Origin of the sequence: Paraburkholderia translucens (assembly GCF_020881035.1) — a bacterium.
GTDB classification, from domain to species: Bacteria; Pseudomonadota; Gammaproteobacteria; order Burkholderiales; family Burkholderiaceae; genus Paraburkholderia; species Paraburkholderia translucens.
Genome location: NZ_JAJITC010000006.1, coordinates 288357 through 345181, shown reverse-complemented (window position 1 = coordinate 345181; position 56825 = coordinate 288357). Strand labels below are relative to the sequence as shown.

The 56825-nt window shown below is 64.3% G+C and carries 57 protein-coding genes and 1 pseudogene (2 of these 58 cut by a window edge); 37 read left to right on the top strand and 21 right to left on the bottom strand.

The window, feature by feature from the left end:
- From tssH to LJ655_RS13745, 16 genes are all read left to right on the top strand, one after another.
- A protein-coding gene (tssH, locus tag LJ655_RS13820) for a type VI secretion system ATPase TssH (protein WP_230561797.1) crosses the window boundary here: on the top strand, positions 1-389 show its 3' portion. Its footprint begins 2218 nt before the window's first position; only the last 389 of its 2607 coding nucleotides appear in the window; the start codon falls outside the window, past its left edge; the stop codon is at positions 387-389.
- Positions 390-413: 24 nt separating this feature from the next.
- Positions 414-803, top strand: coding sequence for a DUF4280 domain-containing protein (locus LJ655_RS13815; protein WP_230561796.1), 390 nt, complete (start codon positions 414-416; stop codon positions 801-803).
- Between the two features lie 14 nt (positions 804-817).
- A complete protein-coding gene (locus tag LJ655_RS13810) occupies positions 818-2824 on the top strand; it encodes a type VI secretion system Vgr family protein (RefSeq protein ID WP_230561795.1) in 2007 nt (668 codons plus the stop codon).
- A gap of 20 nt (positions 2825-2844) precedes the next feature.
- Positions 2845-4266: a type VI secretion system-associated FHA domain protein TagH gene (gene tagH / locus LJ655_RS13805; RefSeq protein ID WP_230561794.1), complete on the top strand. Its 1422-nt coding sequence runs from the start codon at positions 2845-2847 to the stop codon at positions 4264-4266.
- Positions 4267-4276: 10 nt separating this feature from the next.
- Positions 4277-5629, top strand: coding sequence for a type VI secretion system baseplate subunit TssK (tssK, locus tag LJ655_RS13800; RefSeq protein WP_230561793.1), 1353 nt, complete (start codon positions 4277-4279; stop codon positions 5627-5629).
- 35 nt (positions 5630-5664) lie between these two features.
- The gene (gene tssL, locus LJ655_RS13795) at positions 5665-7035 is read left to right on the top strand and encodes a type VI secretion system protein TssL, long form (RefSeq protein WP_230561792.1); all 1371 of its coding nucleotides are present in this window, start codon (positions 5665-5667) and stop codon (positions 7033-7035) included.
- Between the two features lie 63 nt (positions 7036-7098).
- Positions 7099-10521: a type VI secretion system membrane subunit TssM gene (gene tssM, locus LJ655_RS13790; protein WP_230561791.1), complete on the top strand. Its 3423-nt coding sequence runs from the start codon at positions 7099-7101 to the stop codon at positions 10519-10521.
- A complete protein-coding gene (gene tagF, locus LJ655_RS13785) occupies positions 10521-11105 on the top strand; it encodes a type VI secretion system-associated protein TagF (RefSeq protein ID WP_230561790.1) in 585 nt (194 codons plus the stop codon). The genes tssM and tagF overlap by 1 nt, the downstream gene beginning before the upstream one ends.
- Before the next feature lie 251 nt (positions 11106-11356).
- Positions 11357-11824, top strand: coding sequence for an OmpA family protein (locus LJ655_RS13780; protein WP_230561789.1), 468 nt, complete (start codon positions 11357-11359; stop codon positions 11822-11824).
- Between the two features lie 381 nt (positions 11825-12205).
- Positions 12206-12577, top strand: coding sequence for a hypothetical protein (locus LJ655_RS13775; protein ID WP_230561788.1), 372 nt, complete (start codon positions 12206-12208; stop codon positions 12575-12577).
- Positions 12577-13110 (top strand): DUF4123 domain-containing protein, encoded by a 534-nt coding sequence (locus LJ655_RS13770; protein ID WP_230561787.1) that lies wholly within the window; start codon positions 12577-12579, stop codon positions 13108-13110. Before LJ655_RS13775 ends, LJ655_RS13770 begins: the two co-directional genes overlap by 1 nt.
- Positions 13067-13411, top strand: coding sequence for a hypothetical protein (locus tag LJ655_RS13765; RefSeq protein ID WP_230561786.1), 345 nt, complete (start codon positions 13067-13069; stop codon positions 13409-13411). Before LJ655_RS13770 ends, LJ655_RS13765 begins: the two co-directional genes overlap by 44 nt.
- Complete coding sequence (locus LJ655_RS13760; RefSeq protein WP_230561785.1) at positions 13411-14031, top strand: restriction endonuclease fold toxin 5 domain-containing protein; 621 nt, start codon at positions 13411-13413, stop codon at positions 14029-14031. The genes LJ655_RS13765 and LJ655_RS13760 overlap by 1 nt, the downstream gene beginning before the upstream one ends.
- A 7-nt stretch (positions 14032-14038) precedes the next feature.
- Complete coding sequence (locus LJ655_RS13755) at positions 14039-14773, top strand: immunity 52 family protein (protein ID WP_230561784.1); 735 nt, start codon at positions 14039-14041, stop codon at positions 14771-14773.
- A gap of 91 nt (positions 14774-14864) precedes the next feature.
- Positions 14865-15485 (top strand): restriction endonuclease fold toxin 5 domain-containing protein, encoded by a 621-nt coding sequence (locus tag LJ655_RS13750; RefSeq protein WP_230561783.1) that lies wholly within the window; start codon positions 14865-14867, stop codon positions 15483-15485.
- Positions 15486-15492: 7 nt separating this feature from the next.
- The gene (locus tag LJ655_RS13745; RefSeq protein ID WP_230561782.1) at positions 15493-16227 is read left to right on the top strand and encodes an immunity 52 family protein; all 735 of its coding nucleotides are present in this window, start codon (positions 15493-15495) and stop codon (positions 16225-16227) included.
- Positions 16228-16343: 116 nt separating this feature from the next.
- Here LJ655_RS13745 and LJ655_RS13740 read toward each other — a convergent pair whose 3' ends face one another.
- The 9 genes from LJ655_RS13740 to LJ655_RS13705 all read right to left on the bottom strand — a co-directional run bounded on the left by LJ655_RS13740 (position 16344) and on the right by LJ655_RS13705 (position 24788).
- The gene (locus LJ655_RS13740; protein ID WP_230561781.1) at positions 16344-17186 is read right to left on the bottom strand and encodes a PP2C family protein-serine/threonine phosphatase; all 843 of its coding nucleotides are present in this window, start codon (positions 17184-17186) and stop codon (positions 16344-16346) included.
- Between the two features lie 24 nt (positions 17187-17210).
- Entirely contained in the window at positions 17211-18650 is a 1440-nt protein-coding gene (locus LJ655_RS13735) for a serine/threonine-protein kinase (RefSeq protein WP_230561780.1), read from the bottom strand.
- A gap of 1 nt (position 18651) precedes the next feature.
- The gene (locus LJ655_RS13730; protein WP_230561779.1) at positions 18652-19530 is read right to left on the bottom strand and encodes a Tll0287-like domain-containing protein; all 879 of its coding nucleotides are present in this window, start codon (positions 19528-19530) and stop codon (positions 18652-18654) included.
- Positions 19527-20414 (bottom strand): FecR domain-containing protein, encoded by an 888-nt coding sequence (locus LJ655_RS13725; RefSeq protein ID WP_230561778.1) that lies wholly within the window; start codon positions 20412-20414, stop codon positions 19527-19529. The genes LJ655_RS13730 and LJ655_RS13725 overlap by 4 nt, the downstream gene beginning before the upstream one ends.
- A gap of 154 nt (positions 20415-20568) precedes the next feature.
- Positions 20569-22104 (bottom strand): hypothetical protein, encoded by a 1536-nt coding sequence (locus LJ655_RS13720; protein WP_230561777.1) that lies wholly within the window; start codon positions 22102-22104, stop codon positions 20569-20571.
- 51 nt (positions 22105-22155) lie between these two features.
- Entirely contained in the window at positions 22156-22290 is a 135-nt protein-coding gene (locus tag LJ655_RS30095) for a hypothetical protein (RefSeq protein WP_268991462.1), read from the bottom strand.
- A 282-nt stretch (positions 22291-22572) separates the two neighbouring features.
- Positions 22573-23259 (bottom strand): DUF4410 domain-containing protein, encoded by a 687-nt coding sequence (locus tag LJ655_RS13715; protein WP_230561776.1) that lies wholly within the window; start codon positions 23257-23259, stop codon positions 22573-22575.
- A gap of 89 nt (positions 23260-23348) precedes the next feature.
- On the bottom strand, positions 23349-24251 hold the full coding sequence (locus LJ655_RS13710) for an ATP adenylyltransferase family protein (RefSeq protein WP_230561775.1): 903 nt from the start codon (positions 24249-24251) through the stop codon (positions 23349-23351).
- Positions 24252-24302: 51 nt separating this feature from the next.
- Positions 24303-24788, bottom strand: a complete 486-nt coding sequence (locus LJ655_RS13705) for an adenosine-specific kinase (protein ID WP_230561774.1) — start codon at positions 24786-24788, stop codon at positions 24303-24305.
- A 246-nt stretch (positions 24789-25034) separates the two neighbouring features.
- Here LJ655_RS13705 and LJ655_RS13700 point away from each other — a divergent pair, with 246 nt between their 5' ends.
- Positions 25035-25436, top strand: a complete 402-nt coding sequence (locus tag LJ655_RS13700) for a hypothetical protein (protein WP_230561917.1) — start codon at positions 25035-25037, stop codon at positions 25434-25436.
- Positions 25437-25450: 14 nt separating this feature from the next.
- Here LJ655_RS13700 and LJ655_RS13695 read toward each other — a convergent pair whose 3' ends face one another.
- From LJ655_RS13695 to LJ655_RS13685, 3 genes are all read right to left on the bottom strand, one after another.
- Positions 25451-25687, bottom strand: a complete 237-nt coding sequence (locus LJ655_RS13695; RefSeq protein ID WP_230561923.1) for a hypothetical protein — start codon at positions 25685-25687, stop codon at positions 25451-25453.
- Positions 25656-26060: a DUF3224 domain-containing protein gene (locus LJ655_RS13690; protein ID WP_230561773.1), complete on the bottom strand. Its 405-nt coding sequence runs from the start codon at positions 26058-26060 to the stop codon at positions 25656-25658. Before LJ655_RS13690 ends, LJ655_RS13695 begins: the two co-directional genes overlap by 32 nt.
- 78 nt (positions 26061-26138) lie before the next feature.
- Positions 26139-27089: a LysR family transcriptional regulator gene (locus LJ655_RS13685; protein ID WP_230561772.1), complete on the bottom strand. Its 951-nt coding sequence runs from the start codon at positions 27087-27089 to the stop codon at positions 26139-26141.
- An 81-nt stretch (positions 27090-27170) separates the two neighbouring features.
- On the opposite strand from LJ655_RS13685, the gene LJ655_RS13680 reads away from it, so the two are divergent.
- Positions 27171-27890 carry an SDR family oxidoreductase gene (locus tag LJ655_RS13680; RefSeq protein ID WP_230561771.1) on the top strand — a complete coding sequence of 240 codons (720 nt, stop codon included), beginning with the start codon at positions 27171-27173 and terminating at the stop codon, positions 27888-27890.
- Between the two features lie 18 nt (positions 27891-27908).
- On the opposite strand, the gene LJ655_RS13675 is transcribed toward LJ655_RS13680, so the two are convergent.
- The gene (locus tag LJ655_RS13675; RefSeq protein WP_230561770.1) at positions 27909-29153 is read right to left on the bottom strand and encodes a multidrug effflux MFS transporter; all 1245 of its coding nucleotides are present in this window, start codon (positions 29151-29153) and stop codon (positions 27909-27911) included.
- A 159-nt stretch (positions 29154-29312) separates the two neighbouring features.
- Between LJ655_RS13675 and LJ655_RS13670 the strand changes: the two are divergent.
- From LJ655_RS13670 to LJ655_RS13660, 4 genes and pseudogenes are all read left to right on the top strand, one after another.
- Positions 29313-29495, top strand: a pseudogene (locus LJ655_RS13670) (LysR family transcriptional regulator); the annotation flags it as partial.
- Between the two features lie 383 nt (positions 29496-29878).
- Positions 29879-31129, top strand: coding sequence for an aromatic ring-hydroxylating oxygenase subunit alpha (locus LJ655_RS13665; RefSeq protein WP_230561769.1), 1251 nt, complete (start codon positions 29879-29881; stop codon positions 31127-31129).
- 224 nt (positions 31130-31353) lie between these two features.
- Positions 31354-31479 carry a hypothetical protein gene (locus LJ655_RS30090; protein ID WP_268991461.1) on the top strand — a complete coding sequence of 42 codons (126 nt, stop codon included), beginning with the start codon at positions 31354-31356 and terminating at the stop codon, positions 31477-31479.
- A 5-nt stretch (positions 31480-31484) separates the two neighbouring features.
- Positions 31485-31910 (top strand): rubredoxin, encoded by a 426-nt coding sequence (locus LJ655_RS13660; RefSeq protein ID WP_230561768.1) that lies wholly within the window; start codon positions 31485-31487, stop codon positions 31908-31910.
- Positions 31911-31933: 23 nt separating this feature from the next.
- Here LJ655_RS13660 and LJ655_RS13655 read toward each other — a convergent pair whose 3' ends face one another.
- Positions 31934-32872: a LysR family transcriptional regulator gene (locus LJ655_RS13655; RefSeq protein WP_230561767.1), complete on the bottom strand. Its 939-nt coding sequence runs from the start codon at positions 32870-32872 to the stop codon at positions 31934-31936.
- Between the two features lie 113 nt (positions 32873-32985).
- Here LJ655_RS13655 and lysA point away from each other — a divergent pair, with 113 nt between their 5' ends.
- The 7 genes from lysA (at position 32986) to LJ655_RS13620 (ending at position 43474) form a co-directional block, all read left to right on the top strand.
- Positions 32986-34242 (top strand): diaminopimelate decarboxylase, encoded by a 1257-nt coding sequence (gene lysA, locus LJ655_RS13650; RefSeq protein WP_230561766.1) that lies wholly within the window; start codon positions 32986-32988, stop codon positions 34240-34242.
- A complete protein-coding gene (locus tag LJ655_RS13645; protein ID WP_230561765.1) occupies positions 34239-34460 on the top strand; it encodes a hypothetical protein in 222 nt (73 codons plus the stop codon). The genes lysA and LJ655_RS13645 overlap by 4 nt, the downstream gene beginning before the upstream one ends.
- A gap of 519 nt (positions 34461-34979) precedes the next feature.
- Complete coding sequence (locus LJ655_RS13640) at positions 34980-35906, top strand: dihydrodipicolinate synthase family protein (RefSeq protein WP_230561764.1); 927 nt, start codon at positions 34980-34982, stop codon at positions 35904-35906.
- A gap of 118 nt (positions 35907-36024) precedes the next feature.
- Positions 36025-37995, top strand: a complete 1971-nt coding sequence (locus LJ655_RS13635; protein ID WP_230561763.1) for an amylo-alpha-1,6-glucosidase — start codon at positions 36025-36027, stop codon at positions 37993-37995.
- A 51-nt stretch (positions 37996-38046) separates the two neighbouring features.
- Complete coding sequence (locus LJ655_RS13630) at positions 38047-40854, top strand: MGH1-like glycoside hydrolase domain-containing protein (protein ID WP_230561762.1); 2808 nt, start codon at positions 38047-38049, stop codon at positions 40852-40854.
- A 109-nt stretch (positions 40855-40963) separates the two neighbouring features.
- On the top strand, positions 40964-42583 hold the full coding sequence (zwf, locus tag LJ655_RS13625; RefSeq protein ID WP_230561761.1) for a glucose-6-phosphate dehydrogenase: 1620 nt from the start codon (positions 40964-40966) through the stop codon (positions 42581-42583).
- 63 nt (positions 42584-42646) lie between these two features.
- On the top strand, positions 42647-43474 hold the full coding sequence (locus LJ655_RS13620; protein ID WP_230561760.1) for an ROK family protein: 828 nt from the start codon (positions 42647-42649) through the stop codon (positions 43472-43474).
- A gap of 42 nt (positions 43475-43516) precedes the next feature.
- On the opposite strand, the gene LJ655_RS13615 is transcribed toward LJ655_RS13620, so the two are convergent.
- From LJ655_RS13615 to LJ655_RS13605, 3 genes are all read right to left on the bottom strand, one after another.
- Positions 43517-44062, bottom strand: coding sequence for a hypothetical protein (locus LJ655_RS13615; RefSeq protein ID WP_230561759.1), 546 nt, complete (start codon positions 44060-44062; stop codon positions 43517-43519).
- Positions 44001-44387, bottom strand: coding sequence for an aggregation-promoting factor C-terminal-like domain-containing protein (locus tag LJ655_RS13610; protein ID WP_230561758.1), 387 nt, complete (start codon positions 44385-44387; stop codon positions 44001-44003). The genes LJ655_RS13615 and LJ655_RS13610 overlap by 62 nt, the downstream gene beginning before the upstream one ends.
- 280 nt (positions 44388-44667) lie before the next feature.
- On the bottom strand, positions 44668-45663 hold the full coding sequence (locus tag LJ655_RS13605) for an aldo/keto reductase (protein ID WP_230561757.1): 996 nt from the start codon (positions 45661-45663) through the stop codon (positions 44668-44670).
- Positions 45664-45941: 278 nt separating this feature from the next.
- On the opposite strand from LJ655_RS13605, the gene LJ655_RS13600 reads away from it, so the two are divergent.
- From LJ655_RS13600 to LJ655_RS13585, 4 genes are all read left to right on the top strand, one after another.
- Positions 45942-48149, top strand: coding sequence for a TonB-dependent receptor (locus LJ655_RS13600; protein WP_230561756.1), 2208 nt, complete (start codon positions 45942-45944; stop codon positions 48147-48149).
- A gap of 19 nt (positions 48150-48168) precedes the next feature.
- The gene (locus tag LJ655_RS13595) at positions 48169-48852 is read left to right on the top strand and encodes a Fe2+-dependent dioxygenase (protein ID WP_230561755.1); all 684 of its coding nucleotides are present in this window, start codon (positions 48169-48171) and stop codon (positions 48850-48852) included.
- A complete protein-coding gene (locus LJ655_RS13590) occupies positions 48849-49571 on the top strand; it encodes a PepSY-associated TM helix domain-containing protein (protein ID WP_230561754.1) in 723 nt (240 codons plus the stop codon). The genes LJ655_RS13595 and LJ655_RS13590 overlap by 4 nt, the downstream gene beginning before the upstream one ends.
- A gap of 173 nt (positions 49572-49744) precedes the next feature.
- The gene (locus LJ655_RS13585; protein ID WP_230561916.1) at positions 49745-50059 is read left to right on the top strand and encodes a high-potential iron-sulfur protein; all 315 of its coding nucleotides are present in this window, start codon (positions 49745-49747) and stop codon (positions 50057-50059) included.
- A 28-nt stretch (positions 50060-50087) separates the two neighbouring features.
- Here the strand turns inward: LJ655_RS13585 and LJ655_RS13580 are convergent, their stop codons facing one another.
- Positions 50088-50438, bottom strand: a complete 351-nt coding sequence (locus LJ655_RS13580; protein ID WP_230561915.1) for a DOPA 4,5-dioxygenase family protein — start codon at positions 50436-50438, stop codon at positions 50088-50090.
- Between the two features lie 900 nt (positions 50439-51338).
- Here LJ655_RS13580 and LJ655_RS13575 point away from each other — a divergent pair.
- The 4 genes from LJ655_RS13575 to LJ655_RS13560 all read left to right on the top strand — a co-directional run bounded on the left by LJ655_RS13575 (position 51339) and on the right by LJ655_RS13560 (position 55448).
- Entirely contained in the window at positions 51339-52835 is a 1497-nt protein-coding gene (locus tag LJ655_RS13575) for a trypsin-like peptidase domain-containing protein (RefSeq protein ID WP_230561753.1), read from the top strand.
- Positions 52836-53148: 313 nt separating this feature from the next.
- Complete coding sequence (locus tag LJ655_RS13570; RefSeq protein ID WP_230561752.1) at positions 53149-53502, top strand: YciI family protein; 354 nt, start codon at positions 53149-53151, stop codon at positions 53500-53502.
- 180 nt (positions 53503-53682) lie between these two features.
- Entirely contained in the window at positions 53683-54096 is a 414-nt protein-coding gene (locus LJ655_RS13565) for a YciI family protein (RefSeq protein WP_230561751.1), read from the top strand.
- Positions 54097-54173: 77 nt separating this feature from the next.
- The gene (locus tag LJ655_RS13560) at positions 54174-55448 is read left to right on the top strand and encodes an RNA polymerase sigma factor (RefSeq protein WP_230561750.1); all 1275 of its coding nucleotides are present in this window, start codon (positions 54174-54176) and stop codon (positions 55446-55448) included.
- 25 nt (positions 55449-55473) lie between these two features.
- On the opposite strand, the gene LJ655_RS13555 is transcribed toward LJ655_RS13560, so the two are convergent.
- From LJ655_RS13555 to LJ655_RS13545, 3 genes are all read right to left on the bottom strand, one after another.
- Positions 55474-56091 (bottom strand): LysE family translocator, encoded by a 618-nt coding sequence (locus LJ655_RS13555; protein ID WP_230561749.1) that lies wholly within the window; start codon positions 56089-56091, stop codon positions 55474-55476.
- A 52-nt stretch (positions 56092-56143) separates the two neighbouring features.
- Positions 56144-56731, bottom strand: a complete 588-nt coding sequence (locus LJ655_RS13550; protein WP_230561748.1) for a DUF4337 domain-containing protein — start codon at positions 56729-56731, stop codon at positions 56144-56146.
- 90 nt (positions 56732-56821) lie between these two features.
- Positions 56822-56825: the end of a quinone oxidoreductase family protein gene (locus LJ655_RS13545; RefSeq protein ID WP_230561747.1), read on the bottom strand. Its footprint extends 965 nt past the window's final position; the window shows 4 of its 969 coding nt (coding positions 966-969); its start codon lies off the right edge, out of view; it ends in the stop codon at positions 56822-56824.

Sequence of the window (56825 nt, the reverse complement as noted above, 5' to 3'; positions counted from 1 at the left end):
CGGCGCCGGAAGAGATCGCGCGAGCACTGCGCACGCCGCTCCTCGAAGCGTTTCCTCCCGCGTTGCTCGGACGCGTCGCGGTGATCCCGTATTACCCGCTCGACGACGCGATGCTCGATGCGGTGATCCGCCTGCAACTCGCGCGCATCGGCCGGCGTATCGCGCAGCAGTATCGCGTGAGCTTCGACTACAACGACGCGGTGGTCGGCCAGATCGCGCGACGCTGCACGGAACTCGCGAGCGGTGGCCGGATGATCGACGCGATCCTCACCAACACGCTGCTGCCGCGAGTGAGCAGGGAATTCCTCGGCCGTCTGGTCGAGGGCCGCACGGTCGGGAAAGTCGAAGTCGGCGTGTGCGACGGCGACTTTACCTATGCCTTCGACTAACCGACATCTGACAAGGAGCCAGCCATGCCACAACAAGTCAGCATGGGCGCGACATTGGAATGCTCGTTCGGCATGACGCCGTCGACGCTCGTCGTGCTGCCCGTGAACCGGGTGCGCTGTGAAGGGCCGCTCGCCGCGAACATCATGGATCACGTGCCGCTCGTGAACATCATGCCGTTCGGCATGTGCACCTCGCAGGCGAATCCGGAGGTCGCCGCGGCCACCGCCGCCGCGCTCGGCACACCGACGCCGATGCCTTGCATTCCCGCGACCATGTCGCCGTGGGCGCCCGGTGCGCTCAACGTGCTGCTCGGCAACCAGCCGTCGCTCGACAACGTGTCCACCTGCCTGTGCAACTGGGGCGGCGTGGTGACGATCGTCGATCCCGCGACTTGCGAAACGCAGATTCCCTGACGGCGAGGCCGGCGATGATGCTCACCGATACCGATCGGATCGCGCAGGTGACCTGCGCGCTCGGCAAGAACGCGCTGGTGCTCTATCGCATGCGCGGCGTTGAGGAACTCGGGCGGCTCGCGCAATGGAATGTCGAGCTGCTCGCCGATCAGTCGAATCTCGACATCGCGAGAATGCTCGGCAGCGACTTCTCGCTGTCGCTGCAGATTCCTGGCGGCGGCACGCGGGAGTACAACGGCATCGTCACGGCGTTGGAGCTGGCGCGTGCGGCGAGCACGCAGCCCAACCGCCCGGCGATGTATCGCGCCACCGTGCGCCCGCGCCTCTGGCTGCTTACCCGTGCGTCGCATTGCCGCTTTTTTCACCAGATGAGCGTGCCCGCGATCATCGGCAAGGTACTGGCCGACTATCACATCGACTTCGAGAACAAATGCTCGGCGACGTATCCGAGCCTCGAGCATTGCGCACAGTATCGCGAGACGGATTTCGATTTCGTGAGCCGGCTCGCCGAGCGCGAAGGCATCTACTACTTCTTCGAGCAGCGGGGCGGCAAGCATCGGCTGATTCTCACCGATTCGTCGCAGGTGCACGGCGCCACACCGCATTGCGCGGCGCTCCCGTTTCGTGCGCATCCGGCCACGCCGCACGAGCACGAGTGGGTCTATGCATGGTCCACCGGCGGCGAAGTGGCCACGGGCATCGTCGAGATCAATGACTACGACTTCGAAAAGCCGTCGCAGTCGGCGCAGCAGGGTCTGCTCGCGCGGGCGTTGCGCAGCACGCGGTTCGACCCGGCCGTCTATGCGATGCAGGAGCACGCGCCGGGCTATACGCAGCACGAGGACGCCGAACGGCTGGCGCGCGCGCATGTCGAGGCGCATCAGGCGTCCAACGTGTTCGTCAGCGCACGCACGACCGCGCGCGCCATCTGGCCGGGTGGCCTCGTGCGGCTGAGCGGACACCCGCTGGAGCAGCAGAATCGTGAGTACCTCGTCGTTTCGGCCGAGTACGCGATCAATTCGGACGACTATCTGTCCACGCTCGAACCGCACGAGCGGCCGCCCGTATTCGATTGCGCGTTTCGGGCACTGCCGCGCGACGCCGGATTTCGCGCCGCGCGTAGTACCCCGCGAGCGCGCGTCGCCGGGCCGCAGACAGCGGTGGTCGTCGGGCCGAAGGGCGAAGAGATTCACACCGACAAGTACGGGCGCATCAAGGTGCAGTTCCATTGGGAACAGCTTGCGCCGGAGGCTTCGCGCGAGTCGTTGCAGCGCTGCTGGGTACGGGTCGCGCAGCCGTGGGCCGGTAAGGGCTACGGGGCGTTCTTCCTGCCGCGCATCGGTCAGGAAGTGCTGGTGCATTTCATCGAGGGCGACCCGGACCAGCCGCTCGTGATCGGCAGCGTCTACAACGCCGCGCAGACCACGCCATACGAACTCGCCGCGAAGATGGCGCGCACCACGCTCAAGAGCAATTCGACGAAGGGCGGCAACGGCTTCAATGAAATGCGCTTCGACGATACCAGGGAGGCCGAGCAACTGTTCTTCCATGCCGAGCGCGATCTGGAGACCTGGGTGAAGCACGACGCACTGACGCGCATCGGCAACGAGCGCCATGTCATCGTCGAACACGACGATCTGGCGCGCTGCGGCGGCAATCGCAGCGATGCCGTGCAGGGCAACCAGCGCGTGCGGATCGGCGGCAAGTATTCGCTCGATGTCGGCGGCGATACGCAGCACAAGAGCGGGGCGAATATTTCGGTGGGTGCGGGTGTTAACGTCGATATCAAGGGCGAGGCCAACGTGACCGTCGAGGCGGGCGTGACGCTCACGCTCAAGGCGGGCGGCAACACGATCGTGCTGGGGCCATCCGGCATCGCGATCAATGCGGCCGGGCCGGTGTCGATCGATGGCGTGGTGGTGCAGATCAACTGTGGCGGCGGGGGCGGCGGGGCGGGCGCGGCGAGCGCTTCGCCCGATGCCCCCGCCGATCCCCGCCAGGCCGACGACGGCTCGAAATGAATGCGCACGGAGGAGACTTCATGTATCTGACGCTCACGGTCGACACGTATCAGGGCAGCGCGCCCGATGCGCCGTTCGCATGCCGTTTCGGTGCAGCGGGCGGCACTATCGGCCGCGGCACCGACGCCACGATGAGGCTGCCGGATGCGGCGAAAACCGTGTCGCGTGTGCATGCGCGAATCGATTGGACCGAGGACGGCTGGCGCTTCGCCGACCTCGGCAGCAATCCCAGCCGGCTCAACGGGCGGCCGCTCGCCAGTGGTCAGCCCGCGCGGCTCGCCAACGGCGACTTGCTGGAGATTGGCGGCTATCGCCTCGCTGTGCGGACATTGGAACCCGCGCCCGCCGAAGCCTTCGACGCGCCCCTCGGCGTGCACGACCGCCGCGATTTCGACCCGCTCGACCGCTCGAGCCAGCGCGACGACGCGTTGACCGAAGCGTTTGCGCACGATCCGCTCGCTCGCGCGGCGGTGCTCGCGGATTCTCGACTGCCGGGCCCGCGCTTCGATCCACTCGCCGCGCCGCTTGGCGACGCGCACCCGGCGCACGAAGGGCCGAGGCGCCTCGACGGCCACGCGGTATTCGCCGGTTCCGGAAGCGATCACGTGCCACCCGAGCAGTTCGCCTACGTGCCCCCTGCCGGCGCGATGACGCATGCGCCGGCGGGCGGCATTCCGCACGACTACGATCCGCTGGACGATGTCTTTCCCTCGTCTTCCCCGAGCGCCGCGTCACGACCGCTGCGTGAACCGGTGCAGCGCCCCTCGACCCAGCCTGCCGCGCTGTCCCGCGCCGCGCCGGCGCGCGGCGTGGCAGCCAATGATGCCAACACCGATGCGGCCTTCGCGGCGCTGCTCGACGGCCTCGGCATCGACGGCGGCGCGCTCGCCGGGCGCAACGCCGCCGAGGTCGCGCGTCTTGCCGGTGCGATGCTGCGCGCGGCGGTGCGCGGCGTGGTCGACGTGCTGCTGTCACGCTCGATGCTCAAGCGCGAGATCAGCCTCGACACGACGATGCTCGTTCAGCGCGACAACAACCCGCTCAAGTTCTTCCCCGACGGTGACGGCGCACTCGCGCAGATGCTGCGCGGCGCGAGCGCCGGATATCTGCCGCCGCAGACGGCGCTCGAAGGCGCATTCGACGATATCCGTCGTCACGAGCTCGCGGTTCTCGCGGGCACGCGCGCGGCGATGCAGCACCTGCTCGGCCGCTTCGACCCGCAGGCGATCGTCGCTGCCGACACACGGCGCGGCAGGTTCGACTGGCTGCCCGCCCTCAGAAAGGCGCGCCACTGGGACCGCCTGATCGCGTTGCACGCCGAGCTCACGCGAGCGAGCGCCGACGACCTTCAGGCGCTGTGCGGCAGCGCCTTCAACGACGCATACGAGCGCCAGGTGAACGACTGCGCCGACGCGATCCCGCTGGCTCCTTCAATCCGATAGCGAGGCGACGATGTCCTGGAACAACAAGGTGATCTGGTCGGAAGGCATGCTGCTTCAGCCGCAGCATCTGCAACAGCATGACCGCTACCTGCGCGCGCAGATCGATGCCCGCTGCGCCGCGCTGCGGCCCTATGCGTACGGCTTCTCGGAGCTGGCGATCGACATGGAGCAGTTGAAGCTCGGCCGCATCGCGTTGACCGCCTGCGCGGGCGTGTTGCCCGACGGCAGTCCGTTCCGCCTGCCCGCCGACGACGATCTGCCGCTGCCGCTCGCCGTACCCGAGGACGCACGCGATCTGACGGTCGTGCTGGCGCTGCCCGTCGCGCGCCGGGGCGTGCCTGAAGCCTCGCATGGAGCGCAGACAGAAGGCGCGGGCGGCCCTGATGGTTTCACGCGTCACCGCATCGCGGAGACCGAAGTGCTCGACAGCAACGACGGCGCTGTCGGCGCGGCGCTCGTGCAGGTCGGCAAGCTCCAGCTGCGGCTCGCGTTCGAGCGGGATGTGGCCCATGCGCACACGTCGCTCGGGATTGCGCGCATCGTCGAGCGACGTGCGGACAACAGCCTCGTCATCGATGCCGCCTACGCGCCGCCTTGCCTCGACTATCGCGTGTCGCGCCGCTTGTGCGGCTTCGTCGACGAACTCGTGGGTCTCATGCATCAGCGCGCCGATGCGCTCGCCGCGCGTCTTGCCCAGCCCGCCGCGACTGGCGCGGCAGAGATCGCCGACTTTCTGCTGCTGCAGGTCCTCAACCGGGCGGAGCCGTTGTTCGCGGGGATCGCATCGACCACCGGCCTGCATCCGCATGATCTGCATCAGCACGCCTTGCAACTGGCCGGCGAGCTTGCGACCTTCAGCCAGCCCGGCAAGCGTCCCGCCGGGTTCCCGGTGTATCGCCACGAGCGGCTCGACGAGACCTTCACGCCGCTCGTCGACGCGCTGCGTGGCGCGCTCAGTGCCGTGATGGACCCGCATGCGGTGCCGATCGCGCTGGAGGAGCGCAAGTACGGCTTGCGGGTGGCGATCGTGCCGGACCGCGAGCTGTTCGCCTCCGCGAGCTTCGTGCTGGCGGTGAAGGCCGATCTCGCGCCGGCCGCGCTGCTCAACGGCTTCCCGCAGCAGGTCAAGCTCGGGCCTGTCGAGCGCATCCGCGATCTCGTCAATCTGCAATTGCCGGGCATCGCGTTGCGTGCGCTGCCGGTGGCGCCGCGCCAGTTGCCGTTCCATGCGGGCTTCACCTATTTCGAGCTGGAACGCGGCGGCGAGTTGTGGCGGCAGTTCGCCACGTCGGCCGGCGTCGCGCTGCACGTTGCGGGTGACTTCCCCGGTATCGAGCTCGAGTTCTGGGCGATCCGCCCATGAGCGCGGCCGGGCCACATTCGACGAAGGACCTCACCGTGAACGCACCGACCTTTCCGCAAACCGGCTTCGACCCGGACGAAACCATCCTGATTCCGCAACCGGGCGGGCGCACGGCGGCGCGTCGGCGCAATGAGAAACGCAATGACGAGCGCGATGACGACCGCCATGACGAGCGTGACCAGGAGCGCGAGCAACCGGCGCCAGGCATGGCTCGCGCGCCGGTGCTGCCGGCCGCGTCCGGCCTGAACCCGCTCGTGCGCGCCGCGAATGCGCTGCTCGCGCTCGCGCTGCCGCTGCGCCAGCGCGCGTCGATCGCCGATATCGAAGGACTGCGCGCCGAGCTTGCACGAATGGTGCGAGCCTTCGAGCAGGACGCGCGCGCAAGCGGCATCGATACCGAAAAGCTGGCGGCGGCGCGCTACTGCCTGTGCACCTGCATCGACGAGGCGATCTCGGGCACACCGTGGGGCAGCGGCGTATGGGCGAGCCGCAGCCTGCTCGTCACGTTCCATAACGAAGCGTCGGGCGGCGAGCGCTTCTTCCTGATCCTGCAACGACTCGCGCAGGACCCGGCGCGCAACGTCGATGTTTTGGAACTGCTGTATGTGATTCTGTCGCTCGGCTTCGAAGGACGGTATCGCCTGATCGACGGCGGGCGCAGCCAGCTCGAATCCGTTCGCGAGCGGCTCGAGCGCATCATCCGCAACCAGCGTGGCGCTTTCGAGAGCGAGCTGTCGGTGCATTGGCGGCCCGCCGAGCGCGCGCGCAGGCCGCTCGGGCAGCGTATGCCGCCGTGGGTTTGCGCCGCGCTCGCGGCTGTCGTCGTGGTGGCGACGCATATCGTGCTCGCGCAAAGCCTGAACCGCACGTCCGACCCGGTGTTCGACGCGCTCAACCGCATCCGGGTGAGCGAGCGTCCCTCCGCGCAGGCGAACGTGATCGCGCCTGCCGCGATGCCCGCTGCCGCCGCGACCCTGTCGACGTTTCTGGCACCCGAGATCCGCCAGGGGCTTGTTTCGGTGCGCGAGACGGCGGACCGCTCGATCATCACGATCACCGGCGACAACCTGTTCGCGTCCGGCAGCGCAACGCTCGATCCGGCCTACGACGCGTTGATCGGACGCATCGCCGAGGCGCTGAAAAGCGTGCCCGGCAAGGTCGTCGTCACGGGCCACACCGATGACCAGCGGCTGCTGTCCGCGCGCTTCCCGTCCAATTGGCACCTGTCGCAGGCGCGCGCCGAAAGCGTGCGCGCGATGCTCGCGTCGCTGACCGGCGCACCCGCGCGCTTTTCCGCTGAAGGACGGGGCGACGCCGAGCCGCTCGCGTCGAACGAAACGCCCGCTGGCCGCGCGAAAAACCGCCGCGTCGAAATCACGCTGCTCGCGCCGGGCGCGTCCTCGTGACGCGCGGCGCAGCCTTACTCATCCGTATCGACATTCAGTCGACGAAGAGGCATGGAGACACCGATGAAAAAGATCGCAGGTTCGCTGACGCCGCCGCAATGGCTCACGCTCGCGGGCGTGCTCGCGCTGCTCGTCGTCGTGTGGTTCGAGGGGCCGCTGTTCGCGTTCAATGGACACACGCCGCTCGAATCGCCGCGCGCGCGCTGGATCGCGATGGCGCTGCTCGTCGCCGCGTGGGTGCTGGCCTGGGGCGCGCGCGCGGGCGTCGCGCGGCTCGTCAATCTGCGCTTCGTCAGCGGTTTCGCAGGGCAGAGTCAGGCGGCGGGCAACGCGGAACTCGCGGTGCTGCGCGAGCGCTTCGAGCAGGCGCTTGCAATTCTTCGCCAGGCGCGCATGACAGGCATCAACGGCCGCCAATGGGTGTACCAGCTGCCGTGGTACATGTTCATCGGCGCGCCGGGCACCGGCAAGAGCACCGCGCTCGCGCACTCGGGCCTGCGCTTTCCGCTGCGCGAGAAGCTCGGTGACGCGGCGATCGGCGGCGTCGGCGGCACGCGCCACTGCGACTGGTGGTTCACCGACGACGCAGTCCTCGTCGATACCGCGGGCCGCTACACGACCCAGGACAGCGACGCGCAAGCCGACGGCTCCGCGTGGACCGGGTTTCTGCAACTGCTGCGCAAGTACCGGCCACGCCGGCCGTTGAACGGTCTCATCGTGACGGTCTCGGCGGCGGATCTCGTGCGTGAGGACGAGGCGGCGCGCGACGCGCACATCCGCACGATCCGCAGCCGGCTCACGGAGCTGAGCGAGCGGCTCGGCGTGCGCTTTCCGGTCTATGTCGTCGTGACCAAGTGCGATTTGCTCGCGGGCTTCACCGAGTTCTTCGACGACCTCGGCGAAGCGGAGCGCAACCAGGTCTGGGGCATCACGTTCCCACTCGACGAGTCGCCGACTGCCGGCGCCGCGCTCGCCGCGTTCCCCGCCGAATTCGACGCGCTCGGCGCGCGGCTGCAGGCGCGCGTGCTGCATCGCATGCAGCGTGAAACGGACCTGCAGCGGCGCGCGCGCTTGTACGGCTTCGCGCAACAGTTCGCGGGACTGCAGCCGGCGCTCGGGCGTTTTCTCGACGGCGCGTTCCGCGGCACCCGCTTCGAGGCGTCGCCGCTTCTGCGCGGCGTGTACTTTACGAGCGGCACGCAGCACGGCCGGCCGATCGACCGTGCGATCAGCGCCATCGCGCAATCGCTCGGATTGCGCAGCGACGTTGCGTACCAGCGCGACGCATCGGGGCGCGCGTACTTCATCAACCGGCTGCTCAAGGACGTGGTGATCGCCGAGGCCGGGCTGGTGGGCGTGAACACGCGCTTCGAGCAATGCCGCGCCTGGCTGCGGCGCGGCGCGCTCGCGCTGGTTGCTGCGGCGCTGATGCTCGCGCTCGCGGGCATGGCTGTGAGCTATCAGCGCAACCGTGCCTATGTCGCAGAGTTCGAGCGGCAAACCCGGCACGTCGAGCAACTGGCGCGAGAAGCGAACGCGGCCGCCACTCCGCTCGCGGTGCTGCCGTTGCTCGACGCGGCGCGCGCGCTGCCCGGCGGCTACGCGGACACCGGTAAGCCGGTGCCGTGGCTCACCCGGCTCTGGCTCTATCAGGGCGACAAGCTCGGCCAGCAAGCGCGTGTCACCTACCGGCGTCTGCTCAATCAGACCTTGCTGCCGCTCGCGGTCGGCAAGCTCACGCAGGAGCTGCACGATGGCGCTCCCGAAAATGCTTCGGAAACCGAATCGTATCGCTATGAAGCCTTGCGCGCATACCTGATGCTCGGCGACGCGGCGCATTTCGACCCCGCCGCGCTGCGCACCCATCTGGTCTCAGCGCTTGCAGGCAATGCGAGCGCCGCGCAAAGAAGCGCGCTCGATGGGCACCTCGCCGCGCTGTTCGACAAGACGCAGTTCGATCCGTCACTGCCGCTCGACAATGCGCTCATCAAGGCGGCACGCGCGCGCCTCGCCGAATTGCCGCTGTCACAACGCATCGGCAACCGGGTGGACGGCGAACTCGCGCAGGCGAATCTGGCTGCCTTCAACGTGAGCGCTGCCGCCGGACCGAACGCGCCGCTGCTGCTCAGGCGAACGAGCGGCGCGCCGCTCACGGCCGGCGTGGCGGGCGCGTACACGCGCGCCGGCTACGCGCAATACATGCGAGCGCGCGACGCCGCGCTCGCCGATGTCGCGAAGGACGCCTGGGTGCTTGGCCGTGACGACGTCGCGCTCACGCCCGAGGGCATCGCCGCGTTGCGCGCCGCGCTCGACGAGCGCTACTTCGACGCCTATATCCACGCATGGGACAGCTTTCTCGACGATGTGACCATCGTGCCCATCACGAGCCTTGCCGATGGCGCGCGTGTCGCAAACGGGCTATCCGCGCCTGATTCGCCGCTCAGAAAGTTCATCGCCGCGGCCGCGCGCGAGACGACACTCGCGGCGAACACATCCGGCAAGCAGGACGCGGCGACGCGCGTCGACGAACACTTTCAACCGTTGCACGAACTCGCGGGCAAGCCGGGCGACGCTGCCGCGCTGGACCGCGACCTTGCACCGCTGAAGGACGCCGCCGTGTATCTCGACGCGGCCGACGCCGCGCGCAGAATGGGCCAGCCCGCGCCCGCCGGCGACGCGCTCGGCAAGCTGAGGCTCGCGAGCCAGACGGCGCCGGCGCCGCTCACACCGGTTGCGGCATCGCTCGCGACGGCGGGTACAGCGCTCATGGAAGGGGGCGAACGCGCACGCCTCGACGCGCAGTGGAACGCAAATGCGGGACCGTTGTGCCGCCGCGCGCTCGATGGCCGTTATCCCTTCGTGCATGGCTCGACCAGCGATGTCGCCGCCGACGACTTCGGCAAGCTGTTCGCACCGGGCGGCCTCATCGACGACTTCTTCCAGAAAAACCTCGCCGCGCTGGTCGACACGAGCGGACCTGTGTGGCAATGGCGGGACGGGACTCCGCCCGCGGGCACGTCGCGTGACGTGCTGGCGCAGTTTCAGCGCGCCGCGCAGATCCGCGACGCGTTCTTTCACGACGGCAGCCGCGACATGTCGATCCGTTTTCGCGTGAAGGCACTTTCCCTCGATCCGGCCGTGACGCAGGTGAATCTCGACATCGACGGTCAGCAGCTTGCGCTCAAGCAGGACGGTCTCCAATCGATGCTGCTGCAATGGCCGAGCGGCAAGAATACGGGCCGCGCGGCCGCGCAGTTCGATCCGCCCGCCGCCACACAGGCCCCGCCGCTGGATGCGAGCGGCCCGTGGGCGCTTTTGCATTTGATCGACACCGGCAGGCTCGAAGGCACTGCGCAACCGGACCGCTACAGGCTGACGCTCGATTCCGCCGGACGCAAGGCCGTGCTCGAGCTGGATGCGACGAGCGTCGTCAATCCGTTCCGGCGCGCGCCGCTCGAACAGTTTCGCTGTCCGGAGCATCTGTGATGGCGTCGCCGGGTGTCGCCGGATGCTTCGGCAAGCTGCGCGGCACCGGCGACTTCGTGACGCGGCGCCTGCCGGCGTGCTTCGTCGAACCTTGGGACGCGATGCTGCAGGCGGGCCTGCTCGCGAGCCGCGCGGCGCGCGGGCGTGCCTGGCTCGATGCGTATCTGACCGCGCCGCTATGGCGCTTCGCGCTCGGCGGCGGCGTGCTGGGAGAGAACGGCTGGGCGGGGGTGCTGATGCCGAGCGTCGACAGCGCGGGCCGGCACTTTCCACTCACGGTCGCCGCGCCGGTCGATGCGCTTGCGTGGCCGCTGTGGCGTGCGCAAGCGGACGCGTGGTTCGAGCGGTGCGCTGCGCTCGCGCTCGCGACGCTCGATGAGCGCGCGCGTCTGGCGGACTTCGATGCCGGATTGCTGGCGCTCTCGCACGCGCATGATGCGAGCGGCGTTTCGACGCCGTTACAGGTCGGTGCGTGGGGCATGAGCGTCTGGTGGCAAGCGGAAGCGACGCGCACGAACGTAGGTCTGCCCGATGCCGCGTTCGTCGCCGGGTTGTTCGACAGTGCCGCCGACGGCGCGCACTAGGTGCACGAACACTGGAACCTGCTGGAGCTCATGATTCAGGTCGGCCAGACCTTCAGATAGTCCACAATATAGCGGTGACAAACACAACACCTGAATCGAATGTGGACGTTATTCTCGCCGACGGCGATCTGCTCGAGACAGTATCGGCCTTTCGTTTTGGGCACACAATAACCCAGATGAAGCAATAAAAAATGCTGACTGCCTGACGTGTTACGTTGGCATGCGTCAATAGACCACCGGAGATATAACGAATGTCCTACAAACTGCTCCGTGTAATGATGCTCTGTGCGATCGGGATGATAGGTGGAGCAAATGCCTGTACGATCTCCGAAGGCATGGAAAATAGCTTACCGCTTAATTCCGTGGACATTCCCAATTCCGATCGGCTAAGAATCGCCGACATGGTTATGGCAGCACGCCAATGGCCCGATGCGGAAATCCGTGGCATTGTGTATGCAGGCGGGTACGTGAAAGAGCAAGCTCCCAAAACAATCGCAGAAGCACGCGCAGCGGCGCTCAAGACCTATCTCGTCCAACTCGGCGTGAAAGAAGGAAACATCTGGATTGATACGAGAATCATCAAGAAACCCGATATTGGCGATAAAGGAAGTGCAGCACTCAATCAGATATCAGTGACCCTTGTGCCAATCTGTAACGGCGGGTGCGAAAGGCTATGCAACGATTCGCGCGTCACGCCGACAACCAAAGCTATCAAGTGAGAACTTGCTCCGCTTCGGCAAAGCCTCTAACGAACAAAGGGTTTGTGCGAGTACAGCGAACCGTGACGGCAAGGCTGACGCCATTGCGTACGTCTCCCCGAACGTTTCGATCATGCTACGCATTGCATTGACGCTGATCGCGTTCGCCGATGCGCCGCTAGCGGCCTGCACCGTGATTCACATCGAAGGCAACGGGAACGGCGCAATGCCGCCTTGAATTGTTAAGGAGCCCATACCGGAAAAAGCGCACCGGAAAATGAGATGCGCTGAAATATTGTTAATGTTTGTCAAAGCGGCTCTATCCCGATTTAAAGCGGTTGACCGGGACCCGTCTGGCCGGTTAATTGTTCAGGTGTCGACTGGTAGACAGGAGGAGGTCGAATGCAACAACAAGCACAGGAAGGCACCCGGGAGCTTATGACGGACGAGGAAGAATGTCTGTGTTGCCGCGTGACCTATTCAATATATTCCACATTCCCGCCAATGCCTTCCGCAATGGCGCTGAACGCCGAAACCGGCGAATGGTTTCCGTTTGACAGGCTGAAGTCGTATCCAACCGGTTACGAGATGGCCGAAGCCCTCGGTTACGCATGGGCTTGTGAATGTCGCGGACGCTCCCCTGATACCGTGCAGGAAGAAGGCCCGTTATCGCTCCACCGCGCAATGCCCCGGTCAGTGCTTCCGGAGTCGTCCATCTGCCTCGAATGCATGATCCACGCTGCCGGGCAAGGCGCGATGATCCTGGAGCGCTGATGATTACCGCCTCTGTGAAGGAACAGCTTCGCCAGTATGGGGAACAGCGCTTCAGTGGCAACGTGCTGGCGCTAGTCGATGGTATCCAGTACCAGCAGCATACCGGCCAGCAACTCACGCCCGAAAACGACAGGACGGTTTCGCTGTTCGCGGGAACGAACGACGTGGCACTCGCGCACGCGGGGCCGTGGCTGGTTGATCCGAAGACGGCGCGCGACCATCTTGCGGACCTGCGCGAACTCGAACAGGCCCGCCCAGGCGTGATCTGGCTGATTAGCTCGGAGAGCCTGGAGAGGCAGGCTGCAAAGCTGCGCCCGCACCTGACTGTCCGGATACCGGAAGGACGATCCGCCGTGCTGCGCTTCTGGGACCCCAGGGTGTTGCATGCGCTCAATGCGGTATGCCACGGCAGGAGCGAGCGCGAGCTTTTCAGGGCTGCCGACGCGTGGCACTACCTCAACGAAGGACGACGGTTCACCATCAACGACAATGGAATTGACCGAAGGACAATGGGCGCTTCTGAAAGCCCATGAAGACCGCAACTATGTGGATTTTATCCGTGGTCATATCGTGCGCGACTATCCCGCGCTCGCCAATGATCCGACCTTGCGCGATCGGCTTAATGCAGCCTTCGCGCAAACAAGGATGCTGCGCTTTACGCGTGACGTGCCGATAGTCGATTTCCTGTATGCGGAAGCAGCCACGCCGGGGTTCTACTGGATTCCGGCGGTCGTGGCGTGGCTGCACAAACCGGGCGTTTCGGCTGAACAGCGATTCGAAATGCTGATGCAGGTAACGCATAAAAGGCAACAGGAAATGAAGGAGAAACGCTGATGGGTATTCCATTCCTCGCAACGCTCGAAGCCGCGGCGCACGCGATGGCGCAGGCAATGCCTATACCCGTTCCAGTCCCGACCCCCGCACCGTCTGCCGGTTCTACGGGCGGCAGTGGCACTGGCGCGGGTGCAGAGGGCGGATGGGGCGAACTACCGCGTGACCGGTCCCGCGAACGCGAAAGGCCCTGCAAGTGCCCGCCAGAAAAAGGTGCTAAGGTGCAAAAAAACCATAGCATGAACCCCGAGCCGCGCCGCTACCAAGCCCATATTACGGGCTTCGAATATCGTATAGAGACAGACGAGAAAGGTAGGGAAACGAGGACCGGCTGGAATATGGAGTGGTTTTGGGAAGGGATCTATTTTGATGGCTTCCAAGATAAGCAATGTCTATTGCAGGAGGCCAAGGCGAATTACGATCAATTTCTGGACAAAAAAGGAAAGCCGCTTCCGTTTTTTGAAGGCTTCGACGATATGGTTGAAGCGATCGAAGAACAGGGCACCGTTGTTCGGCTCAATCCACCCACGAGGCTTATGTGGTATTTCCAGACGCCAAAGACAAGAGAGCTTATGTTGTCAGTGCTCCAAAAATTTAACGTTTCATCTGTCTACCAACCGTGAGTAGTCAATGAATATTTCTGAACAACATCGTGATCGTAGTGATCTTTCAAGCAGCGATTGGGAATACCATCTTCGACGCTTGCTCCCAGTCGTTAGCGTGTTGAAGGAGACGGACCGAAGGCTAGGCGAATGGTACGTCAAGGGAATGACGGAACAGGAAGCGCTTCAACGTCGCGTATATGAAGATATGGCACCTTCAACCGCTGCTATTGATTTCTTTTCGAAAAAATATCGAGGGAAAGGAAAGGACAAGCCAAAAACAATAGGGATATGGAACGGGATTAATTCCGATGAAGAAGGTGCGTCGATAAGGATTGGGATTGATGGAAAGGGGTTGTTTGCAAAATCAATTGAAATTGAAATTAATGAAAAAGACGAATCTTCATACTCCCGCCTTGGTAACTATATATCCGCCGCAGGTGTGATTGAGAAAATCGTGAATGCTTACGGATCGCTCTACGTCACTTTGGGGCCGCATTCTTATAATGCCGAAAAAACGTTCGATGATCGCCCCGGCGTAAGCTGGATGCTCTACCTGCCGCACGTTCTCACGCTAGCCCAGGTGCCTGAAGCGCGCGACCTTATCCCTGTCATGCGCGATGGCGAGCAGCAAGGCACGATCATCGTCAGCGTGACGGATGAAGTCTTTGACGTGAATAATCGGGAGCATCTAAAGGTGGCGAATGACATTGAGATTCGGCTGGCAGACCAAGACCTGTTGCCGCGATTCGTTGATCTCTGAGTTTGGCTCGCTATTCCCGCTTCAGCGGGCCTCTTTCCTGCGAAAAGTCCCCAACGCATAAAAGGCACCAAAAAATGAAGGAGAACCGCTGATGGGTATTCCATTCCTCGCAACGCTCGAAGCCGCGGCGCACGCGATGGCGCAGGCAATGCCTATCCCTGTTCCGTTCCCAATCGCCGCACCGTCTACAGGCGCCGCGGACAGCAACGGCACTGGTGCGGGTGCAGAGGGCGGATGGGGCTCACTACCGCGCGACCACTCCCGTGAGCGCGAAAGAGCGTGCAAGTGCCCGCCAGAAAAGGGTGCTAAGGTGCAAAAGAACCATAGCATGAACCCGGAGCCTCGACGCTATCAAGCCCGCATTACCGGATTCGAGTACGGGGTCATGACGGACGGTAGAGGTCGAGATACCAGCCAAGGCTGGAATATGGAATGGGAGTGGCTTGGCACGGACTTCGATGGATTTCGGCCATCACAATGCCTTCTGCAAGAGGCAAAGGGAAATTATGATCAATTTATCGGCGGAAACGGACAGCCCCTTGAATTTTTCAAGGGCTTTACAGGAATGACCGAGCAGATCAAAAAGCAGGGCACGACTGTGCGCGGAAACCCTCCGGCCAAGCTAATGTGGTATTTCCAGACTCCGAAGACAAGAGCGTTCATGTTGCCAACTCTGCAAAAATTGGCTGTTCCTTCTGTCTGCCAGCCGTGAGGAAGCAATGAATCTATCCGAGCAACACCGTGACCGTACCGATATTCCCAATGCAGATTGGGAATCTCATATGCGTCGCCTTCGCCCGATCCTGGATCTGTTGAAAGAGAAAGATCGAACGTTAGGCGAATGGTATCTAAAAGGCGAAACCGCGCAAGAGGCACTTCAGCATCGCGCCTATGACGGCAAGGCTCCAGCCAAGACAGCTATTGAAGCGCTATCGAAGGAATATGGGAGAAAGAATAAAGACGATCCGAAGACAGTCGGAATCTGGAATGGAATTCGATCGGATCAAATAGGTGCTTCGCTATCGCTTGAAATCGACGGAGGGGAAATTTTCCCGAAGTCGCTGGAGATTTCGCTTAACGAAAAAAATGAAAGACGGGGTTCGCGACTTGGCGACTATAGATCGGTAGCCGAAGTGCTTTCTGAGGTCGTTCGAACCTATGATTCGTTTTACGTTACATATGGACCGTTTTTTTATTACACGAACAAGGTATTCGATGATCGCCCCGGCGTAAGCTGGATGCTCTACCTGCCGCACGTTCTCACGTCAAGCGAAGTTCCCGAAGCGCGTGCCCTTATCCCTGTCACGCGCGATGGCAAGCAGCAAGGCACGATCATCGTCAGCGTGACGGATGAGGTCTTTGACGTGAACAACCGCACGCACGTCAAGGCGGCAAACGATATCGAAATCCGCCTGGCAGACCAGGACCTGTTGCCGCGATACATCGATCTTTAACCTTGCCCGCTTCGTTCTTGGAAGTTGCCTTGTTTCGGCGGGCTGCACAGTCTTATGCCGAAAGACCCCGATCGGCCGACAACGCTCGAAGCCTTGCGGGACCAGGTTTCGGGCCGTTAGTCAGAACATCGAGGCACATCCAGAAAGCACGCAATGACCGCAGTGATGTTGTCCTTGCCGCCCGCATCCAGCGCGAGCGCCACGAGGTCCCTGCATGCGTCGCCGATGCCGTGCGGCGTCATCGCGCCGAGCACCGCCTCGATCTCGCAATGCGAGACTTCCGCGTGCAAACCGTCGCTGCATAGCAGATAACGGTCCGCGGGCAGCCACGCATGCGCTTCGATGGCGGGGGCGATCGACGGCATCGGTCCGAGCGCCTGCAGCAGCGCGTTCCGTGGCGGCAGATGCTCGATGACACCGTGCTCCAGCGCCTGCTGATAAAGCGTGTGGTCGCGCGACAACTGCGATAGCGCGCCGTCGCGATAGCGGTAGAGCCGGCTGTCGCCGACGTGAAACGAGATCAGCCGCCCTGAGCCGGACGGCTGCCAGATGCCCGTCAACGTAGTGCCCATCGATCGAGGCGCAAGACGCTCGCGCACGTTTATCGCGTGCAGGATCGCGTTGGCGTGATCGAGCGCGTCGGCGGCGGCGCGCATCGCGCACGCCGTTGCATCGTAGACGGTGGCGTCGGGATCATCGGTGACCGTGGCGCCGGCGTGAGCGCGCGGTATTGCGTCAGCAGAGAGCCGCGCGGCGATGCAGTCGAGCGCAGTCGCGCTGGCGCGGGCGCCGAATGCGTGACCGCCCATGCCATCCGCGACCGCGATCAGGTTCGACGCCGGATCGATCAGGAAGCGGTCCTGATTCTCGCGGCGCACACGCCCCGCGTCGGTGAGGCCGAACGCCGAGCACTTGGCAAGGCGGACCGGTGCGCAGCGGGTCAGCATGTCGGAAGTCATCGGTCGTGCTCCTTATGCATGTCGCTATAGCCCGATGTCGCGTTCGAAACGCGCGCGGTCGGCTTCGTTGGAGATCGCGGCCGCGAGCCGCTCGTGCAGCGCACGCAGGCTGGCCGCGTGGCGTGCTTCGCGCTTCGCGACGATGGTTGCGATCGGGCCGAGATAAACGGCGAGCTTGCGCGCGGCGGCCTGTACCTCTTGCTCATCAAGCGATGAAGAAGGGAGTGAACCTTGGGTAGCGCCTTGCCGTGAAGCCGCGGCGCCATGCGTCGTGCCTGCGCTGGACGCATCCGCGCAGGCGGCAATGAACTGCGCACGACCCTTGTCGGAAGGAACATGCGGCGCGAGCAGCGCGATGAGCGCGGGCAAGTCCGGCGCATTGGCGATGCGCGCCGCGGCGCGCCGCACGAGCAGACGCGCCACTGGCCCGATCTGCGCGGCGAGGTGAGTCTCGACCGGGAGAAGCATGGTGGTGGGCCACGTCGTCAACGAGGGCAGCGACTCGCCGCGCCAGGAGCCCGTTCCTGACGCGAGCGGCCCACCCGGTTTCGGCGGCTGCGCTTCCAGAATCGTGCGGTCGTCTTCGGCTGCCTCCGCGCGTTCGGGCGGCAGAGGCGCTGCGCCGTCCAGCGCATCGGCAAGGGCCCGGCGCAGCGCGTCCGCCGTCTGGAAACGCTCAGCGGGGCGTCGGGACAACGCACGCATGAGCACGTCGTCGAGCGCGCGCGGCAGCGCGGGGTTGCAGGCGCAAGGCGCTCGCGGTGTCTCGTGCATGACCTGCCGCATGACCTCGACGTGCGAGGCCCCCGTGAACGGCCGACGACCCGTCAGCATCTGATAGAGCACGATCGCGGCGGAAAAGAGGTCGGAGCGCCCGTCGATCGGTTCGCCCGCGAACTGCTCCGGCGACATGTAGCTCGGCGTGCCGATCATCGCGCCTGCCAGCGTCAGCGAGGACGACTCGACATGCGCGACGCCGAAGTCCGCGACCTTCAGCCGCCCCTGCGTGCTGACGAGCAGATTCGCGGGCTTGATGTCGCGATGCACGACCCCGTGCTCGTGCGCGAAGCCGAGCGCGGCAAGCAGTTGCCCGAACCAGTCGAGCGCGGTGGCGAGTTCGAGCGGACGGCCCGCGTCGAGCCGTTGCTTCAGTCCCTGCCCGTTGACGAGTTCCATCGCGATATAAGCGGTGTCCGCCGTCTCGCCATAGTCGTACACGCCGACGATGTTCGGATGCGCGAGCCGGCCGGCCGCCTGAGCCTCATTGCGCAAACGCGCCATCAGGCTCGATCGGTCGCCGCCTTCGAACAGCTCGTGGCGGACCGTCTTCAGCGCGACATGCCTCTCGATGTGCGGATCGAACGCGCGATAGACGATGCCCATCGCGCCCGCGCCCAGCATCGCCTCGATGCGGTACTTGCCGAGCTGCGTGATGCGTGGCGGGTCCGTCGCAGCGGCTGTCACCTCATGCCTCGATCATCTTGAATGCTTCGACGAGGCTCGTCTTCATGCGCGCGAACGACGCGGCGAGCGAAGCGATCTCGTCGCGGCCGCCCTCCGTGAAGGTCGCGCTCTCGAGGTGGCCGAGACTCGCCTGATCGGCGGCGCGAGAGAGCGCACGGATGCGCCGCGTGACGAGCAGATGCACCATCACGTTCAGCGCGATCAGCAGCAGTACGAACACCGCGAGCAGCGACGCGAGGAAGGTGCGCAGCACCGCGTCGCTGCGCGCGATCGGCATCGACATTGGCACCGACACGAAATCGGCGCCGATGACTTCGTGCATCGCCCAGTTGAAGCCGTTGTCGGGACCGTACTTGTCGATGAGCGTCTTCGGCGCACGTGACGGGACGCTGTGACACTCCATACAGGCGGCGTCGTTGATGCGGTTCGGGCGCGCGATATACAGGTTCTGCCCGGACGGCGTATCACGCAGGCCAACGACCTCCTTCAGTTCGGGCTTGTCGTGCAGATGCCGGATCACGTCCGCTTCCCAGTCGGAGGGACGGTCGCGCGGATTGGTCGGATTGAGCATCGTCGAGCGATACGAGTATCCGGCGAGATGCTGCTCCAGCGTCATCAGCGTCTCGACCGCCGAGAACGCCGGCACCGACTGCGGCACGAAACTGTATTTGAGCTGCGTCTGCAAGAGCGGCGTGACTTGCGCCGCGGTGTAATTCTGCGCCGCGCTGGCCGCTTCCATCAGGACGCGCGCATTCTGCACCGTCTCTTCGATAGCCGCGCGGCGCAGCAGCTCGCGCGCGGCGAACCCGGCCGACACGAAGCCGACGACGAAGACCGCGAGAAACACCAGATTGAATTTGACGGCGAGCGACTGTCTCATGACTCCTCCTCGGTTGATTGAGCCTGCACGGGCACGACCGCGCGCCGGCGCTGCATGGCGGGAGGCGGGCACAGGACGCGTCGCCATTCGGGAAGATTGCGCAGGTTCTGCCGCACCTGCGAGCGGAACGGCTCGCCTTGCGCGAGCGGCCGGAAGCGCGCGACAAAGCTGCGGCGAATGCCGAGCGGCGTGACCAGCCAATCCGCGAGATCGGCAAAGGTCGCCGGGCGGCCCTGCGGCGGAACGGCGAGCTTCGCGTTCCCGGGCGCGGGGACTGGCGCGAGCGGATCGCGGAACGGCCGTGGCAGCGCGGCGATGAATGACGGCGCCGGGCGCGCGCTCACATCGAGCGGCTTGCCCGCTTCACGTTCGGCGTAATGGTCGCCGTCGAGGGGCCGGTGAGCGTCGGGATGATCAGGCAGGGCGAGCGTCATGCCCCCCGTCTCGACGAATAGAGAGGTTGCGTCGCGGCTCGCGTGCAGCACGGCGGCGCCGTCGCGCATGACGGCATCGAGCGCGGCCGTGTCCAGCGACAAGGGCTTTGTCGCAGCGGCCTGCGTACGCGCGATCTTGATCCAGCCCGAGAGCAGCGCAAGGGAATCGCCACCCTGCGCGGCATCGACGGCGATGCGTGTGTCCGCGCCGAGCGCGACGATCGTGCCGTCTGCTTCGATCTGTGCGCTCCCCTGCGCCGAGGTGGCAAGCAGATCGCCTTGCGCGAGCGCGATGGGCGTATCGACGTTGAACACGGTCGTCGCACGAATCAGCGTGACGGTTCCTTCGGGCAGCAGGACGAACTGGCCAGCATGCGCGCTCTGAAGTGCGCACAGACATGCGATAGCGAAGCCGTTGCGCAGAACTTGTGGCAGGAGTCGGGCGTTCATCGCGGTCGTTGCCTCGAAAACGTTAAGGGCTTGCGACGAAAACAGCCAGGTGCGCGCTTCTATTCCGAGGGTGTTTTCCCTGAGCGGGATGGAACGGAAAAATGCAAACGCCTTCGCAAATGCGAAGGCGCTGGATGTGTTGCGCGCGGAGCGGCTATCCGTTCAGGAAGCCGAGAACGGCCTTGCGCAGTTTCAGGTCCCAGGTCTGCTCTTCCGTGTGACTTTGGGCGAGGGTAAGCAGTCCCTTGATCGTCGCATCGTCCGATTTGAACGCGAAGCCCGCATCGCCCAGATAGCTCGATCCCCAGACCTTGAGGTTATCGATGTACTTGCAGCCGGCCGTGAATTCCGCCTGGGTGACGATGGTTTCGTTGTCCTTGAACATCGTGAGGAAATGCATCTTGTCGCCGCAGATGCCCGTATTCAAGGCCAGCACCGAGAGCGCCGGGATCGGCACGGCGTAACGCTTGAACCAGCCGTTGAAGGCGATCGGCCGGGTATGCAGCGCATCGCGCTGCATGCGAGCGTCCCAGTACTCCTTCGCCTGCTCGCAAAAGCGCTTGATGCGCTTGATCTCGACGATCTTCCAGATGACCTTCGCGAGCGTTTCCATGATGGAGACAACGGCATCCACGATGGTCGATGCGCCCTGACTCGCGAACTGCAGGCCGAGGCTCGCGCCGCCCTTGACCATGTCATAGACGCCCTCGCCGATGCTCAGCTTCATCGCGCTCCTGATCGCCGTGACGATGGTGCCGGGGTGTCCGGTGACCAGCTGGACATCGCGGCCCTGCACCCACTCGCGATACTTGGTGATGCTGCTGTCGACGGTGTTGGCGATGCCTTTGGCGAGGTCGAGGCCCGCGCCGATCAGCGGCGCAAGCGTGGCGAGCAGCTTGCCGCAGAGGAAGTCGACGAGCTTGCGCAACAGCGCGGGCATCGTGTCGAGCGCGAATCCGCCTGGGTCGTTGCGGATATCCGCAACTTTTTCGCGGATCATCTCCCAGAGCTTTTTCGCGCCTTCCTCGACCTTGGCGCGAATCGCCTCATAGAGACGCTGGGCCGCGCTGCTCAACGCCGGCAGCGTAAAGCTGGACGTCATGAGCTGGCCGGAAGGCGTGAGCGTGGGGTTCTTGCGCTTGCTGATCTTTTTCTGCACCTGTTCGAGCGCGACCGACGCCGACTTCTGCACGAGACTATTGTCGAGCACGTCGCTGGCAATCGATGCGGCCTCGTTGCTGTCCGGTGCGAGTCCGAGACCGGCGTTGGTGATGTCGAAAGCGCCTTCCAGCAGCACCTGGAATATATCGTCCTCGATCTCCAGGTTGCCGAAGAGATACAGCACGCCGAGCCGCGAGTTGATGAGCGCCGGCGTCATGAAGTCTTGCGCGCCGGCTGCGGCGTCGGTGTCGCCCTTGCCTTGCAGTTGGTTATCGAGCAGCGTGAAATAGTTCGAGTCGTTGCGCGAGGCGTCCTTCCAGGCATCGCCGGGGCCGATCGAGTCTTGCCAGAATTCGAACGCGCTCACCAGAAGATGGAATTGATAGACGGTGCGATCGCGGTGGTACAGCTGGATCTGCTCGTCCAGGTTTTTCAGCGCCGAGCTGCGCACCTTAAGCAGCGCCGAAGTTCCTCTCAGCCATTCGTCGTAGGGGACGATGTCCGGCAAACGGGCGTAAGCGTAGGTCATGGATGGGTCTCCTCGCGTTTGAATCGATCGATGGCTGTGCTGAATGGCGGCCTAGCACCACGCGACGTCGCTGAATGTCACATAGTGCGTTTCGATCAGGCGGCCGCTTCGGCTACGCAGGTCCACGCGATAGAAGCAGCCGAGGTTGAAAAAGCTCTGGTCCTGGATATAGATTGCGCGGTGCATGATTCCTCCTGCGTGGCCGGTTCGCTGGGCGAATCGTGCCGTGCGCGGTCGCCGCACGTTGCCGCGACCTTTAATAGCAAAACAGCGGGGGAGGGTTGTTTGTTCCGCGCGGAAGCGGCAATTTATTTTCGCGAGAAGCGGGAATAAAAGGCGCTGCTGGGTGTCCTTTCGTCGGCGCAAGACTCGATCTGCCGCGTCGCGTTTGCCGGCACCGAGCGGAACGGCAGGGGCAACTGGTCGTCGGGCTGAACCGGGTCACGTCTCGCAAGGGAATCGAACCTTCTACCTTGCGCCAGCCTGAAGCCGTTTTGCGAGTTCGTCGGCTATTTGCTCTGCGCTTTTTCTGACCGCCGCCTTTTCATCGCGGCCAGAAAGAACGACCTTCGCGGCGATCACATACGGATTGAGCTTGACCACGGCGCCCGGCATATCCCTGCTGGCGCCCTCTTCGACACTTTCATAGAGCGGCGGCAAGTCCGGCGTAGCCAGGTTATCGCAGGAAACCGCGACCTGAAACTGGCTTTGGCCCGCGCCCATGCCGACCATCGCGCGGCGCAAGCGGTTACCCTCGTCGATACTGAGAAAAACGCCGCGCACCTGCCAGCCGTTGTGGGGCAGCGGCTCGCCCGGCGTGACACGGCGCGCGTCTACTCCGGCCTTCTTCAAATCGTCCGTGAGAGATTGCGCCATCAGCGCAACGATCTCTCGCGCGCGCGCCTGGGGATCCTGCCGCTGACGCAGCGGGCCTTCCGGCATCAGATGGCCCAAGATGCCTCGCGCGCGGTGGCCCGGCCCGCTGTCAGGGGCGACATTGGCGGCATCGAGATCGAAATCGGAGACGTAGACGACCGGCGGCGCGACAAGAGCCGAAGGCGATGCCGGCGAATCTTCGGCCAAACTTCCGCCGGGCTGGCCCACACGCATACCGCGAAAGAGATCGTTCCCGCCCATCGAAAAGCCATTGCGCACCTCCGCGTTCCTTGCATTCCTCGCTTCGTACCGATTGCGTGGCAACGACGAATATGGCGTCACCCCACGGCCCGTTCAACGGAAGGTCGCTACCGATCCGCAGGCAGCGCGACGCGTTCCAATACCGTCATCGGGCCAAGCCTTTCGATCACATCCAGCTGCGCCGCGTCACGCACGAAGAGCGAACCCGCGAACCCGAGCGCGTTCACCGACACGCCGTCGACACGCTCTTGCGATCTCGGCACGAGCAGCATCCAGCGCCGCGTGACGAGGAGGTTATAGGGCGTCGCATGACACGATGCACGATCGATTTCGACGGTGCCGACGCCCGCCGCCTCGAGCAGCGTGCGATAGCGGGAAAGCGCCAGGTTCGCCGCATCCGCGCGCGTCGAGTCATCTGCGTCGAAGCGTGCGAACGCATGCCGAAACGGCAGGTTCGGCCTGCGTTTCTCCACACTGAGCAAGGGCTCGATAGGCACAGGCCGCTCGGCATCACCGAGCGGCAGCGGCACGATCTGCAGGTGCTTGTGCGGCTGGCTCGCACCGGCCTCCGTGCCCGCGTTGTAAAACCCGAGGCCGTCGAACTCGGCCATGCAAGCCATGAGCGCTTCGAAATCGGCAAGACCGAGCAGCGTTTCCTGCCGTTCGAATTCGCGCGTGACGATCAGCAGATGATGATCGATCACGTTGAACTTGTTCAGCAACGCGAGATGCGTGTCGGAAATATCGGCGACGAACAGATCCGGCTCGTAGGGAAGAAAGGGGTTCGCGCGAGGGCGCTTTTCCGTCTGAAGCTTTCGCGACTGCTCGCGCTGCTGTTCCTTGCGCGTCAAGCTCGATACCTGACGCACGAGAAAGCGGATGCCGCCGCTTTCGATCACGGACTGTTGCGTGTCGATCGGTTGCAGCGCGCCGCGACTCAGCGCGTGTTCGGTCTGTCGCAGAATGGCGGGCCACAGCGTGCCCGCAACCAGGTGTCGTCGTTGTTCCATGAGGTGTCGACAGGCGTGGCGGCGCGCGTGAAGTGAGTGAAAACCTGGCGGCTACAATTTGTACCCTATCGTGCGCAAGAGATCCTTGCGCCATTGAATGTCTTCCGCGGTTTCGATGCCGACCGGTGAAAAACCATCGATCACGCCGACGATGCCACGGCCCTGATCCGTTTCAGCAATCAGTACTTCGACGGGGTTCGCTGTTGCGCAGAAGATGCGGCAGACCTCGGGTACGGCCTTGACCGTGTTCAGCACGTTGACGGGGAAAAAGCCGTCGCCCAGAAACACGAAGAAACTATGGCCCGCGCCGACGTTCGTTGCGTTCTGGCATGCCATCTCGACGAGGCTGCCGTCCGTGCCGGAGTGGCGGACGAGGCGCTTGCCGGAGGCCTCGCAGAACGCGAGGCCGAACTTGATGCCGGGCACCGTGCCGACCATCGCCTCGTGAAGATCCTCGACGGATTTGATGAAGTGGCTTTGCCCGAGAATGAAGTTGGTCGCATCGGGCTTGACGACCTTGACGGCGGACAATTGCATATTGGACCTCGCTCCATTGCGGCAAAACGCCGATGAAAACACGCCGAAGGCGGGCAAACGCGGCTGCCGGTGGTGCGCGCGTCAGCCGGTCTTCGTCGATCCGGCTTCTAGCCTAGTACCAACTGAGCGTGAGCGAAAGCGGCATCGAGCTTGCGAACATGGCCTGATACGGGCGACCGGCAAAGCTGCCCTGCGCGCGATGTATCATTTCCGTGGAATCTCACGCCGGGTATCGTGGAGTACGTCATGGGAAGCGCATGGAAACGTCGCTTCAAGCTGCTTGTCCAGCGTTTCTGGCAGCCAACCAGCGCGTGCATGACCTGTATGCCGGGGAGCTGGGGCAACATCATGAGCCTTGCTCATTGGGCGATCGCATTCAAAACCGGGCTGCTCACCGGAGTGCTGGCCCTGCTGCTCACCTTCACACCGGCGGCGAAGTGGTTCGGGAATCGCTATGGCAACGCGCTGCTCGTCGGCTGCCTGACCGCGATCGGTGATGCTTACTCGCACCTGAGTCACTATCGTTTTCACGCTCTCGAACATATTGCGACGGGGGTCCTGTCAGGCCTGTTTGCGCTGGCTGCGTCGTTTCTGTTCGAGGACCGCGCGCGGCGCGTACGAGCGGTATGGGGACGTTTGTTCGGATAGTTCAAGCCTGCTTCTCACCGGGTGCTGTTCCTGGAGACTGGGCCCGCCCGCCGCTTTCGCACCACCATCAACGAACAAACCCCACTGGCCGCGACGATATTCACCGCCGGATGAAACGCCACGGCCACACTCCATTGCGGCAGCGCAAGAATTGCGAGCGCATGTTTGAAAACACACAGCGCAGAGCGGTCACGGAAGCGATCAAACTCCAGACCGATGTCAATCGCCGGGCAGGCGATAAGCAAACTCATACGTATGCGCGCCGTCGACGATGTCGATCTTGAACTCGCCTTCGATGCCGCTCAGCTCCTGCGTGCCCGAATCCGGCACGACGGTCACCGCCAGCGCCGCAGCGCCGCGATTCATCACGCCGATGTGCTGCAGCACGAACGTGCCGCGTTTTCCCGCGAGCGTGCCGGTGACCTGTTCGAGCGCGACATAGCCAGCCGACCCTTTGACGCTCGTCATCGCGCTCAACATTTGCCCTTGGGTGGTTGCGGTGAGATCGCCGGAGATCTGTTTGTCGATCGACATGCGGCCGAGTCTGGATTCGTCGTCCACGTTTTCGAATGGCATCGGTTGTAGCGCGACGATGAAGGTGCCTTTTGCAATGTGGTCAGTCATCGGGATTTCCTCCTGGCTTGAATGGGCAACGGTGAACCGGCGAACCGTGACGTCTTCTAAACGTAGCACAGGCCGCCGTCAGGACGCTGCACGCGTAGTGCGATCACCGGTGCCGAACGCATCCGCAAACTCGCGCTTCAACCATGCGAGCGCCGGATCCTGATCGTGAGCCGCCGCCCACATCAGCGAAACTTCGTAGCCTGGCACGTCGAATGGCAGCGGGCTCAGCGCGAGACCGAGCGCATCGCGCCATACGCGGCCGATGAACTCCGGCACCGTAGCGATTGCCGCCGTGCGTTGCACGATGAACGGACTCGTCGCGAAGTTCGGGCTGGAAAACACGACCTCGCGCTTCAGTCCCTGCATCTGGAGTCGTTCATCGATGAAGCCGCGCAGATCGGCGCTGAACGAAGTCAGGACGTGGCGGTGACGCAAAAACTCGTCCATCGACAGATGCTTGCGGCGCGTCCTGACGAGTTGGGGGTTATAAACGCTCACGAAGCGCCAGGAGAACAGCGGCATGCGTCGCTGCCACGGCACGCATTCGCCGAATACGCCGACCGCGAGTTCGATCGCGCCATCGTCGAGCATCGCGGCGGCGCGGGTCGAATCGGTGGACAGCGCGATCAGCTTCACACCGGGCGCCGTGGCGGCGAGGCGCGCCATGAGGTCCGGCATCAACAGCAGTTCGAGCGAATCGCTGAGGCCGATACGGAACACCCGCTGCGTGCGTCCAGGATCGAAAACGGGCGGCTGTGTGAGCGCCTGGTGCAGCGACTGCAAAAACGGTTCGATCTGCCGCGCGAGTTCGAGTGCGCGCGGCGTGGGCATCATGCCTTGCGGCGTGCGCACGAACAGCTCGTCGCCGAATGTTTCGCGCAAGCGTTTCAGCGCGCCGCTGACGGCCGGTTGCCCGAGAAAAAGCCGCTGTGCGGCACGCGTGACGCTGCGCTCTTCGAGCAGCGCGCGAAAGGTCAGCAGCAGGTTCAGGTCGAAGCGGCGAAAATCATTTTCAATGATGTTGGCCATGGCGCTAAACGATTTGAATGATAGAGGCGCAACGCGCATTCTACTGCCACGGGTCTTCCGTTTACTCTCAGGAGCAATGACATGGACTGGCAAAATCAGAAGGTCGTGGTGCTGGGCGGCTCGTCGGGTATCGGGCTGGCGACGGTGACGCGGCTGGCGGGGGCCGGCGCGAGCGTCGTCGCGGTGGGGCGCGACCGCACCAAACTCGACGATGCGTTGGGTCGCATCAACGGGCGGGTGACCGGCGAAGCACTCGATTGCACCGATCGTATGGCGCTCGAACGCTTCTTCGGCGGGCTGGGCCGGATCGATCATCTCGTGATGACGCTGTCCGGCGGCGAAGGCGCGGGGCCGTTTGCCGAACTCGATCTGGCGGCGCTGCGGCGCGGTTTCGAGGCCAAGTTCTGGCCGCAACTCGAAGCGGCGCAGACCGCGCTGCCTGCGCTGCGTCGTGACGGCAGCCTGACGTTTCTGACCGCGATTTCAGCGCGCATCGCGAATCCGGGCACAGCAGGCTTGGGCGCGATCAACGGCGCGCTCGAGAGCATGATCGGCACGCTGGCGCGCGAGCTTGCGCCGCTGCGCGTGAACGCGGTGTCACCGGGAGTGATCGATACGCCCTGGTGGGACAGGTTTCCCGCGAGCGTGAAGAGTGAGCTGTTTCGCCAGCAGAGCGAAACGCTGCCGGCGCGGCGCGTCGGTCAGGCCGATGACGTCGCGCACGCGCTGCAGTTTCTGCTGGAGAACACCTTTATGACGGGAGCGGTGATCGAATGTGACGGCGGGCTGCGCCTGCTGTGAAGCGCCAGGGATGCCGGCTCAGGCGGCCTCCCGGCCAGCCGGCATCGCAGCCGCGGGCTGTACCTGCGCGAGATGGCGCAGCAGCTTCGTCACCATCGCGACGACGACGAACGCGATGACCACGAAGAACAGCGCGAGCGGCGTGAGCACCTGCACCGACACGAAGCCCGCGAGCCCCATCATCGCCGAGGACACGAGCAGCAGCGCACAGCCGAGAATCGCGCTCGTCAGACCCGCGATGTGCGGGAACAGCGAGTTGCCCTTCGCCATCAGCGTGGGATACATCGCACCGGCGCAAAAGCCCATCACGAGCACGGGCGTCGCAAGCGTCCATACACGCAGGCCGACCGTCAGCGCGAGCAGCAGCATGGCAATCGACGCAGCGGCCATCAGCCGCGCGCCGATGCGCAGCCGTTGCTCGGCGCTCGGCAGCCGCGGGCCGTGCAGGCGATTCGACAGACCGCCCAAGAAGTACATCATGCCAATGCCGAGCGCGAGGTAGCCGAAGAAGGTCGGCGGCTGGTGCAGCGTGTTCTGCACCATGAACGGCCCGACGATGTTGAACACGAGCAGAATGCTGTAGCACAGGCCCTGCGCGAGAAAACAGCTCTGAAACACGGGGCTCGCGAGCACTTTGCGGGCGTTCGCGGCCAATGTGCGCGGTTCGAGATGCACTGGCTTCGGCAAGGTCTCGCGATAACGCCACAGCAGCGCCCACATCACCAGCGAATAGAGCAGCAGGAACACGAGGCACGCGCGCCAGCCGAACGCCGTTTGCAGATGCGCGCCGAGCACCGGCGCGACGATCGGCGCGAGCCCCCACGCGATCGACATGTACGTGAACGCGTGCAGCAACGCCTGGCCCGCGAACGAATCGGTGATGATCGCTTTCGCGAGCAGATTCGTGCTCGCGATGCCGAAGCCCTGCAGCGCGCGGGCAAGAATGAACGTCTCCAGATTGGGCGCCGCGAGCGACAGCAGGCAACCGACCGTATAGACGCTGAGGCCGAACGCGAGCACGCGCTTGCGGCCGTATGCGTCGGCGATCGGGCCGAAGATCAGTTGCCCGAGCGCGTAGGCGGCCATGTAGCCGGTGACGCTCGTCTGGATCGCTTGCGGCGAGGTGCCGAAGTAGCGCGCCATCGCGGGCAGCGCGGGCACGTAGATGTCGATGGCGAGCTGTCCTGCGGACGAGAACAGGCAGATGAGAAATAGCAGGAAGCGAGGCGAGTTCGGGGCGGAGTCGGCAGAAGCGTGGGTCATGGATGCATCTAAGGGGAATACTGGCGGCGCGTGCATCGGCGCGTTCGGATGCCGAACGGTTAGACGTGAATGCCCCGGCATTGTCGCGGCTATTGTGCCTGTGGTCCGGCGGGAAATGGGATTTTCCCTGGTGAGGGTGTGGAATGGCGGGGCCTGCGGGCGGGATACGGCGCCGCGCTGCTGCCGCAAGAAGCGGGCCGCGCATCGGCCGACGCGCGCATCGTCACGCGTGCGCTGCGCCCGGCGCTATGGAGGCAATTGGGCCTTGCCTATCGCGCGGGGACGGTGGAGCGTCCGACTCAGCATGTGCTCGACGTATTGCGGAGTTTGCGACTGAGCTAGCAAGCCGTACTACATCGCGGACGACTCGCGCGTGTCGCTGCGTGCGACAGCGCGGATGATTAAAGGCGGCTGTCGAACCCCTTTTTCGTGTCGCCCTTCTGAAAGCCGACCCATAGGCTTCCGCGGAATAGAGTTGGAGGCCGCTCTTGCCGAGTGGACGCGTTTGCATACGATGCTCCAGTTGACGCGCCGCTTCCCCGCCGCCGGGACTATGTCATACGGGGTGAGGGGAGCCCGACGTTCGCGGGAACGTGTGCCGCGACGCTTTGCGCGGACCGCTCACAGCCCCAGGTGGCAGCCGCTTCAAGTAGACTGACGAAGAGATGTCGCTTCGCCATGCGGGGTGGCAACCTTCTATCCGCTCGTGCACGGAGGCTTGACCTATGCATGCCGTTCCCCCGCTCGGACAAGAACAGGACATCGCCGGTGCAGCGCTCGATGCGGCACGTGCTCAGGCGGCGTCGCGCAATCCCGCTTCTCCCGCACCGCAGACCGGCTCGCACGTCCCTGGTCACGCCACTCACGACGCGCCCCTGCGCGACCTGCGCCGCGTCGCCATTCATCCCAATCACTGGTACCCGCTCGCGTGGTCGCGTGAAGTCAAGCGCGGCAAGACGCTCGGCGTGACCTTCGCAGGCGATCCGATCGTGCTTGCGCGCACCGAAAGCGGCAAGGTGTTCGCGCTGGAAGATCGCTGCGCGCATCGGCAGGTGCCGCTGCACCAGGGCGTGGTCGATGGCGAATCGATTCGCTGCGGCTATCACGGCTGGACCTACGACTGCGCGGGCAAGTGCATCGACGTGCCGTACCTGGGCCGCGAGCGTCTGCCGAACGGTGTGCGGTCATATCCCTGTCACGAAGTGGAGGGACTGATCTTCGTGTTCCCGGGTGACGCCGCGCTTGCGGCCGAGCGCCCGCTGCCGGAGTTTCGCTCCTTGTCGGACCCGAAGTACAAGACGCGCCGCTTCGGCCGCCCGGTCAAGTGTCATTATTCGTTCATGCACGAGAACCTGATGGACATGAATCACCAGTTCCTGCATCGCCGCCAGATGGGGCGCATGCGTGCGCGTTCGCTCGGGCGGCGACGCGGTGAGGGCTGGGTCGAGGTCGACTACACGTTTGCGCGCACGGCGGGCCAGCAGCCGCTGGGCGAGGCGATGGTGTTCGGCGAGAGGCGCAAGACGGGTGGCTTCAACCATAAAGACGTGATGACGATCCGCACCGAATACCCGTATCAGACCTTGCAGATCCACAACGTCGAGCGGACCCTGGTGATGGACCTGTGGATCGTCTACGTGCCGCTCGACCGCGAGCAGCGCACCAACCGAACGTTCGGCCTGCTGTCGATCCGCAAGCCCGGCATTCCGGGCGTGATGAACCTCGCGTGGCCGCTGCTCGTGTGGTTCACCGAGCGCATTTTCAGGGAGGATCGCGAGATCGTCGAGGCGGAGCAGCGCGCCCACGATTCGCAGGGAGCCGACTGGAATCACGAGGTGTTCCCTGTCATCAACGATCTGCGCGCGCTGCTGCGCGAGTGCGGTGCGCCCGACCAGGTGGTCGGCGCGGGCACCGGCGATACGGCAGTGATCCGCTTCTGGGATTCGCGTCCAGGCGGCCCCTTGGCGAAGACCTGAGCGCCGCCCCGCGCGGCTGGTTCGCCGGCGCCGGGCGCGGCATGTAGCCGCGGCTTTCCCCCTCGCCTGGAATTAATCCATCTCTCCATGGTGGACAATGCGCGGCGCGCGAGCGGCGATAATGACGTCCGGTACTTTTAGTGCGCGCGCGTTTGCGCCAATCGACATTCGCCGCGTCCGCTCCCGTGTACCATTGCGTCTTTTCCGAATTTCAAGATACTGCCGTGACCACGCAACACACCCCCGCCAACTCTCGTAAATCCCTCACTCTGCTGCAATTGCTTGGCCTCATCGGCGGCGCTGGCCTGATCGCCTCGATCGCGCTGAATCTGCTCGTCCAGGCGCACTGAAGCTCATGTACAAGAAGGGCGTAGCCGTAGAAATCCAGTTTTCCCCCGAGCGACTCAACGATGGGGCCGGCGATCCGTACTGGATCGATCTGACTCACGACGAGGCGCAGCGCCTGCTCGAAAGCCTCCAGGCGCGTCTCACGGGAACCAGCGGCGGCACGGCCGCACCGCTCGTCGTGAGCCTCGATGCGACGGCGCACGCGTGCGCAATGGATGCCGGTACTTCCGATGCGCCGGTGGCCGCGAATACCGGCGCGGCCGACGACTTCAAGCAATGGGTCTGCGTGATCTGCGGCTGGGTCTACGACGAAGCCGCCGGCTTGCCGGAAGAGGGCATCGCGCCGGGCACGCGCTGGGCCGATGTGCCGGCCGACTGGCGCTGCCCGTTGTGCGATGTGGGCAAGGAAGATTTTGCGCTGGTGGAGTTTTAAGGGGCGAGTCGCGGCTCGCCGGCTCACCTCGCTCCACGCCGTCCCTGCCGGATAGTCCGTTCCAGTTGTGATCGCAGCGCGGCGGCTTCGCTTTGCAGCGCTCGGGCGAACGCGTCCGTGAGCGGATGCGCGGGCCGGTGCTCGGGGTGTATCACGCTCACACGAAACGGCAGCGACAACGCAAGCGGCCGGATATGCAGATTGCGGCCCGCGAAATCGACGGCGGTCAGCGGATTGACGATCGCAATGCCGAGCCCTTGCCGCACGAAACTGCACACGGACACCGCGGTCGGCGTTTCGATCAGCAACCGACGCGCGACACCTGCCCGCGCGAACGCCTCGTCGATCTGGAGCCGGTAAGGATCGTTCGCGGACAGGCTTATGAACGGCTGATCAGCGAAGTCCTTCAGCGCGATCACGCGTTTCGCGAGCAGCGGGTGAGCGTCGGGCAGCACGCACACTTCATCGACGGCGACGAGCGGCGTGAGCCGCGTGCCGGGCGGCGGCGCGGCGTGCTCGGTGAGGCCGAGGTCGTAGCGCTGCGCGCTCAGCCATTCTTCGAGAAACGGCGACTCCTGTGTCGCGATCGAGACGCTGACGCCCGGCTGTGCGTCGTGAAAGCGTTTGACGGCGCCCGGCAGGATCGAATGCGAAAACACCGGCAGCGCGATGACGGACAACTGGCCGCCCTTGAATTCGCGCAGCGCGGCCGCCGTCGAGGCGACCCGTTCAAGCCCGACATAGGCGCGCCTGATTTCATCGAACAGCGTCAACGCGGATTGGGTCGGACGCAGCCGGCCCTGCACGCGCTCGAACAACGCGAAGCCGATGCTTTGCTCCATGCGCGCGAGTTCGCGGCTCACGGTGGGCTGCGACGTAAACAGCATCCCGGCAGCCTTGGTGACACTGCCGGCCGTCATCAGCGCGCGAAAGACTTCGATATGCCGGTGCGTGAGCGCCATGGTTCGGCCTATATCAGAAGTGAATGGATCAGCGATAAATTGGTATTTTACTGAATGACGGCTCCGGCTCATCATGTCGGCTATCGCTTTCGCAAATCCTTCCACAGCCGAACATGACGCCATTCAACCCCCATCAACTCGCCGACCTCGCGCGCCAGCATGGCACGCCGTTATGGGTCTATGACGCCGACACGATCCGCCAGCGCATCGCGCAGTTGCGCAGTTTCGACACGATCCGCTATGCGCAGAAAGCCTGTTCGAACGTGCACATCCTGAGGCTGATGCGCGAGGAAGGTGTGATGCTCGACGCAGTCTCCCTGGGCGAACTCGCGCGCAGTTTTGCTGCCGGTTTTACGGCTCGGCCGGCGTCGCACGACGCGCCCGAGGGCGTCGTCTTCACCGCCGACGTGCTCGACCATGCGACGCTCGCCACGGTGCTCGAGCGGCGGGTCACGGTCAACGCCGGCTCCCTCGACATGCTCGAGCGGCTCGGACGACATGCGAGCGAAGGTCATCGCGTGTGGCTGCGCATCAACCCCGGCTTCGGTCACGGCCACAGCAACAAGACCAATACGGGCGGCGAGCACAGCAAGCACGGCATCTGGCGCGACGACCTGCCAGGCGCGCTGGAGCTGGTGCGACGCTATCGGCTGAAGCTCGTTGGGCTGCACATGCATATCGGCTCCGGCGTCGATTACGCGCATCTCGCGCGCGTCTGCGATGCGATGGTCGATGCGGTGTCGAAACTGGGTCAGGATATCGAAGCAATTTCCGCAGGCGGTGGTTTGTCGGTGCCGTATCGCGATGGCGAGCCGAGCGTCGATACCGCCCATTATTTCCGGCTATGGGACGACACGCGGCGGCGCATCGAGGCGCGTGTCGGGCATCGTGTGCGGCTCGAAATCGAACCGGGGCGCTTTCTGGTCGCGCAGTCGGGGGTGCTCGTCGCCGAGGTGCACGCGCTGAGCCGGCGGCCATCGCGGCAATTCGCGCTGCTCGACGCGGGCTTCAACGATCTCGTGAGGCCGTCGTTCTATGGCAGCCATCACGAGATCAGTGTGCTGCGGCGCGACGGCACGCCGAGCGCTGCGCCGCTCGGCTCGTTCAGCGTGGCGGGGCCGTTGTGCGAGGCCGGTGACGTGTTCACGCAGGCCGAAGGCGGTGTCGTCACGAGCCGATCGATGCCCGCGCCGCAAGTGGGCGACCTGATCGTGTTTCATGACGCGGGCGCGTACGGCGCGTCGATGTCGTCGAACTATAATAGCCGGCCGCTCGCGCCTGAGGTGCTGATCGAGCGTGGCAACGTGCGCTTGATCCGGCGCAGGCAGCGCTTCGAAGACTTGCTCGGGCTCGAAGAAACGGCGGCTTGAGCGGCGAGCGGGTGCTCGACGCGCGCCGCTGGGAAATCGTCAATGCCATGACATCGGGACGTTTCCTGCCGTGTTGGGCGCCCACCGGAAGTAGCCGCGATGAAAGCGGGTCCGGGAATCAGGTGATTGTCGGCAGCGCGTTCAGGCCGGTTGGGATCGTCAGTTGGCGCGACATCCTCAAGGCTTTTGCCGCGGTACCAAACGTATCGGGCTCATGATGTCGGTCCAGGTGCAGTTGCGAAGCTATAAAAGAAGCGTGTGTTGGAATTCAATTATCTTATGAGGCGTGAGATGAACATGTTGGGCCGTGGTGTCGTAATTTCTCTTTTGGTGGGCGCTTTGCTCTCGTTGACAGGTTGCAACACGGTGGCCGGCTTCGGCCAGGACATCAGCAGTTCGGCCCGCGCCGTTCAGCGCGTGCTGTAGGGGACTGCAGAGGAAAGCGCGTTGCGGATCGAAACAAGTTAGACGTTTGAAGGCTGGACGGCGGATGCCGGAGCCGAAGCTCGCCGCTATGCCGGACTCGGCATGGACGGCCGCTCAAAAGCCTCGCGCCCCGGCCCTCACGCGCGCCGCGGCCGCTTTGTGCGACATGGCTGGCACTGCCACTCCGATTGTGCAGATTTAATCTCTCCGGGCCACGAAAAAGCCCAAGCCCGTTCTCGTACAAAGGCCGATACTCGCCGTCATACCCAACGTGTGTCGGCGCGGCCGGCTTTCCGAAGGAGACGGACAAGATGAGCAAGGCTATCCAATGGAGCGGGGTGTTTCCCGCCGTCAGCACCCAGTTCAAGCCGGATTTTTCGCTCGACATCGACGCGACCCACCGCGTGGTCAGCAACCTGGTCAGGGACGGCGTGTCGGGTCTGGTGGTCTGCGGCACGGTCGGCGAAAACACCTCGCTGAGCACGCCGGAAAAACTGCAGGTGATCGAGGCCGCGCGCGACGCGGCCGGAGGCAGGGTGCCCGTCATCGCGGGCGTCGCCGAGTTCACGACCGAGTTCGCGCGTCAGACGGTGCGCGAGGCGGCGCGTGCCGGCGCGGACGGCGTGATGGTGATGCCGGCGCTCGTCTATTCCGCGAAGCCGCACGAAACCGCTGCGCATTTCCGCGCGGTGGCGACCAGCACCGACCTGCCAGTGATGATCTACAACAATCCGCCAATCTACAAGAACGACGTCACGCCGGACGTGCTGATCGCGCTGCAGGACTGCGAGAACATCGTCTGCTTCAAGGATTCGTCGGGCGATACGCGGCGCTTCATCGATCTGCGCAACGCGGTTGGCGAGCGCTTCGTGCTGTTCGCCGGCCTCGACGACGTGGTGGTCGAAAGCATCGCAGTCGGCGCGCAAGGCTGGGTATCGGGTATGTCGAACGCGTTCCCGAAGGAAGGCGAGACGCTGTTTCGCCTCGCGAAGCAGCAGCGTTTCGACGAAGCGCTGTCTCTGTACCGCTGGTTCATGCCGCTGTTGCACCTCGACGCGCGCCCCGACCTCGTGCAATGCATCAAGCTGTGCGAGGAACTGCTCGGCCGCGGCAGCGCCGTCGCGCGTCCGCCGCGCCTGGCGCTGGAAGGCGAGACACTTGCCGAAGTCAAAGGCATCGTCGAAAAGGCGCTCGCCACACGTCCTACGCTGCCGGACGTCGGTCTCCAAGCCCACTGAGATCGACAAAACGCCAGTCGATCGAAAGAACGTGGCAAGTCATGGGAGGGCCAATGTTCATGGCGATGCCATCTGCGCTATGGTTTGTGCTTGATGGTTCACGCATGGGCACGATTCAATGACTGGCATCGAATCACCGGTCGACATTTCGCGGCTCGAAGACGAATGGCTCGAAGCGGACGGCTTCGGCGGCTTCGCGTCCGGCACGGTCGGCACGCTGCGCACGCGCCGCTATCACGCGTTGCTGCTCGCCGCGACGCGCGCGCCCGGCGGGCGCATGGTGCTCGTCAACGGTATCGAGGCGTGGATCGAGGCAGGCGGCCAGCGGTTTGCGTTGAGCATGCAGCGTTATGGGCCCGACGTGATCTATCCCGATCTGCGCGGACGTCTTGCCGGGTTCGTTACCGCGCCGTGGCCGACCTGGCGTGTTCAGCTCGATGCCTATGCGGCGGTGATCGCCGAAGTGTTCGTCTGCAAATCGACGTGCGAAACGGTGTTGCGCTGGCGGCTCGAAGGCGGCGGCGCCGATGCGCCCGTGCTAAAGGTTAGACCGCTGCTGTCGGGCCGCGATTATCATGCGCTGCACCACGAGAATCCGGTCTTCAACTTCTCCGCGCAGGTCAGCGCCGATCAATCGTGCGCGAGCTGGCAACCCTATGGCGGATTGCCGGTCGTGCGGGCGGCGACGAACGGCGCGTACACGCATGCCCCCGACTGGTATCGCAACTTCTGCTACGTGCGCGAGCAGGAGCGCGGCCTCGATTGCAGCGAAGACCTCGCGACGCCCGGCGTGTTCAGCTTCAATCTCGCTGAAGGCGAAGCGGTGATGATTCTGAGCGCATCGAGCGCGGCAGCAACGGCAAGCGCGAGCGGCAAATCTCATACTGCCGCCCACGCCACCGGCCTCGCCCACGCCGAACGACAACGCCGCACTGCGCTCGGCTCGCGCCTGCAACGCTCGGCCGACGCCTACGTCGTCACGCGCAACGAAGGCCGCACGATCCTCGCGGGCTTCCCATGGTTCACCGACTGGGGACGCGACACCTTCATCGCGATGCGCGGCCTGCTGATCGCGTCGAACCGACTCGACGACGCCGAAGCGATCCTGCTCGAATGGTCGGGCACGCTGTCCGAAGGCATGCTGCCGAACCGTTTTCCCGACTACGGCGACGCACCCGAATACAACTCGGTCGATGCCTCGCTATGGTTCATCGTCGCCGTTCACGAATATCTGGCGACGCCGCATGCAAGCGCGCATACGCGCGCGCATCTGCAGCAGGCCGCTGAGACGATCCTCACCGGCTACACGAACGGCACGCGCTTCAATATCGGCGCCAGCACCGACGACGGCTTGCTGCGCGCCGGCATCCCCGGCGTGCAACTGACCTGGATGGACGCGAAAGTCGGCGACTGGGTCGTCACGCCACGCATCGGCAAACCGGTCGAAGTGCAGGCGCTGTGGATCAACGCGCTGCGCATCGCGTCGGCCTGGAATCCGAAGTGGCGGCAGGCCGCCGAGCGCGCGACACACACGTTTCGACAGCGCTTCGTCGATCCGGCCACGCAGGCGCTGTTCGATAACGTCGACGTCGATCATGTGCCGGGCACGGTCGATCGCTCGATCCGGCCGAACCAGGTGTTCACGATCGGCGGGCTGCCGTTTCCGCTGCTCGAAGGCGCGGCGGCGCGGGCGGTGCTGAACCAGCTCGAAGCGCAGTTGCTCACGCCGCTCGGCCTGCGCTCGCTCGCGCCCTCCGATCCGGCCTATCGCGGTCGCTACGGCGGCGGCCGGCTCGCACGCGACGGCGCCTATCATCAGGGCACCGTGTGGTTGTGGCTGATCGGCCCGTTCGTCGAAGCGTGGCTGCGAGTCAACGGCGCGAGCGCGGATAACCTCACGCAGGCGCGGGCGCGTTTTCTGGCCCCGCTCTATGCACATCTCGATTGCGCGGGCCTCGATCACCTGTCCGAAATCGCCGATGGCGACGCGCCGCACGCGCCCGCGGGCACGCCGTTCCAGGCGTGGTCGCTCGGCGAACTGCTGCGCGTCGAAAATCTGCTTGCCCGTTTCGAGCACAACGGCGCGTAAACCGCGCTACGATGTGGGTCCGACCGCCAGGCTTGTTGCAAGGACGTTCTCATGCCACCGCTGCGCGCTGCCAATCTGCTTGCCACGATCGAAGGTGCCCGGCTGCACTCGGCCGACTGCGGCCACTGGCAGCGCTGGGGGCCTTATCTGAGCGAACGCCAATGGGGTACGGTGCGCGAGGATTACAGCCCGAACGGCACCGCCTGGGACTCCTTTCCGCACGACCATGCGCGCAGCCGCGCCTACCGCTGGGGCGAAGACGGCATCGCCGGTTTCGGCGACGACCGGCTCAGCTGGTGCGTGTCGCTCGTGTTGTGGAATCGAAAGGATCCGATCATCAAGGAGCGTCTGTTCGGCCTGACGAACTCGCAGGGCAATCACGGCGAGGACGTGAAGGAGTTGTACTTCTATCTGGACGGCACGCCCACTCATTCGTACATGCGCATGCTGTACAAGTACCCGCATGCTGCCTACCCCTATCAGGACCTGATCGACGAAAACGCGCGCCGCGGCTGCGGTATGCCCGAGTACGAACTACTCGACACCGGCGTGTTCGACGATCAACGCTATTTCGACGTGCAGGTCGAATACGCGAAGCACACGCCCGACGACATCGTGATGCGCGTGACGATCGAAAATCGCGCGGACGAGGCGGCGGCGCTCGACGTGCTGCCGCAGATCTGGGCGCGCAACTCGTGGTCGTGGAAGGAGAACAAGGACAAGCCGAAGCTCGTCGCGTGCACCGGTCCCGACGGCAGCGTGCGTCTCTCGGGCCACCATCACGTGCACGAGCCGATCGTCGTGACCGCGTGGTCGAAGGACGCGCCGCGGCTCCCCTGGCTGTTCTGCGAGAACGACACGAACGTGAAGCGGTTGTTCGGCACAAACGGCGCCGGCCCGTTCAAGGACGGCTTCAACGACTACCTCGTGCACGGTGACGCGAACGCGATCCGTCACGACGCGGGCACCAAGGCCGCCGCGCATGCGGCGCTCGAGCTCGGGCCGCATGGGCGCGCGGTCGTCTATCTGCGCTGGCGCTCGCAATTGGAGACCGATGAAGCGCCATTCGATGCCGATGCGCTGTTCGCCCGCCGCATCGCCGAGGCCGACGAATTCTATGGCGCATTGCAACACGAGATCACCGATCCCGATGCGCGCCTTGTGCAACGTCAGGCGCTCGCCGGCATGCTGTGGTCGAAGCAGTACTACCAGTACGACGTGCAGCGCTGGCTCGACGGCGATCCGCTGCAACCGCGCCCGCCCTCCGCGCGCAAGCAGGGACGCAACACGGACTGGCGGCACCTGTGCAATGCGGACATCGTGTCGATGCCGGACAAGTGGGAGTACCCGTGGTACGCGTCGTGGGATCTCGCGTTTCATGCGGCCGCGTTCGCGCTGATCGATCCGGCGTTCGCGAAAAAGCAGTTGCTGCTGCTCGTGAAGGACCGCTATCAGCATCCGAACGGCCAATTGCCCGCCTACGAATGGGCATTGAGCGACGCGAACCCGCCCGTGCACGCATGGGCCGCGTGGCGCGTGTACGAGATCGACCGCGCGCTGACCGGCAAGGCCGACCGCGATTTCCTCGAACTCGTGTTTCACAAGCTGCTGCTGAATTTCTCGTGGTGGGTGAACCGCAAGGACGCCGACGGCCGCAACATTTTTCAGGGCGGTTTTCTCGGACTCGACAACGTCGGCATCTTCGACCGCTCCTCGCCGCTGCCGACCGGCGGCCACATCGACCAGGCCGATGGCACCGCGTGGATGGCCGCGTACGCGCTGGACCTGATGCGCATAGCGCTCGAACTTGCGTATGCGAACCATGTGTTCGTCGATATCGGCGTGAAGTTCTTCGAGCACTTCCTGTACATCGCGCAAGCAGTCAGTTGCGAGGACGGCTGCGACACGGGCCTGTGGGATAGCGAGGACGAGTTTTTCTACGACAAGCTGCGCCTGCCCGACGGCAGCAGCTTACCGATGCGCGTGCGCTCGATCGTCGGTCTGATCCCGCTGTTCGCCGTGCACGTGCTCGAGGAGCGGCTTCACGGCGGCTTGCCGTGCTTGCGCGAGCGCCTCGTGTGGTTTCTCGAGCATCGGCCGGATCTCGCGAAGCTGGTGTCGCGCTGGAACGAGCCGGGCAAGGGCAACACGCTGCTGCTGTCGGTGCTGCGCGGGCACCGGATGAAGGCGCTGTTACGGCGCGCGCTCGATGAAAGCGAATTTCTGTCCGACCATGGCGTGCGAGCGTTGTCGCGTTTCCATCGCGATCATCCGTTCGTGTTCCAGCACAACGACAACAGCTTCTGCGTGAGGTATCTGCCGGCCGAATCGGATTCGCGCGTGTTCGGCGGCAACTCGAACTGGCGCGGGCCGGTGTGGATGCCGGTCAACTATCTGCTGATCGAATCGCTGTACGAGTTTCATCGCTATTACGGCGACGATTTCCGCGTCGAATATCCGACCGGTTCCGGCCAGCAGTTCTCGTTAAGCGAAATCGCCGACGAACTCGCGCGTCGCGCGACCAGGCTGTTCCTCAAGAACAAGGCCGGCGAGCGGCCGGTGATGGGCGCGTATGCGCTGCTGCAGGCGGACCCGCGTTCGCAGGATCTGATCCTGTTTCACGAGTATTTTCATGGCGATAACGGCCGCGGCGTCGGGGCATCGCACCAGACCGGCTGGACCGGGCTCGTCGCGTTATTGTTACAGCCGCGCGCGATGGCGGCCTCGGGCAACCTGCCGCTGGCGGGCGAACCGGCGCTCGCGCCTGCACCGATTCCGGTGGCGGCGGCTTCTGCATCCGCGGTAACGCCGCCTGGAGAGAAAGAGCCGGTAGCGTCGCTCGCGGCCACGACGAAGTAAGCCTCGCCGCACGCTGGCGCGAACGGGAATGAACTGCGCGCCTGCGTTCGTGGTCTTTCAGGTGTCGCCACGTTCGTCCTATCGGTTTACTCAGGTTTAGGTGAATCCCATGTCGACTACATCGAACCCAGCGGCTTCTCCCGATCAACGCAGCGCCGCGCCCGCGCTGAGCTGCAAGGTCAGCGCAAGCCCGCACGACCCGCTGCCGTCGCCCGCCGGCAAGAAACCCGCGCCGCCATGCACGCTCGTGATCTTTGGCGCGGGCGGCGATCTGACCCAGCGCCTGCTGATGCCCGCGCTCTACAACCTCGCCGTCGACGGCCTGCTCGACGACAGCATGAAGATCATCGGCGTCAACCACGGCGAGCGCGAAACGCGCGAATGGACTGACGAACTGCACGCGTCGCTTCAGCAGTTCGCCGCCGACAAAGCCAGCACCTTCCACGCCGGCAAGCTCGACGACAACGCCTGGAGCTGGGTCGCGCAGCGCCTCGAATACATGGCGGGCGAGTTCGAATTGGACGACACATTCGCGAAACTGAAGCAGAAGCTCGATCAGTCGAAAGGCGGCAACGCGATCTTCTACCTCGCGGTCGGCCCGCGTTTTTTCAAACCGATCACCGAGCGGCTCGGCAAAGCCGGCTTGCTGAAGGAAGGCGACGGCGCCAACGGCGGCTTTCGCCGCCTCGTGATCGAGAAGCCGTTTGGCGCCGATCTGGCGTCGGCGCGCGATCTGAACGCGCACATCCTCTCCTATGCGCAGGAATCGCAGGTGTACCGCATCGATCATTTTCTCGGCAAGGACACCGTGCAGAGCATTCTCGCGGTGCGCTTCGCAAATGCGTTCTTCGAGCCGCTGTGGCGGCGCGAGTACATCGACTGTGTGCAGATCACCGCGGCCGAAACGATCGGCGTCGAAGGGCGCGGCAAGTTCTACGAGCAGACCGGCGCATTTCGCGACATGGTGCCGAACCACCTGTTCCAGCTACTCGGCGTGGTCGCGATGGAGCCGCCCAATTCGTTCGACGCCGAAGCGGTGCGCAACAAGAAGGCCGATCTATTCAACGCGATCCAGCCGCTCGCGCCCCACGACGTCGTGTTCGGTCAATACGAAAAAGGACCCGCAGGCGTGGGCTATCGCGAGGAACCCAACGTCGCGCCCGGCAGCAAGACGGAAACCTATGCCGCGGCACGGGTGTTCATCGAGAACTGGCGCTGGGCCGGTGTGCCGTTCTATCTACGTACGGGGAAGCGGCTTGCCGCGCGCCACACCGAAATTTCGGTGCAATTGAAGGCGGTGCCGTTTCTTCTGTTCCGCGACACGCAAGCCGACGCCTTGACGCCGAACGTGCTGACCATCTCCATCGATCCGGCGCACGGCACGAGCTTCGATTTCAACGTGAAGACGCCGGGGCCGGTGATGGAGGTCGGCCCGGTGCGGTCGTCGTTCGACTACGGCGACTTCTTCGCGGAACGCGCGAACGTCGGTTACGAGACGCTGCTGTATGACTGTATGCTGGGCGACGCGACGCTGTTCCAGCGCTCCGATAGCATCGAGACATGCTGGTGCGCGGTCGACGACGTGCTGCACCCCAAGCGCGGCGGCGCGCTCCCGTTGCACGGTTATGCGGCCGGCAGCGATGGGCCGGCCGAAGCCGACGCGCTGCTCGCGCGCGATGGCCACGCTTGGCGGCCGTTGCAGCGCAAAGCGCCCGGCGGCAAGTCGTAGCGGCGCCTTTGAACCTGCACGCAGACACGCAGCACAACCGCCTCAACACAATCGGGGGACATCGTGGCAACCAGCCAGAAGAAGAACGGAGTGAAGCGCAACGCGCCGAAAGGCGGCAGCGAGAACATTCTCGCGATCGACGTGGGCGGCACCGGCCTGAAGGCCGCCATCATCGACGCCGATGGGCGGATGAAAACCGAGCGCGTACGCGTCGCGACGCCGCATCCGTGCACGCCGGACCAGTTGGTGGACGCGCTGGCGCAACTCGTTGCGCCGCTCGTCGGAGAGGCGCGGCCTCGCTGTATCTCGATCGGCTTTCCGGGTGTGGTGCGCGATAACCGCATTCTGACCGCGCCGCACTTCGGCATCGAAGGCTGGCATGACATCGCGCTCGCGGATTCGCTCGCACAGCGCCTCGGTGGCCTGCCGGTGCGGATGATCAACGACGCCGAGGTGCAGGGCTTCGGGGTGATCGAGGGGCACGGCCTTGAATTCGTACTGACGCTCGGCACCGGCGCGGGCACCGCGATGTTTCGGGATGGCGAGCTGATGCCGCATCTGGAACTCGCGCATCATCCGGTCAGCAAGAAGGGCGTCGCGTACGACGAATACATCGGCGAGGCCGCGCGCGAGCAGGTCGGCAACAAGCGGTGGAACCGCCGCGTCGAGAAGGTGATCGGCATTCTCGATTCGCTGGTCAATTACGACAAGCTGTGGATCGGCGGCGGCAACGCGGCGCGCATCAAGTTCACGTTGCCCGCGAACGTCGCGACCGTATCGAACGATGCGGGGATCCAAGGCGGCGCGCGCCTCTGGCACCCGCTGTCGGTGCGCGAGACGCGGCAGTATCCGGAGGCGACGCAGAAGACGGGGCGGTTTAAACCGAAGTGAACGGGATCGACGACTACGTCGCTGACTATTTCCGCGCTTTCTCTAACGCCCGGCGTTTGTCGTATTCGCGCGCAGGGTGAATGCCTTGCCATCGAACGAGTAGTAGTAGGTTCCGTGCTCGGCGCTTTCATTGCGGCTGCCGTGGGCGATCAGCAGGCAACTGTCGGCGCGGTAGGAGAGCGGCTCCGTGATGTCCGGCGGCCAATCGGAAACCGTGAACGGCAGCGAAGTGACGCGGCCCGAGTTCTTATCGATTGCCGCCGCCATCACGCATCCGGCACCGCATCCCCAGCTAGCGAGAACATAGTGGCCCGCGAAATTAATGGGCCCCTTTGCGGCTTCGCGAATAATGCTGCTGTAATGCCGTGCCGTCGCGTCGGCGAATATCATGCGCGGCACAGCAGTGTGCTTCGACTCGACAGCGACGTGACAATCCTCAAAGTGCGAAACCGATTCCGCAAGGGCCGAACTGGATAGTGCGCCGAACACCAATGTGGCAAAGGGCCAGGACGAAACGCGCATTGTCTTAATACCAATGATGTTGTTGCCAGAATGCTCTGGCCATATGTGCGGAATGGTAACGGCCATAAATGTAACGAATGCCGCCTTGGCATTCCTCCTTCGCATTACCGAACGATGCCTCCCCGCACGGGTTCAAGCTGTATTGCGCGCGCAGCAGTTGAAACAGGCCGCGTGCTGTCGAAGTTCCGTTGCGTACATCGACGACACCGGCGGACTCCTGAGCCATGATCCATAGTAGGTCGTTGAAATCAGTATCTGGAATGCCCTCGGTGCGCATGGCGTCTTTCAGCGCATTCTGAATCGCGGGCGACACGACGCTTCCCGGCTTCTCTTTCCATTGTGACGGCGCAGTTTTCGTCGGGCGGTGCGAGTGGGCGTGTTTTGTAGGCATTCAGGCAGCTCCAATTATTCTTTGAACGAGAGGATGCGCGAGTATGAATCAATCAATCGCGTAGGATAGCTATCTGTTTGATTCGCGCAGCCCCGTGCGCAATATGCCGCCTCTTTCATCTCAAAACAACATTTTCGTCATCGTTGCTGTATGAATTGCAAAGCTCTCAACGGCACCTCCAAACCCAGAGCCTCCCAATGACTTGCATCCACCGCGCTGCGCCACGAACGCTGAAAATGCGCGGCCGACCGCCAACCGCGCGTGATGTTCCGCAAGGCGCCTAGCGCACCGCATCTCCCCACCGATACTGCGCGCTCGCTTCATCGAGCTGCGTCTTGATCGCGTCATCGAGTTTGAACTCGGCCGCTGCGAGCGTATCGCTCAATTGCTCCGCGCGGCTCGCGCCGATGATCGCCGACGTAACCAGCGGATTCGCAAGCACCCACGCCAGCGACACCTTCGCCAGCGACTCGCCGGTCGGCGCGGCGATCGCCTTCAACTTGTCGATCGTGTCGAACTCGCGCTCGTGCCAGTAGCGCTCCTGATACATCGCTCCGGCCTTGCCGACGCTTTCGGTGAAGCGCCCTTCGGCGGGCGTCGCGTCGAGCCGGTGCTTGCCGGTGAGCAGGCCGCCCGCGAGCGGGTTATACGGCATCACGGCTAGTTGCTCCTCGGCGGCCAACGGCAGCAGCTCACGCTCGATCTGGCGAAACAGCAGGTTGTAGCGCGGCTGGATCGACACGAAGCGCGCGACGCGCAGCACATCCGCGCGGCCCAACGCCCGCGCGAGCCGGTACGCGAGAAAGTTCGACACGCCGATATAACGCGCCTTGCCTGAGCGCACGATCACATCGAGCGCTTCGAGCGTTTCGTCGAGCGGCGTCGCCGCGTCGTCGGAATGGAGCTGGTACAGGTCGACGTAGTCGGTGCCCAGGCGGCGCAGCGACGCGTCGATCGCATCGAGCAGGTGCTTGCGCGAGGCGCCCTGATCCCACGCGGCGGGCCCCATCTTGCCGACCGCCTTGGTCGCGACGATGAAGCGCTCACGCTTACCCTTCAGCCAACGTCCGACGATCTCCTCGGTGCGTCCGGCCAGATCTTCGCCGCCGCCAAGCGGGTAGACGTTCGCCGTATCGATGAAATTGACCCCGGCGTCCGCGGCCGTATCGAGGATGCGGTGCGATGCAGCTTCTTCGGTTTGCAGGCCAAAGGTCATGGTGCCGAGACACAGGCGCGAAACGGTCAGGCCGGTGCGGCCGAACTGGCGAAATTGCATAAGGTCGACTCCAGAGAGGAAAGAAACCGCTTCTGAACTGATTAAACAGCGGTGTTGTAAAAAGGATAAACCGAGTCGCGATTCGCCGTGTCCGACGCACACCGCGATTGCTGACTTCCTAAAGATGTGAAATGATAGCGATTCTCATTTAAACCCAGCCAGCCATCCCGTCATCTCCATCTCACACAACGGAGAGCGGCAGCCAGCCATTTGCGGCTTTGTCATGAATTCGGCGTCGGTGATGCGAATTTGACAGTCGCATTTCTGACGGGATTTCCATGCTCAATCACACGCCGCTGGCGACAGCGCTGGCGCTCGCTTTTGCCATTCCTTTTGCGCCTCCGGCGCTCGCGCAAAGCGCTCCGCAAAGCGCAACTCAACCGGCCGCCGCCAGCACACCGGCGAACGCACGAAACGACGCGCCCACCGGCGACGCACAGACGCTGCCAACCATAGGCGTACAGGCTCAAGCCGCCCGGCAGGACTTCCAGGCCGACCGCGCGAGCGTCGGCGCGAAAACGCCGACCGCGCTGCGCGACATACCGCAGACCGTCACCGTGATCAACCGCGACCTGCTGGCGTCGCAGGGCGCGACGTCGTTTACGGATGCGCTGCGCAACGCGCCCGGCGTGACGATCGGCGCGGCCGAAGGCGGCCAGATCGGCAACAACATCAATCTGCGCGGTTTCACTGCGCAGAACGACATCTATCGGGACGGCTTTCGCGACCGCAATCAGTACTACCGCGACACGTTCGACCTCGAATCGCTCGAAGTGCTGTACGGTCCTTCGTCGATGCTGTTCGGCCGGGGCTCGACCGGCGGCGTGATCAACCAGGTCAGCAAGAAGGCGAGCCTGACTGACTCGGCGGAAGTCTCCGGCATGATCGGCACCGACGACCGTTACCGCTCCACCGTCGACGTAAACCACAAACTGACCGATACCTCGGCGATCCGCCTGAACGCATTCGGCCAAAGCCTCGGTTCGACGCGCGACGTGATGAAGAACAAGGACTTCGGCGTCGCGCCGGAACTGCGGTTCGGCATCGGCACGCCGACCGAAATCACGCTGTCCGCGCTGATTCAGCGCAACCACGACATGCCCGACTATGGCATCCAGGCGCTGAACGGCCGCCCGGCGCCGGTGCCGAAGAACACGTTCTACGGCCTGACCAGCGACCGCACGATCCAGGACGTGCAGATCTTCAACGCGGCCATCAAGCACAAGTTCTCCGGTGACCTCACGCTGACGAACCAGACGCAGATCTCGCACTCGATGACCGACGCGCGCGAAACCGCGCCGCAAGCGGTGCTGACCGGGCCGCTGTCGTCGAGCCCCGCGTTGAGCAACGGCAACTTCACGACGCTGTCGCCGTCGCAACTGTTCATCAAGCTGCAGAGTCACGACCGGGTGATCGAGAATCACGCGATCTACAACGACACGATGCTCGAATACAAATTAAACACCGGGCCGATCCGGCATGACCTGATCGCCGGTGTCGAAGTGGGCCACGACAGCTATACGAACCAGGCGTACACGCGCAACAACCTCCCGATCGTGCCGATGCTCAATCCGCCGATCATGGGCACGCCGTCGAACGTGACGACGACGGTCGCCAACCACGCCGATTCGAGCGCGAACGAAATCGCCGCTTACCTGAACGACACGATCACGCTGACGCCGCACTGGAAGCTGATTGGCGGCGTGCGCTGGGATCGGTTCTCGGCGTCGATCCGCAATACGATCAGCGCCCCGGCTTACGCGAGCCAGACCAACTACTTCACGAGCGTGCGCACGGGCGTCATCTATCAGCCGACCGACTGGCAGTCCTACTACGTGTCGTACGGCACCTCGTTCAACCCGTCGCTCGAAACGCTGACGGTCACGAACCTCACGCAGAACCTCGCGCCCGAATCGACGAAGTCCTATGAAATCGGCGGCAAGTGGGATCTGTTCGGCGGCAACATCTCGCTGAGCTCGGCGTTGTTCCGCGAGGAAAAGGACAACGCGCGCACGCAGGTGTCGCCGACCGAGTACCAACTGGCCGGTGACATTCGCGTTGACGGCTTTCAGGCGGGCGTATCCGGGTACATCACCGACAAGTGGCAGATTTTCGGCGGCTACACCTACATGGACGCGACGATCCTGAAGGCGGCCGACGGCACGCAGGGCCACACGCCGGCCAACACGCCGCGCAATACGCTGACGTTCTGGACCACGTACGCAATCACACCGCACTGGGAAATCGGCGGCGGTCCGATCTATATGTCGCCGCGTTATGCGTCGAACACGAACTACGTGAAGGTGCCGGGCTACACGCGTTGGGACGCGACCGCGGCCTATCACGCGAAGAAGTACGACGTGCGCCTGAACCTGCTGAACCTGACCAACAAGTATTACTACGACGCGCTGATTCCGTCGGACGGCGGACGTTCGGTGCCGGGCATCGGCCGTACGCTGCTGGCGACCGTCAACTACCGCTTTTGATACACGCGAAGGACACACCATGCTGCTGCACATTCCGAAGGTACTGGACGTCGGGCAATTGGCCGTCATGCGCGCGCGGCTCGATCAAGCCGGCGATGCGTGGGTCGACGGTCGCGCGACCGCCGGCTATCAGGGCGCGCCGGTCAAGCGCAACCAGCAGATCGCCGAACATTCGACGCTCGCCCGCGAACTCGGCGACGTGATTCTCGCGGCGATCGAACGCAATCCGCTATTCATCAGCGCGGTGCTGCCGAACCAGGTCTATCCGCCGCTCTTCAATCGCTACGAGGGCGGCATGCAGTTCGGCAGTCACGTCGATGGCGCGGTGCGCGTGCTGCCGAACGGCGTGAAGCTGCGCACCGACGTTTCGGTGACGCTGTTTCTGAGCGCCCCAGACGAATACGACGGCGGCGAACTCGTGATCGAAGACACCTACGGCGTGCAGCAGGTGAAGCTGCCGGCCGGGGACATGATCGTCTATCCGGCGACGAGCCTGCATCAGGTCACGCCGGTCACGCGCGGCGCGCGCGTGGCGAGCTTCTTCTGGGTGCAGAGCCTCGTGCGCAGCGACACGCATCGCGCGCTGCTGTTCGACATGGACACCGCGATTCAACGGCTCAATGCCACCCATGCCGACGAGACTGCCCGGCGCAGCCTCGTCGGTTGTTATCACAATCTGTTGCGTAGCTGGAGTGAAACGTGAGCGGACCGGACACGATTGACATTCAACCGCCCGCAGCCGGCGAACATGAGGCGCACGAACCGCGCGGGTTCGATGGCAATGAGCCGAAATCGCGCCAGCAGCGCTCGCGTCGCGCGGCCTTCATCAAGTGGCTGCGCAAGGTGCATGGATGGGTCGGACTGTGGGGGGCGGCCCTCGGTCTGCTGTTCGGCACCACCGGGTTCTTTCTGAATCATCGCGGCGGCCCGCTGAGGGTATCGACCGGCGAGCCGCAGGTGTCGGTGATGCAGGTGCCTTTGCCGCAACCGGCGCCTGAGACACCGCACGAGCTCGCGAACTGGCTCAGGCAGGAGCTGAAGATCGCGGGCAACCCGGGCCGCGTGCAGAAGGAGCCCGAGCATGCGGTGGCGTGGGGCGATCGCAGTGTCGTCCAACCCGAGCATTGGCAGCTGAATTTCGCGTCGCCGAAGGAAAACACGTCTGTCGAATACTGGGTCGGCAATCACACGGTGACGATCAAGCGCAGCGCGAACACCTTTCTGGCAACGCTGACGAATCTGCACAAGGGTGTGGGCTTGAGCATCGGTTGGGTGCTGCTGATCGACACGCTCGCGGGCAGTCTGATTCTGCTGTCGCTGACCGGGGTGCTGCTGTGGACCGAGCTGAACAGGCGCAAGACGGCCGGGCTCGCGCTGGTGGCGGCATCGATTGCGGTGGCGGTGGTCTTGGGGACGATGTAAGCGCGCAACGCCACGCATCGGATGAAGCCTGCGCGATCGCGGGCAGGCTGTCACCGGCACGCGCTAGAATCGCCGCAGACCCACTTCGGCTCGCTCTGCCACCACCTGACGATGACCTCTCCCGGGTTTCCCGGTTGAGCGCAGTCGTCGTCCCCATACAGAGGCAAATGAAAATGAAAGCATCGCGCCGCCATTTCCTGTTGTTGAGCGCGGGCGTCGGCTCCTCGCTCGCGCTGTCGCGCGTCGCGTTGGCCGCGACCGTTCCCAACGCGCTGAGCGAGAGCGATCCGCAGGCGCAGGCGGTCGGCTATACGGAAGATGCGTCGAAGGTCGACAAGGCCAGATTCCCGAACTTCGCGGCCGGGCAATCGTGCGCGAACTGCTCGCTGTTCCAGGGCAAGGCCTCGGATGCATACGGCGGCTGCACACTGTTCGGCAACAAGCAGGTCGCGTCGCGCGGCTGGTGTAGCGCCTACACGAACATGTGAGCGCGACGCCGCGTCGATCGCGTCGCCGTCATAGCAGCGCGTTCAAAATGAGTTCGTGCGAGTGCCCGATCCATACAGCCGCGTCGCGGTGGTCGCGCAGCGCGTCGCCGGTATTCGGGTGCAGAAAGACATCGAGCGCGCCGTGATTGAGCGTGAGCCAGCCCACCACGTCGGCGAACAGCGTGTGCGCGAACGCGAGTTGATACGACCACATCGGATGCGGGCCGACCGGCCTTTCATGAAATCGGCCGATCTGCAGCTTGTCGCCCCAATGTGCGTCGATCTGCTCGCGAAACGCCCAGGCGGCGTCGCGGCTCGCCGCGTCGAAATAAATGTGCGCGTGCCAGCTCTCTATAGCTGAAGCATCGCGAAAGTTCATATCTGAGTTCATTGCCAGGCTCGTTCCGTATCAGTTTTGATCCGACATACGTTCTGCTTCGCGTTGCGCCGGCGCGCGCCGCGAGACGCGGCACTTCGTGTGTTTGCGTGCAAGTTTCCTGCAACACCGTTTCGGTGCAGTCCTTTATTCACCGTCACACACCCGTTATTGTCGCCCGATCTGAAGCCCTGCTGTTACATCGATTCGCCAAATTAGCGCGCCAAAGTCCCTCGCTTCGAGCAATTGCATTCGCGCGTGCGCAGCTACACTGTTTTCCATGGAGCGACAAAGCACCGAACTCCATCGACGCGATCTTCCCCTCACGTCGTGTTTGAACCGTACCGTTGATAGCAGTCAGCAATTCGTAGCATGCAGTCCGCAGTAGGCGCACTAGAAGCGCGCAAAGCAGTCGCAATTGAAGTGGTGATTTGAATCGACAGTCTGAAGGTTGCTGTCGAGCCGTAGAAATTGCAGGTGCAGCAAATGTGTATTGCAGTACCAGGTGAAGTTTCATGTAAGCAGTAGCCTTGCAGGTTAGATGGCTATGGGTCGGCAGGCATCCACGCGCCTGCTCGACTGTTCCATCCTGTCAGCCCTGTTCCTCGCGGAACAGGGCTTTTTTTTCGTCGGAGATGTACGGCCGATGTCGTTCAGATCGCAAGCGCGTATCTCTGGGCCGCCGATGTAAAGCGTCATGTCCACGGCGGCCCGCACTTCGCAAGATGCGTCAGGACGCGATCGTTTCGCCCATTCGGCTCGCTGTGCGACTACTATATTTTTGTGGGCATCCGATTGTCGTCATCGCAACGCGTGTCCACTTGCCGGCACGATGACCATCGGAGGTGTGCTGTGCTCCACCGCATCTTTGCCCGCACCAGTCGCCCTGCGGCGGCGATCGCCTTGACCTTTGCCTACGCTTTTTGCCTGCACGCTAGCGCCGCCACGCCAGTCCCGGCGGCCGCCGATAATCGCCCCGCCCCCACGCCCGCCGCTGTCGCGCCCGCTGACTTCTCGACCTTCGCCGAACGTTACGGGCCAGCAGTCGTGAACGTGACTGCGCGCGTCGCGAGCGAACAGGTTTCGCCGCCTGAGCAAGAGGCCATCGACAGCAGCGATCCGTTCTTCGCGTTCTTCAGACGCGACGCGCGGCCGTCGCCCGACGCTCAAGCCGGCGCACCGAGCGTGATGACCGGCAGGGGCTCGGGCTTCATCATCAGCCCCGACGGGCTGATCCTAACCACGGCGCACGTCGTCGATAGCGCCGCAGAAGTGACGGTCCGGCTGACCGACCAGCGCGAGTTCAAGGCGCAGGTCGTTGCCGTGGACCCGCAAAGCGATGTCGCCGTGCTGCAGATCGACGCTCACAAGCTGCCGGCCGTGAAGCTCGGCGACTCGTCTCGCGTGCGGGTCGGCGAGCCGGTGCTGTCGATCGGTTCGCCCGACGGATTCCAGAACACGGTGACGACCGGCATCATCAGCGCCACCACGCGCATACTGCCGAACGGCAGCGCGTTTCCGTTTTTTCAGACCGAAATCGCCGCCAATCCCGACAACTCCGGCGGCCCTCTGTTCAACCGCGCGGGCGAGGTGATCGGCATCGACGTGCAGGTCTACACGGACAGTGATCGATACGAGAGCCTGACCTTCGGCATTCCGATCAAGGCGGCAAATCAGGTCCGCGAGCAGGTGCAGTCCCAGCGCGAGCCGGCGCCCGGAACCGCCGGCAATGGCGGTAAGCCCGCAGGCGCGAACAGCTTCGGCATGCAGGTCGAGGACGTGAGCCCGGGGCTCGCGGTGGCCCTCGGCTTACCGCACGCGGCCGGAGCGCTCGTGGATACGGTCGAAGCCGGTTCGCCGGCGGCCGCGGCCGGGCTCAAGGCGGGCGACGTGATTTTGCAGGTCGGAGACAAGCGAATCGAGCAGTCGGCGGCGCTCGCCGACCAGCTTGCCGCCGTGCCGCCCGGAACCAGGACGACACTCAAGCTGATTCGCAGCCGGCGCCTCACGACGGCGAGCTTCCCGGGCGAGACGACGAACGATGGCGCTGCCGCTACCGCTGCCGCTGCCGCTGCCGATGTCGCGCCGGTTGCCGCTGCCCATGTCACTGCTGTGCCGCCGGATAGTGGCGCGGCGGACCGTCTCGGTCTAGTGACGCATCCGCTGAGCGAGGACGAACGTCGCAAGAGCGGCTTGCCGCTCGGTCTGATGGTCGATGCATCGAGCGGGCCGGCGGCGAACGCCGGCATCAAGGTCGGCGACATCGTCGTGTCGCTCGACGACACACTGGTCGAGTCGCAGGACCAGGCCGCCGCCCTCGAAGCGAAGGCGAAGAAAATGGTCGCGGTTCTGATTCAGCGGGACAACGCGCGCAACTTTGTCTCGGTGAAGGTCAAGTGACGCGCGGGTGACGATCGGACGTCGTCACATTCGCGAGACGAAAGAGCAGCACTAAGTGGCGGGCGGCGCTGGAGCCCCGTTACGAGTGTCCGTAGAGACGGCCGCGAGCCCATTCTCGCGGGCCCGGAAAAGGCGCGCACAGCCGCTGCATCTACGCGGGGACGCGCGTTTGCCGCTGCGATTGCCGCTTGCTAGACTGGCGGCACCTGTCGCCCGCTCGCCTGCCTCCTGCCTGCCTGCCGCCGAAGCCAGGCGTCGCCGTCGTCGCGATCATGCCGACCCGCGCATACAGCCGGGCTATATCGGAGTCCCCATGTCCTACATGCTGCTCATCGTCGAACCCACGGACCAACGCGAGGAGCGCGGCGAAGCCGCGGGCCGCGACCTCTACGACCAGATGGTGCGTTTCGCCGAGAACCTGAAGGCGCGCGGCAAGCTGCTCGCTGTCGAGTCGCTGACTTCGCACAACGACGCGGTGCGCGTGCAGGTTCGCCGTGGCGAGCCGAAGCTCGTCGACGGGCCGTTCACCGAGGCCAAGGAGATGATCGGCGGTTTCTTTCTGCTGAACTGTGACAGCCGCGAAGAGGCCGTGGCGATCGCGCAGGCCTGCCCGGCAGCGGCGTGGTGCACGGTCGAGGTGCGCAAGCTCGGGCCTTGCTACATCTAGCCACGGGCGACTCTCCAACGCATCCGCTTCGGTGTTTTCCCTGGGGCGTCGGGGCGGCCGCACATGTCGATCCGGTAGCGCGTCGCGCGTCGTGTGGGTAGTGAGCAAGGCTGTGTGGTCGCGCCAGGCGATTCACACGAAACCACTAGCAACGAACCGCCGACAACAAGGAGCAACGACATGCGATTCATGATCATCGTCAAGGCCACGGCCGCGAGCGAAGCCGGCGAAATGCCCGAGCCGTCGCTGATCGCCGCGATGGGGGCGTACCACGAAGAACTCGCGAAGGCCGGCGTGCTGCTCGACGCGACCGGCCTGCAGCCAAGCTCGAAAGGCTGGCGCGTGCGCTACAGCGGCGGCAAACGGATCGTCGTCGACGGTCCGTTTGCGGAAACCAAGGAACTGATCGCCGGCTACACGCTGATCCAGGTGCGCTCGCGCGATGAGGCGATGGAATGGGCGCGGCGTTTTCCGGCGCCCTTCGGTGAGCATGCCGACGGCGAAATCGAAGTACGGCAACTGTTCGAACTCGACGACTTCGAGCCGGGGCCGGAAGTCGAGCGCTTCCGTAAGCTGGAAGCCGATCGCCCCTGATCGCATGGTCCACTTCCAGGAGATCGCGCAAATGGACCCGAACGCGCAGCGGTCGGCGGCGGGGGAAGGCTAACGCCGTGACGTTAGAGGCCACCCATCGTGCGATCGACGCTGTCTGGCGGATCGAATCCGCGAAGGTCATCGCCCACGTCGCGCGGATGGTGCGCGACGTGGGGCTCGCCGAGGAACTCGCGCAGGACGCGCTGGTGGCCGCACTCGAACATTGGCCGGATGCGGGTGTGCCCGACAACCCCGGAGCCTGGCTGATGACGACCGCGAAAAACCGCGCGCTCGATCGCCTGCGCCAGGAAGCGCTGCATGCGCGCAAGCGCGAGCAGCTCGGCCACGATCTCGACGCGATCGAGGCGCACGTGGTGCCCGATTTCGTCGATGCGCTCGATGCCGCGCGCGCTGACGACATCGGCGACGATCTGCTGCGGCTCATCTTCACCGCTTGTCATCCGGTGCTGTCGACCGATGCGCGTGTCGCGCTGACGTTGCGCCTGCTCGGCGGCCTTACCACGGACGAAATCGCCCGCGCGTTTTTCGTGCCGGAGCCGACCATCGCGCAACGGATCGTGCGCGCGAAGCGCACGTTGTCGGCGGCGCGCGTGCCGTTCGAGGTGCCTCGGGCGGACGCGCGCGCGGCACGGCTCGCGTCGGTGCTGCAGGTGATCTACCTGATCTTCAACGAAGGTTATTCGGCGACGGCCGGCGACGACTGGATGCGCCCGGCGCTATGCGAAGAGGCGCTGCGGCTCGGCCGCGTGTTGAGCGGCCTCGTGCCCGACGAAAGCGAGGTCCACGGTCTTGTCGCGCTGATGGAGATCCAGGCGTCGCGCACGCACGCGCGCACTGATACGCAGGGCCGTCCGGTGCTGCTGCTCGATCAGGATCGCAGCCGCTGGGACCCGCTGCTGATTCGCCGCGGCCTCGCTGCGTTGGACAGCGCCCATGCGCTCGGCGGCGCGAGCGGGCCGTACGCGTTGCAGGCGGCGCTCGCCGCGTGTCATGCGCGGGCGCGCCGCGCCGAGGACACCGACTGGGCGCAGATCGTCGCGCTTTACGATGCGTTGGCGCAGGTCGCGCCATCGCCGGTGGTCGAGTTGAATCGCGCGGTCGCGGTAGGAATGGCGTTCGGAGCGGCGGCAGGACTCGAGATCGTCGAGGCGCTCGCCGCCGATCCGGCGCTCAGGAATTATCACTGGCTGCCGAGCGTGCGTGGCGACCTGCTGGTCAAGCTCGGACGCGTCGATGAAGCGCGCGCGGAGTTCGAGCGCGCCGCCGCGATGACGCGCAACACGCGCGAGCGCGAGTTGCTGCGCGAGCGTGCGCGCGGGCTCGAGCACTGAAGCTCGAGCATCTGCGAGCGCTGCCTCAACGAATCAGCTGCCGCACCCCCAACGCGACGATCAAGCCGCCACACACGCGATCGACCCACATCTTGCCGCGCCGGTACGCCGACGCGATTCGCTCGTGCGACAACGCCAGCGCGACGAATCCATACCAACTGCTCGCGACGACGAACACCATGCCGAGCATCGCAGCGAACGTGCCGGTGCTCACATGCGCTGGCGCCGCCGAAGAAAACACCGCGGCGAAGAACGCCATGGACTTCGGATTCGCGATGTTGGTCGCAAAGCCCTGCGCGAACGCCTGTCGAAAGCCGCCCGCCGGCGCCTTGAGGAGCACCGCCTGCCGTGCCGGCGAGGCGTTGAAGATCAGCCGGCCGCCGAACCACAGCAGATAACACGCGCCCGCGATCCTGACCACGAGTGCGAGCCACGGAAACGCGGCGAACACGATGCCGACGCCGAGAATCGCGCAGCTTGCCCAGAACAGATTGACGAGCACGATGCCGGCGACCATCGCGAGCGCTTCGATACGCGTCGCCGAAGCGGCCTTGTGCGCGACCGCGACGAAGTTCGGGCCTGGACTCACGACGCCCGCGATATACACCGAAAACACGCCGACCACGGCGGACCCATCGATCACGACACGCTCCCTGTTGCAAAGCTTGGGGTGAAATCCAGCGCAAACACCGCGCTCATAGCCCGAAAAACGCGGCGCCCGCGGTGAGGACGCCCGCTGCCGCGACGCCATACGAGAGATTGCGCAGCCAGTTCTTGCGCGTGAGCAGCGTGATCGCGCACAGCGCAATCGCGACCTGGATCAGCAGCGTCGCCTGGGCCCAGCGATGATGGCCATGCAGCAGCGTTTCACTGCGCGTGTCGGCGGCAACGACCTGCTTTTCGATCGCCTCGGCGTGCGCGCGGATCGGCTCCTTCTGCTGCTTGTATTTCTCTACGTCGGCGGCGAATTTAGCGTGCGCGTCGCTATTGGGCGCCGACAGCGCCGCGCCGAGTTCGGCGAGGTTCTCCTTCTCGCCCTTCGCCTGATAGTAGCTCCACTGGTTCGATGCTTCGGTCTTCTTGATGGCGGCTTCGTTCTTGTAGAACAGCGCGAGGTTCTCAGCATTGCCGCTCTGATACGCGCATAACGCGCCGATCGTCGCGAGGATCGCGGTCATCACGGCCATGCGGCTCGCGAACGGATCGGCGTCGTGATGCGCGGCGTGGCCAGCGTGTTCGACCGCATGGTCGTGCGGACCATGCACTTCATATTCTTCAGACATCTGATTCTCCGAGGCAGTGCTTTCGTCGTTATCACGGGGCGGTACGAGCGCCCGGCGGCCTCAATCTTAGCGTGTCGCGCGTGACGAACGTCAT

Coding starts and splice junctions, on each gene's coding strand:
- LJ655_RS13755 (WP_230561784.1), top strand. CDS start 14,039: ATGAATATTTCTGAACAACATCGTGATCGTAGTGATCTTTCAAGCAGC.
- LJ655_RS13580 (WP_230561915.1), bottom strand. CDS start 50,438: ATGAACTTTCGCGATGCTTCAGCTATAGAGAGCTGGCACGCGCACATT.
- LJ655_RS13765 (WP_230561786.1), top strand. CDS start 13,067: ATGGAATTGACCGAAGGACAATGGGCGCTTCTGAAAGCCCATGAAGAC.
- LJ655_RS13750 (WP_230561783.1), top strand. CDS start 14,865: ATGGGTATTCCATTCCTCGCAACGCTCGAAGCCGCGGCGCACGCGATG.
- LJ655_RS13660 (WP_230561768.1), top strand. CDS start 31,485: ATGTACAAGAAGGGCGTAGCCGTAGAAATCCAGTTTTCCCCCGAGCGA.
- LJ655_RS13600 (WP_230561756.1), top strand. CDS start 45,942: ATGCTCAATCACACGCCGCTGGCGACAGCGCTGGCGCTCGCTTTTGCC.
- tagH (WP_230561794.1), top strand. CDS start 2,845: ATGTATCTGACGCTCACGGTCGACACGTATCAGGGCAGCGCGCCCGAT.
- LJ655_RS13595 (WP_230561755.1), top strand. CDS start 48,169: ATGCTGCTGCACATTCCGAAGGTACTGGACGTCGGGCAATTGGCCGTC.
- tssM (WP_230561791.1), top strand. CDS start 7,099: ATGAAAAAGATCGCAGGTTCGCTGACGCCGCCGCAATGGCTCACGCTC.
- lysA (WP_230561766.1), top strand. CDS start 32,986: ATGACGCCATTCAACCCCCATCAACTCGCCGACCTCGCGCGCCAGCAT.
- LJ655_RS13740 (WP_230561781.1), bottom strand. CDS start 17,186: ATGACTTCCGACATGCTGACCCGCTGCGCACCGGTCCGCCTTGCCAAG.
- LJ655_RS13570 (WP_230561752.1), top strand. CDS start 53,149: ATGTCCTACATGCTGCTCATCGTCGAACCCACGGACCAACGCGAGGAG.
- LJ655_RS13615 (WP_230561759.1), bottom strand. CDS start 44,062: ATGGCCGTTACCATTCCGCACATATGGCCAGAGCATTCTGGCAACAAC.
- LJ655_RS13690 (WP_230561773.1), bottom strand. CDS start 26,060: ATGACTGACCACATTGCAAAAGGCACCTTCATCGTCGCGCTACAACCG.
- LJ655_RS13725 (WP_230561778.1), bottom strand. CDS start 20,414: ATGAACGCCCGACTCCTGCCACAAGTTCTGCGCAACGGCTTCGCTATC.
- LJ655_RS13565 (WP_230561751.1), top strand. CDS start 53,683: ATGCGATTCATGATCATCGTCAAGGCCACGGCCGCGAGCGAAGCCGGC.
- LJ655_RS30095 (WP_268991462.1), bottom strand. CDS start 22,290: ATGCACCGCGCAATCTATATCCAGGACCAGAGCTTTTTCAACCTCGGC.
- LJ655_RS13605 (WP_230561757.1), bottom strand. CDS start 45,663: ATGCAATTTCGCCAGTTCGGCCGCACCGGCCTGACCGTTTCGCGCCTG.
- LJ655_RS13655 (WP_230561767.1), bottom strand. CDS start 32,872: ATGGCGCTCACGCACCGGCATATCGAAGTCTTTCGCGCGCTGATGACG.
- LJ655_RS13635 (WP_230561763.1), top strand. CDS start 36,025: ATGACTGGCATCGAATCACCGGTCGACATTTCGCGGCTCGAAGACGAA.
- LJ655_RS13705 (WP_230561774.1), bottom strand. CDS start 24,788: ATGCAATTGTCCGCCGTCAAGGTCGTCAAGCCCGATGCGACCAACTTC.
- LJ655_RS13685 (WP_230561772.1), bottom strand. CDS start 27,089: ATGGCCAACATCATTGAAAATGATTTTCGCCGCTTCGACCTGAACCTG.
- tssK (WP_230561793.1), top strand. CDS start 4,277: ATGTCCTGGAACAACAAGGTGATCTGGTCGGAAGGCATGCTGCTTCAG.
- LJ655_RS13730 (WP_230561779.1), bottom strand. CDS start 19,530: ATGAGACAGTCGCTCGCCGTCAAATTCAATCTGGTGTTTCTCGCGGTC.
- LJ655_RS13810 (WP_230561795.1), top strand. CDS start 818: ATGATGCTCACCGATACCGATCGGATCGCGCAGGTGACCTGCGCGCTC.
- LJ655_RS13760 (WP_230561785.1), top strand. CDS start 13,411: ATGGGTATTCCATTCCTCGCAACGCTCGAAGCCGCGGCGCACGCGATG.
- LJ655_RS13815 (WP_230561796.1), top strand. CDS start 414: ATGCCACAACAAGTCAGCATGGGCGCGACATTGGAATGCTCGTTCGGC.
- LJ655_RS13675 (WP_230561770.1), bottom strand. CDS start 29,153: ATGACCCACGCTTCTGCCGACTCCGCCCCGAACTCGCCTCGCTTCCTG.
- tagF (WP_230561790.1), top strand. CDS start 10,521: ATGGCGTCGCCGGGTGTCGCCGGATGCTTCGGCAAGCTGCGCGGCACC.
- LJ655_RS13610 (WP_230561758.1), bottom strand. CDS start 44,387: ATGCCTACAAAACACGCCCACTCGCACCGCCCGACGAAAACTGCGCCG.
- LJ655_RS13745 (WP_230561782.1), top strand. CDS start 15,493: ATGAATCTATCCGAGCAACACCGTGACCGTACCGATATTCCCAATGCA.
- LJ655_RS13775 (WP_230561788.1), top strand. CDS start 12,206: ATGCAACAACAAGCACAGGAAGGCACCCGGGAGCTTATGACGGACGAG.
- zwf (WP_230561761.1), top strand. CDS start 40,964: ATGTCGACTACATCGAACCCAGCGGCTTCTCCCGATCAACGCAGCGCC.
- LJ655_RS13710 (WP_230561775.1), bottom strand. CDS start 24,251: ATGGAACAACGACGACACCTGGTTGCGGGCACGCTGTGGCCCGCCATT.
- LJ655_RS13640 (WP_230561764.1), top strand. CDS start 34,980: ATGAGCAAGGCTATCCAATGGAGCGGGGTGTTTCCCGCCGTCAGCACC.
- LJ655_RS13630 (WP_230561762.1), top strand. CDS start 38,047: ATGCCACCGCTGCGCGCTGCCAATCTGCTTGCCACGATCGAAGGTGCC.
- LJ655_RS13700 (WP_230561917.1), top strand. CDS start 25,035: ATGGGAAGCGCATGGAAACGTCGCTTCAAGCTGCTTGTCCAGCGTTTC.
- LJ655_RS13585 (WP_230561916.1), top strand. CDS start 49,745: ATGAAAGCATCGCGCCGCCATTTCCTGTTGTTGAGCGCGGGCGTCGGC.
- LJ655_RS13665 (WP_230561769.1), top strand. CDS start 29,879: ATGCATGCCGTTCCCCCGCTCGGACAAGAACAGGACATCGCCGGTGCA.
- LJ655_RS13695 (WP_230561923.1), bottom strand. CDS start 25,687: ATGAGTTTGCTTATCGCCTGCCCGGCGATTGACATCGGTCTGGAGTTT.
- LJ655_RS13680 (WP_230561771.1), top strand. CDS start 27,171: ATGGACTGGCAAAATCAGAAGGTCGTGGTGCTGGGCGGCTCGTCGGGT.
- LJ655_RS13550 (WP_230561748.1), bottom strand. CDS start 56,731: ATGTCTGAAGAATATGAAGTGCATGGTCCGCACGACCATGCGGTCGAA.
- LJ655_RS13720 (WP_230561777.1), bottom strand. CDS start 22,104: ATGACCTACGCTTACGCCCGTTTGCCGGACATCGTCCCCTACGACGAA.
- LJ655_RS13780 (WP_230561789.1), top strand. CDS start 11,357: ATGTCCTACAAACTGCTCCGTGTAATGATGCTCTGTGCGATCGGGATG.
- LJ655_RS13770 (WP_230561787.1), top strand. CDS start 12,577: ATGATTACCGCCTCTGTGAAGGAACAGCTTCGCCAGTATGGGGAACAG.